Source organism: Burkholderia sp. MSMB1835, assembly GCF_001526365.1.
In the GTDB taxonomy this organism is placed as follows: Bacteria; Pseudomonadota; Gammaproteobacteria; order Burkholderiales; family Burkholderiaceae; genus Burkholderia.
Genome location: NZ_LOYP01000018.1, coordinates 171719 through 229389, shown reverse-complemented (window position 1 = coordinate 229389; position 57671 = coordinate 171719). Strand labels below are relative to the sequence as shown.

Annotated in this window: 46 protein-coding genes, 4 pseudogenes and 1 other annotated feature (2 of these 51 running past the window's edge); of the genes and pseudogenes, 14 read left to right on the top strand and 36 right to left on the bottom strand. The window is 62.8% G+C overall.

Annotated elements, in window-relative coordinates; genetic code table 11:
• Window positions 1–18, bottom strand: the start of a protein-coding gene (locus WS96_RS08860; RefSeq protein WP_059831977.1) for a LysR family transcriptional regulator. 897 nt of this gene lie to the left of the window's left edge; only the first 18 of its 915 coding nucleotides appear in the window; its start codon is at window positions 16–18; its stop codon lies off the left edge, out of view.
• Window positions 19–126: 108 nt separating this feature from the next.
• Here WS96_RS08860 and lysA point away from each other — a divergent pair, with 108 nt between their 5' ends.
• Entirely contained in the window at window positions 127–1365 is a 1239-nt protein-coding gene (gene lysA / locus WS96_RS08855; protein WP_059831975.1) for a diaminopimelate decarboxylase, read from the top strand.
• Between the two features lie 174 nt (window positions 1366–1539).
• On the opposite strand, the gene WS96_RS08850 is transcribed toward lysA, so the two are convergent.
• Window positions 1540–2427: a DMT family transporter gene (locus WS96_RS08850; protein ID WP_059832145.1), complete on the bottom strand. Its 888-nt coding sequence runs from the start codon at window positions 2425–2427 to the stop codon at window positions 1540–1542.
• A 124-nt stretch (window positions 2428–2551) separates the two neighbouring features.
• On the opposite strand from WS96_RS08850, the gene WS96_RS08845 reads away from it, so the two are divergent.
• Complete coding sequence (locus tag WS96_RS08845) at window positions 2552–4027, top strand: aminotransferase-like domain-containing protein (RefSeq protein WP_059831974.1); 1476 nt, start codon at window positions 2552–2554, stop codon at window positions 4025–4027.
• A 42-nt stretch (window positions 4028–4069) separates the two neighbouring features.
• Here WS96_RS08845 and WS96_RS08840 read toward each other — a convergent pair whose 3' ends face one another.
• Together WS96_RS08840 and WS96_RS08835 are read right to left on the bottom strand one after the other, a co-directional pair.
• Window positions 4070–5503 carry a nicotinate phosphoribosyltransferase gene (locus tag WS96_RS08840; protein ID WP_059831937.1) on the bottom strand — a complete coding sequence of 478 codons (1434 nt, stop codon included), beginning with the start codon at window positions 5501–5503 and terminating at the stop codon, window positions 4070–4072.
• A gap of 73 nt (window positions 5504–5576) precedes the next feature.
• On the bottom strand, window positions 5577–6617 hold the full coding sequence (locus WS96_RS08835; RefSeq protein WP_059793393.1) for a bifunctional nicotinamide-nucleotide adenylyltransferase/Nudix hydroxylase: 1041 nt from the start codon (window positions 6615–6617) through the stop codon (window positions 5577–5579).
• Window positions 6618–6809: 192 nt separating this feature from the next.
• Here WS96_RS08835 and WS96_RS08830 point away from each other — a divergent pair, with 192 nt between their 5' ends.
• From WS96_RS08830 to WS96_RS08815, 4 genes are all read left to right on the top strand, one after another.
• Complete coding sequence (locus WS96_RS08830) at window positions 6810–7262, top strand: type II toxin-antitoxin system RatA family toxin (protein ID WP_059831936.1); 453 nt, start codon at window positions 6810–6812, stop codon at window positions 7260–7262.
• Between the two features lie 243 nt (window positions 7263–7505).
• Window positions 7506–8270, top strand: coding sequence for an N-acetylmuramoyl-L-alanine amidase family protein (locus tag WS96_RS08825; protein ID WP_059831934.1), 765 nt, complete (start codon window positions 7506–7508; stop codon window positions 8268–8270).
• Between the two features lie 54 nt (window positions 8271–8324).
• On the top strand, window positions 8325–8714 hold the full coding sequence (locus WS96_RS08820; RefSeq protein WP_059831933.1) for a lysozyme inhibitor LprI family protein: 390 nt from the start codon (window positions 8325–8327) through the stop codon (window positions 8712–8714).
• Between the two features lie 47 nt (window positions 8715–8761).
• A complete protein-coding gene (locus tag WS96_RS08815; protein WP_059831931.1) occupies window positions 8762–9289 on the top strand; it encodes a GNAT family N-acetyltransferase in 528 nt (175 codons plus the stop codon).
• A gap of 25 nt (window positions 9290–9314) precedes the next feature.
• On the opposite strand, the gene WS96_RS08810 is transcribed toward WS96_RS08815, so the two are convergent.
• The 3 genes from WS96_RS08810 to WS96_RS08800 form a co-directional block, all read right to left on the bottom strand.
• On the bottom strand, window positions 9315–10661 hold the full coding sequence (locus WS96_RS08810) for a glutamine synthetase family protein (RefSeq protein ID WP_059831929.1): 1347 nt from the start codon (window positions 10659–10661) through the stop codon (window positions 9315–9317).
• 149 nt (window positions 10662–10810) lie between these two features.
• The gene (locus WS96_RS08805; RefSeq protein ID WP_021163465.1) at window positions 10811–11368 is read right to left on the bottom strand and encodes a helix-turn-helix domain-containing protein; all 558 of its coding nucleotides are present in this window, start codon (window positions 11366–11368) and stop codon (window positions 10811–10813) included.
• 17 nt (window positions 11369–11385) lie between these two features.
• The gene (locus WS96_RS08800; protein ID WP_059831927.1) at window positions 11386–12675 is read right to left on the bottom strand and encodes an NAD(P)/FAD-dependent oxidoreductase; all 1290 of its coding nucleotides are present in this window, start codon (window positions 12673–12675) and stop codon (window positions 11386–11388) included.
• A 425-nt stretch (window positions 12676–13100) separates the two neighbouring features.
• On the opposite strand from WS96_RS08800, the gene WS96_RS08795 reads away from it, so the two are divergent.
• From WS96_RS08795 to WS96_RS08780, 4 genes are all read left to right on the top strand, one after another.
• A complete protein-coding gene (locus WS96_RS08795) occupies window positions 13101–13715 on the top strand; it encodes a TetR/AcrR family transcriptional regulator (protein WP_059831925.1) in 615 nt (204 codons plus the stop codon).
• A 149-nt stretch (window positions 13716–13864) separates the two neighbouring features.
• On the top strand, window positions 13865–15514 hold the full coding sequence (locus WS96_RS08790; RefSeq protein WP_059831924.1) for an FAD-dependent monooxygenase: 1650 nt from the start codon (window positions 13865–13867) through the stop codon (window positions 15512–15514).
• Complete coding sequence (locus WS96_RS08785) at window positions 15511–16026, top strand: hypothetical protein (RefSeq protein ID WP_156443612.1); 516 nt, start codon at window positions 15511–15513, stop codon at window positions 16024–16026. Before WS96_RS08790 ends, WS96_RS08785 begins: the two co-directional genes overlap by 4 nt.
• Window positions 16027–16071: 45 nt before the next feature.
• Window positions 16072–17202 (top strand): NAD(P)/FAD-dependent oxidoreductase, encoded by a 1131-nt coding sequence (locus WS96_RS08780; protein ID WP_059831920.1) that lies wholly within the window; start codon window positions 16072–16074, stop codon window positions 17200–17202.
• 482 nt (window positions 17203–17684) lie between these two features.
• On the opposite strand, the gene WS96_RS34775 is transcribed toward WS96_RS08780, so the two are convergent.
• The 3 genes from WS96_RS34775 to WS96_RS08770 form a co-directional block, all read right to left on the bottom strand.
• Complete coding sequence (locus WS96_RS34775) at window positions 17685–20324, bottom strand: LuxR C-terminal-related transcriptional regulator (RefSeq protein ID WP_179949929.1); 2640 nt, start codon at window positions 20322–20324, stop codon at window positions 17685–17687.
• 373 nt (window positions 20325–20697) lie between these two features.
• Complete coding sequence (locus WS96_RS34770) at window positions 20698–21096, bottom strand: 3-hydroxyacyl-CoA dehydrogenase family protein (RefSeq protein WP_306454029.1); 399 nt, start codon at window positions 21094–21096, stop codon at window positions 20698–20700.
• 148 nt (window positions 21097–21244) lie between these two features.
• Entirely contained in the window at window positions 21245–21985 is a 741-nt protein-coding gene (locus WS96_RS08770; protein WP_059831917.1) for an OmpW/AlkL family protein, read from the bottom strand.
• 540 nt (window positions 21986–22525) lie between these two features.
• On the opposite strand from WS96_RS08770, the pseudogene WS96_RS32080 reads away from it, so the two are divergent.
• A pseudogene (locus WS96_RS32080) lies at window positions 22526–22672 on the top strand (IS5/IS1182 family transposase); the annotation flags it as partial.
• 133 nt (window positions 22673–22805) lie between these two features.
• On the opposite strand, the gene WS96_RS08760 reads toward WS96_RS32080, so the two are convergent.
• The 11 genes and pseudogenes from WS96_RS08760 to WS96_RS08715 form a co-directional block, all read right to left on the bottom strand.
• Window positions 22806–23840 (bottom strand): pirin family protein, encoded by a 1035-nt coding sequence (locus WS96_RS08760; protein WP_059832143.1) that lies wholly within the window; start codon window positions 23838–23840, stop codon window positions 22806–22808.
• Between the two features lie 24 nt (window positions 23841–23864).
• Window positions 23865–24482, bottom strand: a complete 618-nt coding sequence (locus WS96_RS08755; RefSeq protein ID WP_059832141.1) for an FMN-dependent NADH-azoreductase — start codon at window positions 24480–24482, stop codon at window positions 23865–23867.
• 66 nt (window positions 24483–24548) lie between these two features.
• A complete protein-coding gene (locus WS96_RS08750; RefSeq protein ID WP_156443611.1) occupies window positions 24549–25010 on the bottom strand; it encodes a hypothetical protein in 462 nt (153 codons plus the stop codon).
• A 17-nt stretch (window positions 25011–25027) separates the two neighbouring features.
• Window positions 25028–26593: an amidohydrolase family protein gene (locus tag WS96_RS08745; RefSeq protein ID WP_179949928.1), complete on the bottom strand. Its 1566-nt coding sequence runs from the start codon at window positions 26591–26593 to the stop codon at window positions 25028–25030.
• A 458-nt stretch (window positions 26594–27051) separates the two neighbouring features.
• A pseudogene (locus WS96_RS34460) lies at window positions 27052–27431 on the bottom strand (IS5/IS1182 family transposase); the annotation flags it as partial.
• A 117-nt stretch (window positions 27432–27548) separates the two neighbouring features.
• On the bottom strand, window positions 27549–28343 hold the full coding sequence (locus WS96_RS08740; protein ID WP_059831910.1) for an enoyl-CoA hydratase/isomerase family protein: 795 nt from the start codon (window positions 28341–28343) through the stop codon (window positions 27549–27551).
• Entirely contained in the window at window positions 28340–29518 is a 1179-nt protein-coding gene (locus WS96_RS08735; RefSeq protein ID WP_059831909.1) for a CaiB/BaiF CoA transferase family protein, read from the bottom strand. The genes WS96_RS08740 and WS96_RS08735 overlap by 4 nt, the downstream gene beginning before the upstream one ends.
• 7 nt (window positions 29519–29525) lie before the next feature.
• A complete protein-coding gene (locus WS96_RS08730) occupies window positions 29526–30503 on the bottom strand; it encodes a fumarylacetoacetate hydrolase family protein (RefSeq protein ID WP_082720223.1) in 978 nt (325 codons plus the stop codon).
• A gap of 30 nt (window positions 30504–30533) precedes the next feature.
• Complete coding sequence (locus WS96_RS08725) at window positions 30534–32390, bottom strand: acyl-CoA synthetase (RefSeq protein WP_179949927.1); 1857 nt, start codon at window positions 32388–32390, stop codon at window positions 30534–30536.
• Between the two features lie 67 nt (window positions 32391–32457).
• Window positions 32458–33477 (bottom strand): VOC family protein, encoded by a 1020-nt coding sequence (locus WS96_RS08720; RefSeq protein ID WP_059831903.1) that lies wholly within the window; start codon window positions 33475–33477, stop codon window positions 32458–32460.
• A gap of 869 nt (window positions 33478–34346) precedes the next feature.
• Window positions 34347–34463 (top strand) — a sequence feature (AL1L pseudoknot).
• 368 nt (window positions 34464–34831) lie between these two features.
• Entirely contained in the window at window positions 34832–37075 is a 2244-nt protein-coding gene (locus WS96_RS08715) for a beta-glucosidase family protein (RefSeq protein WP_179949926.1), read from the bottom strand.
• Here WS96_RS08715 and WS96_RS34025 point away from each other — a divergent pair.
• Complete coding sequence (locus tag WS96_RS34025; protein WP_179949925.1) at window positions 37059–37379, top strand: hypothetical protein; 321 nt, start codon at window positions 37059–37061, stop codon at window positions 37377–37379. The two genes, WS96_RS08715 and WS96_RS34025, sit on opposite strands and share 17 nt — an antisense overlap.
• A 372-nt stretch (window positions 37380–37751) precedes the next feature.
• Here WS96_RS34025 and WS96_RS08710 read toward each other — a convergent pair whose 3' ends face one another.
• The 7 genes and pseudogenes from WS96_RS08710 to WS96_RS08680 all read right to left on the bottom strand — a co-directional run bounded on the left by WS96_RS08710 (window position 37752) and on the right by WS96_RS08680 (window position 45877).
• Complete coding sequence (locus WS96_RS08710) at window positions 37752–38750, bottom strand: LacI family DNA-binding transcriptional regulator (RefSeq protein ID WP_059831898.1); 999 nt, start codon at window positions 38748–38750, stop codon at window positions 37752–37754.
• Between the two features lie 86 nt (window positions 38751–38836).
• Window positions 38837–39117: pseudogene (locus WS96_RS08705) on the bottom strand (CoA transferase); the annotation flags it as partial.
• A 297-nt stretch (window positions 39118–39414) separates the two neighbouring features.
• Window positions 39415–40185 carry an SDR family oxidoreductase gene (locus WS96_RS08700; protein ID WP_059831894.1) on the bottom strand — a complete coding sequence of 257 codons (771 nt, stop codon included), beginning with the start codon at window positions 40183–40185 and terminating at the stop codon, window positions 39415–39417.
• 149 nt (window positions 40186–40334) lie between these two features.
• Window positions 40335–41474 carry an acyl-CoA dehydrogenase family protein gene (locus WS96_RS08695; RefSeq protein ID WP_059831892.1) on the bottom strand — a complete coding sequence of 380 codons (1140 nt, stop codon included), beginning with the start codon at window positions 41472–41474 and terminating at the stop codon, window positions 40335–40337.
• Window positions 41475–41611: 137 nt separating this feature from the next.
• Window positions 41612–43768, bottom strand: a complete 2157-nt coding sequence (locus WS96_RS08690; protein ID WP_059831890.1) for a 3-hydroxyacyl-CoA dehydrogenase NAD-binding domain-containing protein — start codon at window positions 43766–43768, stop codon at window positions 41612–41614.
• 27 nt (window positions 43769–43795) lie between these two features.
• Window positions 43796–45004 carry an acetyl-CoA C-acetyltransferase gene (locus WS96_RS08685; RefSeq protein WP_059831888.1) on the bottom strand — a complete coding sequence of 403 codons (1209 nt, stop codon included), beginning with the start codon at window positions 45002–45004 and terminating at the stop codon, window positions 43796–43798.
• Window positions 45005–45057: 53 nt separating this feature from the next.
• Window positions 45058–45877, bottom strand: a pseudogene (locus WS96_RS08680) (crotonase/enoyl-CoA hydratase family protein).
• A 286-nt stretch (window positions 45878–46163) separates the two neighbouring features.
• On the opposite strand from WS96_RS08680, the gene WS96_RS08675 reads away from it, so the two are divergent.
• Window positions 46164–47186: an AraC family transcriptional regulator gene (locus WS96_RS08675; RefSeq protein ID WP_059831886.1), complete on the top strand. Its 1023-nt coding sequence runs from the start codon at window positions 46164–46166 to the stop codon at window positions 47184–47186.
• Between the two features lie 559 nt (window positions 47187–47745).
• Here the strand turns inward: WS96_RS08675 and WS96_RS08670 are convergent.
• From WS96_RS08670 to WS96_RS08635, 8 genes are all read right to left on the bottom strand, one after another.
• Window positions 47746–48960, bottom strand: a complete 1215-nt coding sequence (locus WS96_RS08670; RefSeq protein WP_059831884.1) for a porin — start codon at window positions 48958–48960, stop codon at window positions 47746–47748.
• A gap of 67 nt (window positions 48961–49027) precedes the next feature.
• A complete protein-coding gene (locus WS96_RS08665; protein WP_059831882.1) occupies window positions 49028–50809 on the bottom strand; it encodes a tannase/feruloyl esterase family alpha/beta hydrolase in 1782 nt (593 codons plus the stop codon).
• A 224-nt stretch (window positions 50810–51033) separates the two neighbouring features.
• Window positions 51034–51741: a substrate-binding domain-containing protein gene (locus WS96_RS08660; protein WP_082720227.1), complete on the bottom strand. Its 708-nt coding sequence runs from the start codon at window positions 51739–51741 to the stop codon at window positions 51034–51036.
• A gap of 14 nt (window positions 51742–51755) precedes the next feature.
• Window positions 51756–52439, bottom strand: coding sequence for a 4-carboxy-4-hydroxy-2-oxoadipate aldolase/oxaloacetate decarboxylase (ligK, locus tag WS96_RS08655; protein WP_059831880.1), 684 nt, complete (start codon window positions 52437–52439; stop codon window positions 51756–51758).
• A 2-nt stretch (window positions 52440–52441) separates the two neighbouring features.
• Window positions 52442–53467, bottom strand: coding sequence for an amidohydrolase family protein (locus WS96_RS08650; protein WP_059831878.1), 1026 nt, complete (start codon window positions 53465–53467; stop codon window positions 52442–52444).
• A 66-nt stretch (window positions 53468–53533) separates the two neighbouring features.
• Window positions 53534–54883, bottom strand: a complete 1350-nt coding sequence (locus WS96_RS08645) for an MFS transporter (RefSeq protein WP_059832137.1) — start codon at window positions 54881–54883, stop codon at window positions 53534–53536.
• A 134-nt stretch (window positions 54884–55017) separates the two neighbouring features.
• Window positions 55018–56322 carry a gallate dioxygenase gene (locus tag WS96_RS08640; protein ID WP_059831876.1) on the bottom strand — a complete coding sequence of 435 codons (1305 nt, stop codon included), beginning with the start codon at window positions 56320–56322 and terminating at the stop codon, window positions 55018–55020.
• A gap of 78 nt (window positions 56323–56400) precedes the next feature.
• Window positions 56401–56940, bottom strand: a complete 540-nt coding sequence (locus WS96_RS08635; RefSeq protein ID WP_156443608.1) for a hypothetical protein — start codon at window positions 56938–56940, stop codon at window positions 56401–56403.
• Window positions 56941–57414: 474 nt separating this feature from the next.
• Between WS96_RS08635 and WS96_RS08630 the strand changes: the two genes are divergently transcribed.
• On the top strand, window positions 57415–57671 hold the 5' end (the start) of the coding sequence (locus WS96_RS08630) for a LysR family transcriptional regulator (RefSeq protein WP_059831873.1). 997 nt of this gene lie beyond the right edge of the window; the window shows 257 of its 1254 coding nt (coding positions 1–257); the start codon lies at window positions 57415–57417; its stop codon lies off the right edge, out of view.

Genomic DNA, 57671 nt, shown 5'->3' with positions numbered 1-57671 from the left:
ATGACGGTGCGTCAGCATGATCGTATATATCAAAAATGAATCGAATATCGACAGATAGGCATTTTACCGTATAGCCAATCAGGCGCATCATCCGGTTATCCGTTCATTCGATCCGATTCATCCGCCATGTCCCTCGATTCCCGCCAGCTCGCGACGCTCGCGCAGCAATACGGCACCCCGCTGTGGGTGTACGACGCCGACGTCATCCGCGACCGCATTGCCCAACTGCGCCAGTTCGACGTGATCCGCTATGCGCAGAAGGCGAATTCGAACATCCATATCCTGAAGCTGATGCGCGAGGAAGGCGCGTGTGTCGACGCCGTGTCGCTCGGCGAGATCGAACGCAGCCTCGCGGCCGGTTTCAGCCCGCGCGGCGAGCCGGAAGGCGTCGTGTTCACGGCCGACCTGATCGATCGCCCGACGCTCGCGGCGGTGCTCAAGCATGGCGTGACCGTGAACGCCGGTTCGCTCGACATGCTCGCGCGGATCGGCGAGCATGCGCCCGGCCACCGCGTGTGGCTGCGCGTCAATCCCGGTTTCGGCCACGGCCACAGCAACAAGACCAACACCGGCGGCCCGCAGAGCAAGCACGGCATCTGGATCGACGACGTGCCGCGCGCGATCGAGATCGTGCGCCAGTACGGGCTGAAGCTGGTCGGCATCCACATGCACATCGGTTCGGGCGTCGACTACGGCCACCTGTCGCAAGTGTGCGACGCGATGGTCGATCTCGTCACGTCGCTCGGCCACGACATCGACGCGATCTCGGCCGGCGGCGGCCTGTCGATCCCGTATCGCGACGGCGAACCGCGTGTCGACGTCGATCACTACTTCAGCCAGTGGGATGCCGCGCGCAAGCGGATCGAACGGCATCTCGGCCATCCGGTGCGCATCGAGATCGAACCGGGCCGCTTTCTCGTCGCCGAAGCCGGCACGCTCGTCACCGAAGTACAGGCCGTCAACCGTCGGCCGAAACACGATTTCGTGCTGATCGACGCGGGCTTCAACGACCTGATGCGCCCGTCGATGTACGGCAGCTATCACGCGGTATCGGTGCACGCGCACGACGGCGCGCTGCCCGCCGGCCGGCCGCTCGTCGACCTCGCGATCGCCGGCCCGCTGTGCGAATCGGGCGACGTGTTCACGCAGGATGCCGGCGGTGTGGTCACGCACCGCAAGCTCGCGCAGCCGCAGATCGGCGACCTGCTGTTCCTGCACGACGCGGGCGCGTATGGCGCGTCGATGTCCTCGAACTACAACAGCCGGCCGCTCGCGCCGGAAGTGCTGGTCGATCGCGGCACGCCGCGACTGATCCGCCGCCGGCAGACGATCGGCGAATTGCTCGCGCTGGAGACGTTCGAGTAACACGCGTACGGCGTGACGAACGCCAACGGCCAGGCTTGCCGCTACCGGCAGCCTGGCCGTTTTGCTTCGGGCCGGGTTCACGCTCGCGATCGTGCGCATCGGCAGCCATCGCGTTGCCGCCGGCCTCGCATCGGGTCACGTCGGCTCGATGCACGGCACGCCGCGGCGCCTGCCTCACCCCGCGCGCTGCACGGGCGCCATCTTCGAGAAGTACTTCGCGCCCGCCACGCAGCCGACCACCACGACCGTCACGACGACCATCGACGGCGGCACCGTCTCGTGCAACAGCCCGGCCGCGAGCAGCAGGCCGAAGAACGGCTGCAGCAGCTGCAACTGGCCGACGCCCGCGATCCCGCCGAGCGCAAGCCCGCGATACCAGAACACGAAGCCGATCAACATGCTGAACAGCGACACGTACGCGAGCCCCCACAGCGCGGCGGCGTCGACGCCGTCGAACGACGCGGGCCAGGTCAGCCACGCGAGCGGCAGCATCAGCGGCAGCGACAGCACGAGCGCCCACGAGATCACCTGCCAGCCGCCGAGCTGGCGCGACAGCCGCGCGCCTTCCGCATAACCGAGCCCGCACGCGACGATCGCGGCCAGCATCAGCGCATCACCGAGCACCGACGCCTGCCCGCCGTTGCGCAGCGCAAACGCGGCCACCGCGCCGCTGCCGACGATCGAGAAGATCCAGAACGGCAGCCGCGGCCGTTCGCCGCCGCGCCACACGCCGAACAGCGCGGTCGCAAGCGGCAGCAGCCCGACGAACACGATCGCATGCGCCGACGTCACGTGCTTCAGCGCAAGCGCCGTCAGCAACGGGAACCCGACCACGACACCGAGCGCGACGACGGCCAGCGACACGGCCTCGGCACGCGACGGCCGCTTCTGCTTCAGCACGACGAGCAGCAGCAGGCCGAGCGCACCGGCGATCGTCGCGCGGGCGAACGTGAGAAACAGCGGGTCGAGCCCTTGCACCGCGACACGCGTCGCGGGCAGCGAGCCACTGAAGATGATGACGCCCAGCATGCCGCTGAGCCATCCGTCGGTCGTCTTTTGCACGGTCAACCCTGAATGGAAGATGGATGACCGATGATCCGCCGCCGGCCAAAACGGCGTAAGCTACAGCCCAATACAATTCAGACAAACTGTACTGAACAACCGGCCGTACAGTTCATCGTTCGCCATGAGCCATTCCGCCCCGATTCCCGCTCCGCCCGCGCCGTCGCGCACGCGTGTGGAAACCGTCATGGACACCCTGCGCGCGCGGATCGCGAGCCGCGCGCTGATGCCCGGTGCGCGCGTGCCGTCGATCCGGATGATGGCCGACGCGCTCGGCGTGTCGAAATCGACGGTCGTCGATGCGTACGAGCGGCTCGCGAGCGAAGGCGTGCTCGTCGCACGGCGCGGTTCGGGCTTCTACGTGTCGGGCCACGCCCCGCCGTTGGCGCTCGCCGAGCTGAGCCCGCGCCTCGATCGCGAGCTCGATCCGCTGTGGCTGTCGCGCCAGTCGCTCGAAGCGGCGCCGACGTCGGTGAAGCCTGGCTGCGGATGGTTGCCGTCGTCGTGGCTGCCCGACGAAAGCCTGCGTCGCGCGCTGCGCGCCGTGTCGCGCGACGAATCCGATGCGCTGACCGACTATGCGACGCCGCTCGGCCTGCCCGCGCTGCGCCAGCAGCTTGCATGGCGGCTCGCGCAGCACGGCGTGCACGCGGAACCCGCGCAGATCATGCTGACGGACGGCGGCACGCACGCGCTCGACCTCGTGTGCCGCCTGCTGCTGGAACCCAGCGATACCGTCGTGCTCGACGATCCGTGCTACTTCAACTTCCAGGCGCTGCTGCGCGCGCACCGCGCACGGATCGTCAGCGTGCCGTTCACGCCGAACGGCCCCGATCTCGTGCGCTTCGAGCAAGTACTCGCCGAGCACCGGCCGCGCCTGTACATCACCAACGCGGCACTGCACAACCCCACCGGCGCGACGCTCGCGCCGCCCGTCGCGCACCGGCTGCTGACGCTCGCGGCCGAGCACGGGCTGCTGATCGTCGAGGACGACATCTTCGCGGATTTCGAAAGCACGCCCGCGCCGCGCCTCGCGGCGTTCGACGGGCTGTCGCGCGTCGTGTCGATCGGCAGCTTCTCGAAGACGCTGTCGGCCGCGATCCGCTGCGGCTATGTCGCCGCGCGCCCGGAATGGATCGACGCGCTCGTCGACCTGAAGCTCGCGACGTCGTTCGGCAACGCGCAGATCGGCGCGAACGTCGTGCACCGGCTGCTGATCGACGGCACGTACCGGCGCCATCTCGACAGCCTGCGCGCGCGTCTCGCGGATGCGATGGGCGAAACGATCCGGCGCCTCGCGCGAGCCGGCCTCGCGATCTGGACGGAGCCGCGCGGCGGGTTGTTCGTGTGGGCGCAATTGCCGGACGGGCTCGACGCCGCGCGCGTCGCACGCCACGCGCTGGACCATGACGTGGTGCTCGCACCCGGCGACGTGTTCAGCGCGTCGCGCAGCGCGACGTCGTACATGCGCTTCAACGTGTCGCGCTGCAAGGGGCCCGTCGTGTTCGATGCGCTTGCGCGGGCAATGGACGCGGCGCGTGAGGCGGAACGCGGCGGCGCGCCGGCGGATGCCGGCGGCCGGGTGCTGGCCGGCAAGTGACGCGAGGCGGCCGCGCCGCGGCGGGATGCCCCGCCGCCTGCGTCACGCCTCCCCCGCGTGCGCCCTCGCCCGCACCTCGGCGAACGACGTATCGACGAGCAAACGCCCGGTGTCGAACACCGTCTCGAGCGCCTCGTCCCATTCGCCTTCCAGCGCACGATCGTCCCACGCGACCGGCAGCGTCACCGTCCGATACTCGCCGGTGCGGCGATTGCGCAGCAGCGTGAGCCGCCCCGGCTTCGAGCGCTTGCCCTGATCGGTGACCGGATCCTTGCGGACGTCGTGCCACACGCCGCCGCGCCGGATGGCCGAACACTTCATCGCAAAGCGCTGCGTATCGCGGTTCACGCGCTGCAACAACGCGCCGCCCATGCCGAATACGACGTTGCCGGCCGCGTAACCCGCCTCGTCGAGCGCGACGAGAATCGCTTCGATCGACCGCTCGTCGACGCCGTCGCCCTGGATCACGCGCACGCGGTTCAGCACGCGCCGCCCCTTGCCGTTCACGGTCGACCCGAACGACGCATCGAGCGCCCGCACCGTCTGCAGCACGATCGTCACCGGGTCGCCGGAATCGGGTCGCACGACGAGCGTCGCGCCCGAATCGATCACCGCCTGCCGAAGTTCGCCGCCCCACAGATCGAGCGCGGCGAACAGATCGTAGGAGTCCGACACGACCGATACGATCGCACCCGGCAATCCGAAGCGGCCGATCATGTTGCGGTACGCATCGGCCTCGCCTTCGCGCCCCCACGACGTGATCGTGCTGTGCTCGGCCGCCGGCACCGAATAGGCGGCCATCGGCTCGCGATAGAAGCGGTTCGCGGCCAGCACGCCGAGCACCGTGTCCGAACCCATGAAGCTCACGAGGTGCGCGGCGCCGCCGATCGCGGCCGATTCCGCGCTCGACACGCCGCGCGCGCCGAAGTCGTGCAGCTTGAACGGCAGTTGCGCGAGATCGTCGTCGGTCTTTTCGAGGAAGCGGCGAATCGTTTGGCGCAAATGCCAGCTGCGGGTCGCCACCGTCACCGGATACCAGATGCGCAACAACATCGTCTCGAGATACGACGCGAGCCAGAACACCTGCGGATCCTCGCACTCGACCGTCATCAGCACGTTGTGCACCGGCACGATCGAACCCTCCGGCACCGCGCGGATCTTTACCGGCAGGTAGCCGTCGTAGTGCTCGACGATATGGCGCCATCCTGCTTCGTCGAACGGCTCGCCGTGCACGGCGAAGAAATCGCGCGCATCGTCGATCATCGCGTGCGTGACCGGCTTGCACAGATATTCCTTCAGCAGCATCTGGAGGCCGAAGAACAGCGTGCGGTCGTAACGGCCGCCGCGCGATTCGACGTACGAGAACATCGCCGATGCGTCCGGCGGATATTGCAGGAAGTGGGAAGCCTTGTACGAATCCGTATTGAGAATCGGATTGGAGAGAACCGCGGCAAAGCCGCCGGGATCGTTTTGCATGGCTAGAGCTCCTCTAGGCCGTTGAAGTGCCGCCGCGTCTGTCGCGGCGGACCGAATGCGGGGAATCAGCGCGTCACAGCTTCCCCAGGAAGTGATACGCGATGTCGAAGTGATCCTCGAACATCACGTTGCGCATCTGCGCGAATTCGTTGAGCGGAACCCAGCGCGCCTTGTCGGCATCGTCGCTGCCCTTCACGCGCGGCAGCTCGCCGGTCGGAAAGTTGAACAGGCACGCATGCGTGATCGTGCGGCCACGCAGCGAACGCGTCGGGTGATCGAATACCTGGCGATCCTTGATCGAGCCGCGCAACACGGGCTCCGGCAGCTTGAGGCCGGTTTCCTCGCGCAGCTCGCGGATGCATGCGGCATCGAGCCGCTCGTCCTGGTTCACGAATCCGCCCGGCAACGCCCACAGGCCGCGGCCCGGTTCGCTGCGGCGGCGCACGAGCAGGATATGTCCGGAGTGCACGACCACCGCGTCGACCGTCACGAACGTGACGGGATACGGCGCGGCGGCCCAGGCCTTGCGGTACGCGGCGATGAATTCCGCTTCCGACTTCAGTTGCGCGAATTCCGGCTGCGTACGGAAACGCTCGAGCCAGCCGAACACCGGCTCCGGCACGGCCCACTGCACGAAGCTGTTGGTTCGTTCGGCGAAATACTGGTCGCGGATTTCGGTGGCGGAAATGTCTTCCGTCGCGTCGACGTCGACGAGTTCCCATTGCGGGAACATCCGCAGGTAATACGACGTGGCGTCCTTCTCGTGGCCGATCAGCCCGACCTTGCGCTGCGCGATATCGCCGAGCGTGGACGCGACGGCCTCCTGCACCCAGCGCACCCAGTCGCCGTCGTTGTAAGTCGAATCCTGCAGCGGTGCGATCGTCACGCGATCGCGCTCGGACGCGTCGAGCAGCGAAGCCAGCATCTGGCGGCGCTCGTCGAACGAGAACGGATCCTTGATGGTGCGGGGCTTGTCGGTCGACCCGATCAGCACGCACACGCGCTCGGCCCGGCTCAGTGCCGACTTCAGCACGTTCAGGTGACCACGATGCGGAGGCTGGAAACGACCGATGAAAACGAGCGCGTCGAAGCGCCGGTTCTGTTGCGTACTCATGAGGCTCCCTCAAGAGATTGAAACGCTCCGGGTCTGTCCCGAAGGGTTGAAATGAATCCTAGGGTAATTCCCGAGATGCGTCAACCGAGCGTATTCGAGCACACGCTCGACTTGACGAAGTCTGACGAAACACGTGTTTTTGGCGCAGTACACTCGATCGCATCCCAATCCGCGCCGCCGGCGCCCGCCCTCATGAGGATCTCAGTCAGCCGGACCGTCGGGGTCGATCGCAGGCGCCTGTTCACGTGGTCGCAGGATTACGGACGCCGGCTCGTGTGGGACAACTTCCTCATCGATGCGTATCTGCTCGACGGAACGACCGCCGATGTCGGCGTCGACGCGTTCTGCCGCAGCCAGTCGGGCGCGACGATGGTGTCGCGCTACATCTCGTACCGTCCGCCGCAGGTCGCCGCCGTCGAAATGGTCGAAGGGCCGAAGGTGCTCGAACGCTTCAGCGGCAGTTGGAACTTCACCGAGCACACGCCCGGATCGACCGAGGTGAAGTTCACGTACCACTTCCGAGCGCAGCCGTCCTGGCTGCGCTGGCTGCTCGAACCGCTGATCGGCGCGTTCTATCTCGTGCAGACGCGCCGGCGTCTCGATTCGTTCAAGCGCTGGGCCGAAGCCGAAGCGCTGCCGCACTGAGCGGCGCGCCGCCGGCCTTACGCTGCGCGCGAGCCATCCCGGCATGCGCGCGACACCCGTGACGCCATGCCCGCAGCCCCGGCGCGGCTGGCTGAGCCTCCGCTTTCGGCCGGTGCGACAACGGCCGTTTCGTCATTGCAGCGCCCCCACCACCCGCTATAATCGCGCGACATTCCGACTGCATTGAGCAGGCCGACGGTGGCGCGCCGATCGACGCGCCGTACGCCCGCCTCGACAACAACAATGACGCATCGAACCCTCCGACGCCTTCGCCCGCTCGTGCGCGCCGCCGCCCGCGTGCTCGCGTGCGCCCCGCTGCTCGGCGCACCGCCGGCGCTGCACGCGGCCGATACCGCCGGCACGCCCGTGACCGGGCCCGCGACCGGACGCTATATCGTCGTCGACACCGGCCATACGCCGGCGCATCCGGGCTCTACCGGCGCGAGCGGCCGCGTCGAATACCTGTACAACCTCGACCTGTCCGGCGCGGTCGCCGACACACTCGCCGCGCATGGCGACCGCGTGCTGCGCACGTCGGCCGACGGTCGCGAGATCGCGCTCGATCAGCGTTCGACGCAGGCGCCCGATGCGAACCTGTTCGTGTCGATCCATCACGACTCGATGCAGCAGCAGTTCATCGACGCGGGCCGGCAGCGCGAATTCCGCGGCTTCTCGGTGTTCGTGTCGGCGCGCAATCCGCACTATGCGCAGAGCCTGCGTTGCGCGAAGGCGATCGCCGAGCGGCTGGTCGCGGCCGGCGAACGGCCTTCGCTGTATCACGCGCAGCCGATCCGCGGCGAGAACCGCCCGCTGATCGATCCGTCGCTCGGCATCCACCGCTTCGACGATCTCGTCGTGCTGCGTACCGCGCCGATTCCGGCCGTGCTCGTCGAAGCCGGCGTGATCGTCAATCCGGACGAAGAAGCGCGGCTCGCGCGGCGCGAGACGATCCAGCGCCTGTCCGCCGCGATCGCCGGCGGCATCGACGCATGTACGACACCCGAATAAACGACATCATCGCCCGTCGGATTCGACGGTTTTCACCCAGCCAGGAGCATCACCATGAAGAAGAAGAATCTGCTCGCATCCTGCGCATTGCTCGCGCTCGCCGTTCCGTTCGCCGCGCACGCGGCCGGCTGCGGGAAGCCGCGCAGCGCGTTCGACCAGGTGTATTGCACGAGCACGCAGTTCGCGCAGTCCGACCGCGATCTCAACGACGAATACGGCCGCCTGCGCAAGCAACTGAGCGGCGATCAACAGGCGACGCTGAAGGCCGGCCAGCTCGCGTGGCTGAAACAACGCGACGCGCAGTGCAGCGAGACGCGCGGCAGCAGCTACCTCGTCGATATCCAGTGCGCGAACGACATGACGCAGTCGCGGCTGTCGTTCCTGCGCGAGCGTGAGCGCGAATGCTCGAGCACCGGGTGCGTGACGTCGAAGCTCGGCGAGTAAGGCCGGGCAGTCACACGGCATACCGCAACCGATCGCACGGGGCACGCATGACACCGAACACGACGACGATCGACATCCGCGCGGCCACATCCGCCGACGCACCGACCATCGCCGACATCCACGTCGCGTCATGGCAGGCCACCTACCCGGGTATCATGCCGGCCCCGTTCCTCGCCGGTCTCTCGGTCGAGAAACGCACGACCTTGTGGCGCGGCGCGCTCGACGCCGGTCGCCCGCGTGTCGCGCTCGCGTTCACGGGCGACGACGCGGCAGGCTGGATCGCCTATGGTCCGACGCGCGACGCCGACAAGGATCGCGCGTGGGGTGAAATCGAAGCGATCTATCTGCATCCGTCGCATTGCGGGCGAGGCATCGGCGCGGCGCTGGTCGAGCACGCATGCCGCTCGCTGCACGCCGCGGGCCACGCATGGGTATCGCTCTGGGTACTCGTCGAAAACCGTCGTGCAAGAGCATTCTATGAACGCGAGGGCTTCGTCTCCGAAGACGACGTCAAGATCTTCGAGATCGACGGTACGCCGATCGAAGAAGTGCGCTACTGGCGCGCACTGCCTTGACCGGCTTCGTCGCCATGCGCGGCACTCACAGAAACCACCGATACTCCCGCGCCCCGATCTCGTTGCGGAAATCCAGTTCCTCCTGCCGCTTGTTCTCGCAGTACACCATCACGAACTCGCTGCCGAGCCCGTCGTTCACGGCCGGATGATCCTGCATCGCGGCGACCGACGACAGCATCTCCTTCGGAAAATCGATGCCGCTGCCGCGATCCTCGTTGAGCGGTGCGATCGGCTCGAGCCGCGCATCGAGCCCGTACTCCATCCCGCTGAGGATCGCCGCAAGCACCAGGTACGGGTTCGCATCCGCGCTCGCGAGCCGGTGCTCGATCCGCAGATTGCGTGCATCCGACTCGGGAACCCGGATGCACGCGTCGCGATCCTCGAAACCCCAGCTCGCGCGGCTCGCCGCGTTCACCATCGACCCGTAGCGCCGGAACGCATTGTGATTCGGCGCGAACACGGGCATGCAATGCGGCAGCAGCGCGAGGCAGCCGGCCACCGCATGCCGCAGCGGCCGCTGTCCGTCCGCCGCCAGCAGGTTGCGCCCCGCCTCGTCGTACAGGCTCACGTGCACGTGCATCCCGCTGCCCGGCGCGTGCAGGTACGGCTTGCCCATGAAGCTCGCGCGATAGCCATGCCGCAACGCGACGCCGCGCGTGCTGCGGCAGAACAGCGCCGACCAGTCGGCCGCGCGCAGCGCGTCGTCGGTATGCCCGAAATTGATCTCGAACTGGCCGGGGCCGAGCTCCGCGGTGATCACCGTCGCATCGACGCCCTGCTCGCGCGCGGCGTCGACCATCTCGTGCAGCACGTCGGAGAAGCGCGACAGGCGTTCGATATGCATGTTCGGCTGATCGTCGCGATCGTCGCTCAGGCGGTCGCGCGGATACTGCGGCATGCCTTGCTCGAGCTGCGCGGCAAACAGGTAGAACTCGAGCTCGAATGCGACGACCGGCCGGATGCCGCGCGCCGCGAACCGCCGCAGCACGCGCGCGAGCACCTCGCGCGGCTCGAATTCGATCGGGGAATCGGTGCCGTCGGAACTGATCAGCATCTGCGCGAGCGGCTGCCGCTCCCAGCGCACCGGCTTCAGCGTGCCCGGAATCAGGCGGCGCGGCGCATCGGGATCGCCGTCGTTGAAGCAGTAGTCGCCGATCTTGTAGAGGCCGCCCTGCGTGCCGAGCAGCACGCAGTTCTGCGGCAGCTTCAGCAGCGCGCCCGACGCGATTTTCTCGAGCGCATCGATCGGATAGCGCTTGCCGTAGAAATGCCCGGGGAGATCGAGGCAGATCAGGTCGACATAACGGATCTCGGGATGCGCCTGCCTGAATGCGCGGACTTCACCGACCAGCGCGGGAACGACGTCAGCCATGTCTCATCCTTTCCATGTCTCGTATGGCGGCGCCGCAGCGCGGCGAACCGGATTCATGCGGCGCGTGCAACGCACACTGCATGTCGATCAGTACTGCAAACAGGCGGCGTGGCGCGGCGGCCTCCGACACCGCCGGCCGCGCCGGCCAGTCAGGTGAACACCCAGATCACGCGGGTCGGCGCGTCGGTCAGGTTCGCATACCGGAAGCGCTTGTGCGCGGGAAGCTGAAACGCATCGTTCGGGCCGAGCGTGACCGGCGTGTCGTCGCCGTCGATCCAGATCGTCAGTTCTCCTTCGAGCACGAAGCCGCCCTGCTCGTCGCTGTCGTCGACCGGCCGCTCGCCGCTGCTCGCGCCCGGCGCGAGATGGCTTTCGAGGATCGAGAAGCGCGAACGCATGTTCGGCGACACGAGGATGTCGGTAATGCCGGCCGCGTAATACACGGTGCGGCGTTCGTCGGGCCGCGTGACCCACGGCACGCTGCGCGGCTTGCTCAGGCTGTAGAAATACGTGGTCGGCACACCGAGCGCCTCGCCGATCGCGGTGAGATCCGCGACCGTCGGACGCGACAGCCCGCGCTCGACCTGCGACAGAAAGCCGACCGAGCGGCCGATCCGTTCGGCGAGATCGTTCAGCGTGACCTTGCGATGCTTGCGCAGGTCGCGGATCAGGATCGCCAGACTTTCTATCTCTTCCTGTTCGTTCATGATGGATTCCGGTGCAATCAAACGGTATCGCGCAGACGGTACCAGGCTTTGCCGATCGCTTCGAGCGGTGCGGCCAGCCGGTCGCCGCCCGGAAAGCGCGGGTTGCGGATGCGCTGATACTGCGCGAGCAGGCGGGCGTCGCCGAGCACGGCGTCGGCCACCGCGCGCGCGCCGGCGAGCGTCGGCAGCACGCCGTGCCCCGAAAAACCCTGCAGCCAGAAGCGCTGCCCGTGGCGGCCGATGTCCGGCGTGCGGCGCATGCTGATGTCGATGTGACCGCCCCACGCGTAGTCGAGCGGCACGCCGGCGAGTTGCGGGAACACGCGTTCGAGGTGCGGGCGCGTCGCCGCCGCGATATCGGCCGGGATGCCGCCGAGATACGTGCAGCCGCCGCCGAACAGTAGCCGGTTGTCGGGGCTCAGGCGGAAATAGTCGGGCACGAACTGGTTGTCGATCACGCAGCTGTTGCGCGGCAGCAGCGCACGCGCGACGTCGGGCGCGAGCGGCGCCGTCGCGACCTGGTACGTGCCGACCGGCAGCAGCCGGCGCGCGAGGTCGCGGTCGAGCCGGTCGACGTACGCATTGCAGGCGAGCACCAGCACGTCCGCGCGTACTTCGCCGCACGCCGTGCGGGCGACGTGGCCGCCCGCCGTCTCGCGACAGTCGAGCACGCGGCTCCGTTCAAAGATGCGGCCGCCCGCGCGCTCGATCGTCCGCGCGAGGCCGAGCGCGAGCTTCAGCGGGTTCAGGTGGCCGGCCTCCGGATCGTGGAGCGCGGCGAGATAGCGCGTGCCGCCGATCCACTCAGGCATCTCGTCACGCCCGATCACGCGCAGCCGGTCGTAGCCCCACCGCTCGGCCGCCTCGTCGCGCGCCTGCGCCAGCATCGCGACGCGCCGCGGCCGCACCGCGGCCCACAGGCTGCCGGGCCGGTAGTCGATGTCGAAACCGTGCCGCGGCGGCAGTTCGCGCACCTCGGCCGCCGCCCAGCGCATGCTGTCCCACAGCAGGCGCGCGCCGTCGCGGCCGAGCGCATCCTCGAGCGGCTGCATGTCGCACGACCAGCCGAGCAGCGCCTGTCCGCCGTTGCGGCCCGATGCGGCCCATGCGACGCGGCTGGCTTCGAGCATGACGACGCGCTTGCCGGCAAGCGCGAGCCGCAGCGCCGTATGCAGGCCGCTGAAGCCCGCGCCCACGACCAGCACGTCGGCGTCGATGCGTTCGTCCAGCGCCGGCCGATGCGGGATCGGCGCCGGATAGGTACCGGCGTAGTAGCTTGCGACGTGACGGTCGGACTGCACGAACATGCGGGCTCCCGTGAAAATTTCGCCTTGAAATTTCATGAAAAACTAGCATGACAATTTCATATGGGCAAGCGGGGGACCGATGTCCGTGTCAGTCCGACGAACTAAAGTTGCGCTCTAGTCCGAAGTCGAGAAGGAAGCGTTCGGCCTAATCGAGATCTTGTCGCTCGAAGATCAAATAGGCCAGCGAGGTGGCCTTGGCGATCGGATTCGGGTGGCGAGCCGGTTGGGCGGTGAGCAGCGTAGTCATGGCAATCAATGAGGAGATGGGTAATGTGTCCCCAAAAAGCATCGCCAAGCAGAACACTTTAGTCCAATTATGAACAATTATGTTCACATAGGAATATTAGTGTAAATCACTAGGCCGGGAGGTTGACCGGCTTTGAACAGTGGTGTTCAATTGTGGACATCAAACGAAGGAATCAGCCATGGAGCCTAATCTGCCGATCATTTCCCGCATCCATCGGGCCGCATTCGAACTCTTCGCACAGAAAGGCGAGACCCAGGTAAGCATTAGCGAACTGGCTCAAGCTGCCGGAATCGCTCGCGGAACGGTCTACAACCACGTCCCGTCCCCGGAGGCGCTGTTCGAGACTGTAGCGGCCCAGATGGCGGAGGAAATGCACGAGCGTGTCGTTGCAAGCTTCGTAGGTATTACCGATCCCGCCCAACGTCTGGCAAACGGCATTCGGTACTTCATCCGTCGAGCTCACGAGGAACCCCACTGGGGGCGGTTTCTCAGCCGTTTTGCCTTTAGCGATGACACGCTGCAGGGGTTGTGGACGGGGCCGACGATGCGCGACGTGGTCGCTGGACTGGAGCAGCAACGCTATAACTTCCGGCCCGAGCAACTTCACTCGGCCATGGCGGTTATTGCGGGTTCAGCACTGGCCTCTATCGTTCTTGTCCTCGATGGTCATCGCACTTGGCGCGATGCAGGTTCGGATACTGCTGAACTTGTTCTGCGGAGCCTGGGGGTCGACAACGAAACAGCTCGACGTCACGCCACTGCAGAATTACCGCCCTTGGCCGAGCTGCCCTAACGCATTGCTTCCGACTTGTTCTTTTTAGTCGAGTAAGTCGGTCGATCAACGGCCACATATTTCAAACAACGACAAACGTCGCGGATTGCTGGGTCCATCGAGCTAGTCGGCCCGCGATCCGGGCAACATTTAATTATTAGGAGACCTTGATGACTACTACGCCCGTCTTGATTGTTGGGGCTGGCCCTATTGGCATGACCCTCGCCTTAAGTCTTAGTCAGCAAGGCATTTCCTCCGTCGTTTTGAACGATCGAACAACGACAACTCGTCATCCCAAGCTTGACGTCGTCAATTGCCGCTCAATGGAGATATTTCGCCAGCTGGGGCTCGCAGACAAAATCAGAGCTGCCGGTAATCCAGTGAACGCAAACCAATACGCAGCCTATGCCGCAACGGCAAACGGTCCCTGGTACGGCGTGCTGTGCGATCGTCACCTGTTCTATCCCCCGGTAGCTGAGGGCCGAAAGCAGATCGCGGCTTGCACCGATGGCACCTTGCCGCTCGAATCCATGCAACGGATCTCGCAAATGTACCTTGAGCCTGTCCTGCTCGAGGCGAGTGTCGCCGATCCCAATATCGATATCCGACTCGGCTGGAAGGTCGAAGAGTTCCAGCAGAATGCCGATGGTGTAGTGGCGACTGCTCGGCGGACAGAAGACGGACATGTCGAACGGTTACGCGCGCAGTACCTTATCGGCTGCGATGGCCCCAACAGTCTGGTCAGACGGACGCTGGGAATCGAATATGACGGCACGCGAGACCTGATCGGCGAGTTGTACATCATTCACTTTCGGTCTGACGCCGTCAAATCGCTTTACCCCAACAACCAACCCTACTGGCACACCTGGCTTTCGCGTCCCGGTTTCACGGGGCTGCTCGTATCTCCGGATGCGAGCAAGAGCGATTGGGTACTCCATCTCACCTATCCGCCACGAGAAGGCGAATCACTGGAGGCGATCGTTACGAGCGCCTTGGGCGTAACTTTGCCGTTCGAAGTCGTGCAGAGTGGGCCGTGGCGACCGCAGTTCTTGGTAGCCGAACGGTTCGGCGACGACCGTGTGTGGATGGCCGGAGACGCGACTCACCAGTACATGCCCACGGGCGGGCTCGGGATGAACACTGGCGTAGCCGAAGCCCATAACCTCGCCTGGAAAGTGGCAGCCATGCTCAAAGGCTGGGGCGGCGACCGCCTCTTGCCAAGCTACGAGAGCGAGCGGATCGCCATCGCCCGTCGCAATCGCGATCATGTGATGAAATGTGCCGCCGCTTGCTTCGAAGCTCAGTTTCCTGACAAGGACGCCGTGTTCGATGCTTCGTCCAAGGGCGACGCGCAACGCCGGGAACTCGGTCGCATGCTGGAGACGCGAATCTCGCGGCTGTATGAAGCACTGGGGATTGAAATCGGATATCGCTATGCCGGATCGCCCGTGATTTGCTCCGATGGTTCGCCCGCACCTGCCTATCCTGAAATTGAGTATCTCCCGAGCACCTGGCCTGGCGCTCGACTGCCCAGCGGCTTCCTGGCAAACGGCATGGCACTCTTCGATCGTCTTGACCCAACCGGATATACGCTGCTGGTCGCCGACAACGCAGATTGCGATGCAAGCCCCATTAAGGCGGCAGCAAAAGCTGCAGGGCTACCGCTCGTCGTCGTGCATATCGAAGAACCGCATCTGATGCGCATGCTGGAGCGCAAATGGGTGCTCGTGCGTCCTGACCAACATGTCTGTTGGCGCGGTGATGCGTTGCCGGCCGATTGCCGATCCATTATCGATACCGTGCGTGGAGCTAAATCATGAATCCGTCTAATCAAAGCGCAATGCGTGCCACTCACCATCGTCGCTCGTCGTCGCGTGCCGATAGTCTGCGCAACGCAGTAATCCGTCACATTCCGTCGACTATCGCCGGTATCGCCGTCCGTCTGCTGTTATCGATGACGCCGTCCCTTATCCATCGGTCCGCGACGCGCCTGCCGCGCCTGCAAGAAATGCTGACGTCCGGGTCGTTCGTCGTGACTGTCACGACGTTACAAGGTGGCGGCGGCCAATTGATTTTGCGTGACGGGTACCTTTCCTTTTCGCGCAGCCAATCCGAGGTTCCTGATCTGACACAGACCTGGTCATCGGCGAAGGAGGCACTGCGCGCATTGACGAGCAGTGACGAAACAGACTTGCAACGCGCTTTCGTCGCAGGTCATCTCAAGATGGGCGGCAGCTTTCTTCCGGTGCTTTGGCTCAACGAGGCGATGAAGCTCGCGCGCGGCAGAGACAGCAAACAAGTCACGCGCTTCCTTTCACGCGACGCAGCCTAACCCCAAGACGCTCTCGAGCAACAACGACTTTTCACGGATCGAATCATGTCCAAACTCCTTCCCAATTCTCAAATCGTAATCTACGGAGGCGGTATTGCAGGCGCCTCTCTTGCCAAGGCCCTGTCGCGATCGTTCGACGTCACGCTCGTCGATCCGAACGACTATTTCGAAGTTCCGATGGCGGCTCCACGAAATCTTGTCAAGCCCGAGTTCGCAGAACGGGCCATCATCCCGTTCGCCGACGCACTGCCCCGCGTGAAGCACATCCGCGGTTCGCTGATTGAGATGCGCCAGGAAGGGGGACTCGTCGACCTTCTGGACGGACAACGCCAAGTAGTCAGGGGGCAAGTGACCGTACTGGCGACTGGAAGCGCGTTCTCGAGCTCGTTGATGCGCGCGGTCGATGGCGCCACCGCCAGTGAACGAAAAGCCTTCTACAGCAATTACCAGCAACGAATCCACGTATCGAAACGGATTCTCATCGCGGGGGGCGGCCCGATCGGCGTCGAGGTCGCCGGCGAGATCAGTGAAAATTATTCCGACAAATCCATAACCATTCTCGAAGGTGGTCCCCGCCTCCTCGCCGGTACGTCAAAAACGGCGGCTGAACATGCCGCCAAAGTTTTGCAAAAGAATGGCGTGCAGATTCTGCTCAACGAGCGGCTGCACCGAGCTGACGGAGCCAGCTCGGATGTATTCGCACCCGCCGGCGAAGCATTGACCGAGAAAGGGCGGCGAATTCCGTACGACTTGCTGATTTGGTGCGTCGGAGGAAAGCCCAACACGGGGTATATGAAACCCCACTTCGCCTCGACGCTGAACTCGGCCGGCCGCATCCGTGTCGGATCGGATCTACGCGTCATCGGTATGGATCGGGTCTTCGCACTCGGCGACATCACCGATCTCGACGAGAACAAGATGGCCTGGCACATCGCCGCTCAGGTCAAGAATGCGAGCCATAACATTCGGGCAGTATTGGCGAACCCCCGTCAACCGCGTCGGCTCAAGACCCATAAACCACAGACCGGAAATCCGATGATGGCGATCACACTCGGCAGCCGAAATGGCGTACTCCACCTACCGGTCGTGGGTGTAGTGCGTTCCGCCGCATTCAGCCGCATGGCGAAGGCCAGCCATATGCTCGTCCCGAAATATCGAAAGATCCTAGGCGTCTAAGGTTTCCACTCAGGTAGAAGATGCAACTCCCCAAGTGCGAGGGATGCATCGTGCACAAATCCGCTCGCTGCGTGAGCGATTGCCAATCCACCGAGAACGTGAAACACCGTGCTGCGCGAATAACGATTCATTTGCATTCGTCGTGCAGCCCGAAAAGGAAAGGTGCCCCATCACCGAAGAAACCAAGTTGGCATGACCCATACATGCCGGTCGTGCCGCCAGTGTAGGCGATGGCGGCGAGGTTATAACCACGGCGAAGCGCATCGAGAACGGGCATCGCGCGAGCCATTCGTCGAAAGGCGCGGACACCCCCGCGGCATCGGTCATCTCACATATAAATCCGCAGACGTCCTGTCTTCACGCGGCCGTTACCCGGCGCCAGTACCGGCAGCGGCGTACCGTCCGCGTGAACCTTGCCGCCAAGGGGAGTCCTTGTTCGCACATAGTGTGGATGGCACGATGCAATCACGCCTCGGGTGACCTTATTGAATCAGCCCTAATCGTCGTGCGGCAGTGATGGCTTGCGTGCGATTGTGGACGCCCAGTTTTGCATTAATCTTTCGCAAATGGGTCTTGATGGTGTTGACAGAAATAAACAGCCTTTCGGCCATCAATTGGTTTGAGTGGCCTTGTGCCAGCATTTTCAAGACTTGAATCTCACGGTCCGAGAGTTCTTCCGCTGGGACGGTATCAAGGGTTGAAGAAGCCGACTCCAGTTGACCAGAGGCCTGCCCGCTGTCGGACAGTAAACGATCGAGAAATGCAGTGGGCACGTCCAATGGAGCAGTGTCACGATCGGCCGTCAATCCACGATATTCTTTCAGAAGGCGCACGATCGGCGCACCTTCATCAAGCAAAGTCCGGAAAAATCCTTCCTTATGTGCGAATTTCAAGGCATCCGCGAGCGTGCGCATACCGGCCCTTTGCTGACCCGCACCATGAAGAGCTTGCGCCAATAATATGCGTATCTTCAAAGCGCGGCGGTGGCGCTGGTCTCTCTCCGCCCGTCTCAATTGATCCTTGAGCAGCGGCAGCGCTTCGTTCTCTCGGCCGCTTCCGATCATCATTCTCAAACGACCGACATGCAGGGTATCGACATCATTGGCACTGGTCGAGAAACGCTCGGAAATCTTCCAGACATCCTCATTGTCAGCTTGCTGCAGATAGGTTTGCGCAGCAACCAAGTCGCTCGCCAGAACGGCTAGGCGGGCACGTTCAAGCCAAGCGTTGGCGACGAGTCGAGGCAGCGCCGCCCTATGACCCAGATGCTCCAGTTCTACCAGCAACTGCAAGGCGCGGTTCTGATTGCCATGTGCGCAAGCAATGCGAGCAAGAATGACATGCGCAAGAATGAGTGCATCCGGCGTCCCGACTTCCTTGATCAGAGGCATGCAGTCGCCAAGCAATTGTTCCGCTTCCGTCAATTCGTCGCCCTCATACAGGGCTGTGGCCAAGAAGACGCCGGCGATCGCCCCTCCCCCGACTACACGCAAACGGTTTCTGGAGACACTCGCAAACGCACCGCGAAGACGTACGGTAGCGTCGCGCAAGCGGCCTTGCCCCATTTCCATGACGCCGTGAACACACTCAGTGATGGCCATGTTGAAGCTGTTGCCAGCCTGAGCATGTAATCGATTGGCAGTATCGAGAATCTGCCGGGCATCATCATACTTGTTAGCCATCACATAGCAATACGCAGCGGTATTCGCCATCACACCGTAAGCGAAGCTTGGTTCAAGAGGCATCTTCGGCAGATCAGTGCGGCACACTTCGTAACATTCCGCGATACGATCCATCATCGCTAAGGAATACCCGCGCAAGGCGGCGGTCGATGCCCACGTCTGCAAATCAACAGCTGGCGCGCGTTCTGATGCCATGTTATCCAGCAGTTCCATGGCTTCTTTGCAACGGTGGATCGAGACCATCGCCCATGCATAAACATGTCCCAGTTTTGGATAGGCCTCTAAGGTATGCGGCGGTAGCGCGCCCAACCATCTTGCCAACAGTCGGAAGCGCCCTTCCAGCAACAGGTGATCTGCATGTTCTGTCAACAATGGCAGACTGCATGCCATATTCCCGGAAGCAAGCGCATGTTCGATTGCCGGGACCGGCCGATCCTGCATCAGGTACCAATTCGACGCAGCGATGTGCAATTCCGTTACATCCAAGGGAAAATCACGCACCAACTGAGTACGTAGAAAGCCGGCAAAAAGACTGTGATAGCGGTACCAGTTGCCCTCGCTATCGAGTGGCTCCAGAAAGAGATTGGCGCGTTTCAGGTATTCAAGCATTCCGCTGCAATCCGCCAGACCGGTAACAGCACTGCATAGCGATGCGCACAACTCGCTCAAAACGCTGGTCTTCAAAAGAAAATGGCGAACTTCGTCGGGCTGGCGGGCCAGGACATCTTCCACCAGGTAATCGGCGATGTCCGAGTTGGACCCCGACAGTCCGGCAACCAGTCCTGAGCGATTGTCGCGCGAAGCCAGCGCAAGCGTCGCAAGATGGAGGGCTGCCGCCCAGCCCTCCGTAGATCGTTGCAGGTTGACGATGTCGCTGCCGCTGAGTCCCAGATGGTGCTTGCTCGTCATGAGGTCCGCAGTCTCATCCAGGGAAAAGCGCAGATTCTGGAAACCGATCTCGAGCAGGCGCCCATGGGCACGCAAACGGCCCAAACTGATATCCGGAACATGGCGCGACCCGATGACCAATCGTCCATGTGGCGGCAAGCAGTCAATCATCCGGCGCACCATGTCAAGTATGACCGGATTCTGAACCACTTCGAAATCATCCATGAACAGCACGAATGGGGTCGACAGTGCGCTGATGCGATAAAGCACATCCAGACCGTCTCCTTGCCCCGTTACAGTGGAGTTTTCAAAGCTTTGCACGGGCGCGCGCGCCCCTCCGGTCAGGCCGTTGAATGCCAATTCGAGACAGGAAAAAAAGCGCCCGACATCATTATCGGCGCTACTCAAGTTCAGCCAGCAGCTGGCGATGCCCTCGGACTGCAGGCGCGCATGATATTGCAGCATCGCAGTCGTCTTTCCATACCCGGCCGGCGCCCTGATCAAAATGAGCGCGGCAGAATCGGCGTCACGGATTTTCTTGTCAATTTGCACCCTTATCACTTGATTTGGGGAACCGACTGGGGGCGTAAGCTTTGTGGCGAAAACACGGCTTACGGTGCCTGCATGCGGATGCGACAAGGACGGTTCTCTCCGAGTAGACATTCTTTTGCTCAACTAGGTACGGTGGTCGTCAAGTGAGAATCCGGCAGGGGCCAATTTTGTCGGACACTTACACAGAACCCGACCGTAGCGCCTGAAAGCGCGATCGGTAAGCGACGAAAGCCGACAGCACTCCCAGTGCAATCGTGGTTGCCGCGGAACCGCCAAGCAGGAACAGCACGTGGCGCGACCGACTTTCTTCCAGTCCGGCGCTTCGACCAGCACACGCGGATCGAAACCTTCCATGAATGCCTCCTCGGCGGATTCACGCCCGTGCGATGGCTTCAGCGTGTGCATCAAGGCGCCCACCTGTAGTCTGAATCTTACCAAAATCGTTTAGTCGTATTGATAGACTCCCTGTCCTCAATGGGCCGATCGGATGGTTCGCGCCCAGCCTCATCCCGTTGTCAGTATCCTCTTCAGTCGCCAGTCCTTCCTGAAGCGCCAAGATCCCTCCATTGATCATCGGACGGAAGATCCGATTCACCGTGAAGCCCAAGCAGTTGCGCGAGACAATAGGAATTTTGCCGATCGCTTCCGCAAAGGATTGCATCCGGGCCAAGGTTTCGTCAGAGGTTTGCGAACCGCGAATGAACTCAAGCAAATTTTGCGGCGGCGCCCACCCTGATTTGATCCAGTCGGAGGTCCGCACAAGTCGAAGCATTGGGGCCATTCCGGACCAGCCCCACCGAGCGGGCAAACCGCTCAGGTGGGCACGGTCATGTCTGGTGGTGGATTAAAGACCCGGAAAGGCCGGGCCCATCGCCCAATCCGCCGCCGGGGTTGACGTCACGAAGCGCTGGTCGTCCGCACTAGAACGTATAGCCGACGTTCAGAAAAACATTAATGGGGTTGATCCGGAGCGTCGACTTGGTAACGGTCTGCGTCCCGGTTGCGGTCTGTCCGTATATCGTCAGGTGCGTCTTGAGCGGGATGTAGCCGACAGCCGCGCCGACTGACCAGTGCTTGGAAAGCGCATAATTTGCCCCGACGTCGAACACGGGATTCCACGATGCACTGAGGGTCGCGTGTACCGATCCGCCAGGACCAACGCTATTGGTGATGAACTGGCCGTTGGTCACGCGAACCTGGGTGAACCACGTATAGTTCACGCCCAATCCGACGAAAGGACGAAATTTCGACTGAGCCTCAAACAGGTGATATCGAAGCTCGATGACGGGCGGCATCGGCCGCGTCGTGCCGAGGGTGCCGTACTTCGCGAACGTTCCCTTGCCCTGCACACTGCCTGTTAGGGGCAGGCCAACAAGTGCGGCGATGCCGATGTTGTCGGTCATGTAGTATTCGCCGTTGATACCGAGCGTATCCGTAGACAACGCGTGTGCACCAGTGCCCGATAACTTCTGATTGACGGCAATACCGTCCACGCTCGTCACGGTGAGCGGCGTGGCATCACCCAGCGGTGCTGCGTGAAGCCACCCCGTCGACAGGGTAAAGCTTCCTGCAGACTGTGCATTCGCATTTCCAGCAAGCGCAACCGAACAGAAAAAACCCGCCACAACGGCAGGCCGAATATTTTTCCAGTAGTTACTCACGCGTCTCCTCCTGCCTTAGCGGCTAAATGGTTTTATCGCCACACAGCTTCAACGATCCGACCATTGCGCCGGATCGCTGGATCGGCCCTCGTATCTTTACGATCCAATCCAAAAACTCATCTTCTTTTTTACGTAGACGTGCGAAGTAAAACGACACTATTAATCGCAGTCCTTATTTTTCTTGTTACCTCATCACCGTGTGGAGTCAAGAAACGAGAACAACCGTTACTTTTTTTGCCCTTCTACGTGGCAGTCAAGTTTGACAAGTCGTCCGGCGCGTCAGTGAACACGCATCACGATGCGCTCGAGCGAACGCAATGTTCTCTCTAGTGCCACACCGATCTTCTTCCCAATCAAATCCCCGGTGAAATTCGTGCTTCAGCCGGGGCATCAACACACATGCGAGTGACTGGACGGCTGCATCAATGTAAGAAACGGTTTCAAAAAAGCCTCGTGAGGCCGTAACTTTCTCGGCGAGCTGCTTACCCTCGGCATCGGGATAACCGGGACCGAGGAGATGGGCAAGTCGATCATCGACGTGTTGAACGCATGCATGCCTGGCTGCATCAATTCCGTCGTCTCCGCATTTGTTTCGAACGCCGCGCCGACATTCATGGCGCGTTTCTCAAACTCGGTTGCTGTCTAGCCTGCTGGAATACTCTTCGGCACACGGAGCAGTCTTTATGAAACCGTCTCTTAGACAACCCAGGCATGAGAGGCATCTAATGCTGCGTGCCAAGTCCGCTGGGCAGCCAATGCATCATATTTTTCAACAATCAACATGGAACATGTGCCATTCCGAGTCTCCGCGGCCGACTGCTTAGTCAACAGCAGCTTCGGCGCCCGACGTCCCCTTAGCGTACTTGGCAAATCGCGTCGGATCGGCTCCATGCACCGGAGCCTCATCAGGCCACGGCCAACCGCCGAACTGGGTGCGTCGATAGTCGGCAAATGCCTGTTGCACCTCCTGCTCGGTATTCATGACAAACGGGCCCATCTGCGCCACCGGCTCGCCGATCGGGCGCCCCTGCAGAAGCAGAAATTCGGCAGTCGCGTCTCCATTGACGATGGTCGTGGGCTGGTCAGCTCGCAATTCGATGCGGGCGTGCTGATCCACTTCCTGCGGTCCGATTGTCACGCGACCGCCAGCAAAGAAATAAAGATTTCGACGTGTGCTTGCACTACCGGCCGGCGGCAAGATCCAGCGCGCTCCTGGTTCCATGGTCACGGTCCAAATCGCGACATCGCTGCCCTCCGCGGCCGCCCACGAAGCCGGCGGCGGACGAAGGATTCGAGTGTTCGATCCTTCATACAGCGGACCGGCGATCCAAACCACCTCCGTATTCGCGCCGGACGCGTCGGTGAAGCGGTGGCGCGGAATATCGTCGGCCCAGAACATGGTGAACTGGGGTGCCACGAACTTGCTGCGAGCGGGCAGATTCAGCCAGATCTGGAACAGCTCCAATGCGTTCGGCGCCTCGGTGTTGAGCAGCGGGAACATCTCCGAGTGGACAACGCCTCGGCCAGCGGTCAGCCATTGCACGTCGCCCGCCCCGTAGCGAGCTGCCGCTCCCAACGAATCGGCATGGTCAATCAGACCGCGACGGACGAGCGTCACGGTCTCGAAGCCTCTGTGAGGGTGAGCGGGAAATCCGGGCACTGTCATGCCGTGGTACATGCGCCACCCGTCTGCGTTGAAGAAGTCCTGCCCAAGCTGGTGGCCTGTCAGGGAGGCCGCGGGACCATAGCGACCGTTCGCCTTCGGATAGTGATCGTCGTGATAGACGCACATAAGGAATGGGTCGGCCGTCACCCACGGAAAACCCAAAGGCGTGATGTTAAGGACAGGATTCATGGACGGGACTCCTATGGCAATCACTCAGATTACCAGTTCCGCAATCTGGCTCTGTGCGCGAACGATGGCCTCCTGGCGTGGGTCGGGGCCTACCGAGATGCCGTCGGCGGAGATCACTTGTAGGTTGTGGATGCCGACGAACGCAAACAACCCGCGCAGATAGGTTTCCGCATGTTCCAAAGCGCGAGCAGGCGAATCTTCACCATAGAAGCCACCGCGCGCGATGGTCACGATAACTCGCTTGTCACCGACCAATCCGACAGGGCCGTTCTCGGTGTAGCGAAAGGTCTTGCCCGCCACAGCGATGCGGTCGATCCAAGCCTTTAACTGACTGGGGACACCAAAGTTATAGAGACCCAAGCCAATGACGATTACGTCGGCGGCGAGGAACTCCTCGAGCACCTTCGTACCTTCTGCAAGTTCGCCCTGCAAGGCAGGGGCGACCGGTGCCTCGGGCGCTCGCATGGCCGCGAAGTACGCACCGGTAAGGTGAGGCAATGGTGCTTCCGCGAGATCGCGATAAGTCACTTCAAGCGAGGGTTCGACAGATCGGAGTTGATCGACCACTGCCGCCGACAGGCTACGGCTGACGGATTGTGCACCGAGGATGCTCGAATCGAGATGAAGAAGTTTGGTGGCCATGATGGGTAACTGGGTCCAGGGTTGATGATCAGAAATCGACGACTGAGCCGTCGTGGGATGATTCATTCAGACACTCGATGAGTGCCTATCTGGCCGCTGCCGTGTCCGCACGAACTGCTCGTTGTGGGGTTGGGGATCAGAAGCCAAGTACGCGAAATTTTTTCGGTATCGCAATGCCAACAGTCCGCCGCTGATCACCAGTATGAGAGCCGTGGGCACGCCAGGGGGATTGAGCAGGAATTGAAAGACGACAATGACCGACATAATCGGTGCGAGCAAGGCGAGACCCAGTGCTGGGGCTCTGTTGGACAGTAGACACAGCGAACCGACAAGCTCGATGGTCTTCACCATGGGGAAGAGGAATACCATTGAATGCAGGGATGTCACGAAGGTTCGACCTTTTTCCGACATCGGCAGGTGGATGAGGTTGGAACCGGTAAAGATCAAGGCGAATCCGTCAATGGCGCCCACCAGAAAGATCAGCCCGAGCAAGAAGCGAGGAACCGTGCAAAGTAGCATTGATTTCATGGGTTCTCACTTATCACTTAACGGGATGACTTCGGTTTCGGATACATCAGGTTGAATATGGCTTGGTCCAGCCCCGGGACCTGCAAGGCCTTCCCCGCTACCTTTGCGCCAAATGCGGAGAGCCTGTTCAGGGGGAAGGCCTTGCCCAAATAGGCGTAGGCAGCAGCCACACTTTCCTCGGTGGTCGCCTTCACGATACGTTCCGCTGCTCGGTGCATCTTTGACGCGAGCGCGGACTGATCGACACCGACCAGCTGGCCGTCGCGCTTAACCACTCGGCCTTCGACCATTACCAGGTCGATGTCTGCGACGCCAGCTTGCATGACCACCGTCTTTACCGGATCGACGATCGGCACCAGATGCGCGCCAGTGGAGCGCAACATGATCAGGTCCGCCCGTTTGCCCACCTCAATGCTGCCTACGTCGTTTTCCAGTCCCGCAACACGGGCGGCCTCGATCGTGACGGCGCGCAAAGCATCCTCCGCTGTCAAGGCCAAGGTTCCGGGCATGATGCCGCGAGCCCCCAACCTGTCGTTGGCTGCCATGCGACCGGCTGCCAAGGCCAAGCGCATCTGTGTGAACAGGTCACCAGAGCCCCCCGACACAATGTCGACACCGAAGCCACATGCAACACCCACCTCTTTAGCCAGCGGCCAATTCGGTGTTCCCATTCCCATCTGCATTTCGCTTTCCGGGGTGACCGCCAGCTTGGCACCCAGATCCTTCATGCGCGCAAGGTCGCGGTGAGTCAGTACATTGCCATGCACGAAAAGCGTGCGTTCGTCGACGAGCCCCTTGGCCAGCATGCGCGTCACGTAGCGTGTGCCACGGGCAAACGCGCCGTTCGCAGCGTGTACGGAAAAGCAATGTGCTCCAAGTTGGCGGGCGAGCGCGACTTCCGTTGCAGTGTAATGAAGGGGCGCAAATAGGAATTCGCTGGCGCCGATGCCGAAGCGGATCCGGCCTTCCTCTGTCGAAAGGCGCTGCTTGCGCAATCGCTCGGCATCCCGATGCCGCCAAGTCGAGCTGAAAGCGCGTGAGGCGTCAATCGGAAACCCGGCATCGGCCACATCCGACAGGCCGTAGCAGAAAACCGCCCGGATGCCGGTCGATTCGAGGCCCGAGAGCAAGGCGTCAGCATGATCCGGCGTTGCGATCACATGCGAGTGATCCACGACTGTGGTGACGCCGGAGTTCAGGGCATCCAACGCACCGGTGTAGTTGCCAAGTTCAGCGTCCTCGGCCGAAAAGTGCGGGGCAAAACCGTACCGCAGCTGTGCCATGTAGTCGTACAAGCTGCCATCGCCTAGTTGGGCCCGCAACAGCGATTGCCACACGTGGCGGTGAGTGTCGATCATGCCGGGCATGACAATGCCCCCCTGCGCATCGATCGTTTGCACATCGGCGGTCACTCCAAGATCGCGCCCAATGGCAGCGATTCGGCCATCCTTGATCAGGACCTGCTGCAGATCAGGCGCCGGCGGCACCGTCGAGAGCGTCAACAGGCGGGCGTTAATGAACAGCGTGTCTCGTGGCATCGGCGGTTTCTTCACGGGTTGTGGGTCGCAAGTGAGTTGCGTCAACTGGTTCGCGGTGTTGCTCCAACGTCGAGCGCGCTGTCGAAGCATGTTTGGCTCAGGCTGGCCACATTTCCGACAAGCAAATGGGGGCCGTCAACTTGCACCGGTACGCCACTGCTATAGCTAGCCTCGCGTTACACCGTCCAGCTTGAACTTGTGTCGCAGCACTCAAACCCAGCACGTGATGGCTCTTGCTCTTAGGCTTGTTGTTTCTGCTCCAGTCCATACCATCGCCTCCTCTTTAGTCAGTCACCGAACCACTTTGGGGTTCTTTCGATGGAAACTATTGCAGGTTTCTCGGCAAAAGGCGTCGCCCTAACGGGTGATTTGGGAGCCGTGCTGGAATAAGCTGTGCAATTTGGCGGTCGTAGCGGTATGCGATGCACGGCGGGGGTATGAGCCCTGGCGGCGCTGTTGCATAAATCAGGCATGAGGACGAAGGGGTGCCTTTATTCATGATCTCAGGTGACGTGGAGGGACTCCGGGCGGGCGAACTCAGCCGTGCGGTCGAGCATACCCACTCGAACAGCGACGTCGGTCGCCTGGGTATCGGTACGACGTGTCCACAGGCATGGACCCATGAGCGCCTTGAAACGATACATTGCGTTCTCGGCCAGCGAACGACGGTGGTAGCCGCTTTGCCGCTTCCATTCGCGTCGACGGCCTTGGGCGAGGGCCTCAACAGCTTCGTTGCGGTGAGCCGCGGAGGGGGTGGTAGACGGCCAGTGAACTGCGCATCTTTGCGAGGCGGAATGGGGAGCATCGCGTCGCGCATGGCGATCGTGGCGCAGCAGTCCTGCGTATCGCATGCGCCGTCGATGGGATCGACAGGCCCGTCGGCATGTCATTCATCGCAATCAACGTAGAGCCGGCATGGTCGAGCCCTGTATGTTCGATTCCGTTCTCAAACGCTCGAAGGAGCGTTCATGACTGAATCGCATTGTTCGGGCTATCCGGATCAATTCCCGCAAAACCGGGGTGCCCTTTTCTCGAAAAATGCTTGCGCGCCTTCCTTGGCATCTGCGCTTGTAATGGTGAGATGCTGCCGCTTCGCTTCCAGTGCGATGATCTGGTCCAACGACATACAGGTAGCCGCTCGCGCGATTTCTTTGGAATACCTCACCGCCAGCGGGGCGCGAGCCGCAACCGAATGTGCGAACGCTCGCGCTTCCGTCTCGAATAAGTCTGTCGGGATGACACGATTGGCGAGCCCCAGCTCCAGACAACGTGCCGCAGGAATTTTTTGCCCGTCCACAATCGCCTCGAATGCTCTCTTGTATCCCAGCGCACGCACCAGATGCCACGACGCTCCGCCATCGGGAATCAGGCCAATTGCAGAAAATGCCAGATAAATATAAGCGTCATTGGACATGACCGTGAGGTCGCATGCCATTGCGAACGCCGCACCGATGCCGGCGGCAGGGCCCCGTACTGCTGCAATCACCGGTTTGTTCGAGCCGCTAATCAAGTCGAGAATCGGCTTGTATTCCAGCAAAATCTGTCCTTCGATCGTTTCATGCGGCGGATTGTAGGGCTCCTTCAAATCAGCACCGACACAGAATGCGCGTCCGGCGCCTGTCAACAGGATTGCACGAATCTCGCAGTCCGCATCCGCCCTTTGAATTGCCGCAAGTAGATTCTGACGCAGGGATGCATTGAATGCGTTCAGAGCATCAGGCCGGTTCATGGTGATAACGGCGACTGTATCCGCTTTCTCGTACAGAACAGTTTCGTATTGATGTATTTGAGTCATTTGTCACTCACTCGTTTGTCGGATACGCTTGCTACCACACCGGACGAAAGCAGGCGTTCGATTTCGGCATCCGGAATCGATAGCTCAGCCAGAATCTGAACGCTGTGGCCTCCCGTTTGAGGCGCTCCCCACCGAACAGCACCTGGTGTGCGACTGAACCTCGGCGCGGGTGCGGGTTGCTCCATGCCGGCAACTGTGATGAATCCCTCTCTTGCTATCTGGTGGCAATGTCGGGGCGCTTCCCGATAGTCGAGTACCGGTGTCACACATGCGTCGCTACCCTCGAATATCTGTGCCCATTCGTCCCGGCTTTTCATCCGAAAGGTGTCGGCCAGACGGGCACTCTGCCTGGTCCATGCGGTCCTATCCCATTGCGCGCCGAACTCGGCAGCGTTCAAGGCAAGACCTTCGAGCAAGGCTGCAAAGAACGCGGGTTCAATCGCACCCACCGCGATGAACTTTCTGTCGGCAGTTTCATACGTGCGATAGAACGGCGCCGCACCATCGAGTAGATTGGCTTCGCGCTCCGTGGACCACCGGTTTGCATGGTGAAGCGTCTGGACGATGCCCATCAGCGCATTGGTTCCGTCGATGATCGCCGCATCAACCACCTGCCCCATGCCGGATTTCTTTGCTTCAAGCAACGCACACACCATGCCGAACGCGAGAAACAGCGCGCCTCCGCCATAATCACCGACAAGATTCAACGGCGGCAGCGGTGGTGTATTGCGCGGCCCCATTGCCTGCAATGCGCCGGTCAATCCGATGTAGTTGATGTCATGCCCGGCACAATGCGCCAGCGGGCCGGCCTGCCCCCATCCTGTCATGCGGCCGAAGACGAGCTTCGGATTGAGCCCAAGGCAGACATCCGGACCGACGCCGAGACGCTCGGCGACGCCGGGCCGAAAACCTTCAATCAATCCATCGGCACGTTGGATCAGGGAGAGAAGCAGTGCTATCCCCTCCGGGGATTTCAGGTTAATCGCTATGGAACGTTTGTTGCGCTGCTCCACCGATATCGGCGATCGGAGCGGAGAGCCACCATCTGGCCTCTCGACGCAGATCACATCGGCGCCGAGGTCAGCGAACAGCTGCGCGCAAAACGGCCCTGGTCCAAGGCCGGCGATCTCGACGATTCGAATGCCGGAGAGCGGTCCTGTTGCGGCAATTGTCATTTGCTCCTCATTTGCCTTGGAGGTCGGATTCTTGCGCTCGAGCGACGACTGTAGATTGTTGGCTACCGAGGTCGATACGCCCGTCAGTGCTCTTAATTTCGAGCCGCAACCGATCGCCCGGCTGCAGGAAATTTTCTCCGTCGTTGAAATGCGCTTTCAAGGATGCCAACCTCTTCGCGTCGTCGAACAACAGCGATGCCAGCAGCTTTGCGCCTTCCGGACTGCCCTGCAACAAGACACCGCCTGGCGTCCCGGTCAGCAGCACATCGCCTTCATCGATATCCATGAAGCGAGAGATTTCCGTCAGCGTTGTGGCCGGCTTATGGATCAATTGCGCGGTATTGGCATCTTGCTTTATCTCCCCGTTCAGCCACAACTTTAGATTCAGATCATGAATCGCCGAAGCCTCATCACGGTCGATCAAATAGAGAATCGGGCCGGCCGGACAAAAGTTGCGCTGGCTCTTGCCACGGAACCACTGGAGCATGCTGGCGCCGAACATGAGGTCCCGCGCCGATACGTCGTTGACGAGCACCAAACCAGCGACATAGTCACCCAGATTGGCCTCGGTGACGGTCACCGGACCACTGATCTTTCGCCGCATCACGAGACCCAGCTCGATCTCATAATCCAGCAGCTTGCAATCGGCCGGTCGGATAATGTCGTCCTGCGGACCGCAAAGCGATGCAACGTCCTTCAGAAAGATCAGGTTGTGATCAGAATGTGCCGTGGCCTGCGTTTCCTCGCGATGCGTGGCGTAGTTCATCCCTTGGCACACGAGGCGTGACGGGCCAACGATCGGACTTAACAAACGGAGCGACGCATAGTCGCGCGGCGCGGAACGATCTACCTGCTCCGGCGAAAATTGGCTCACCAATTTAGCGGTGGTCGGATAGTTTTCCGTCAACGAAAATACCTGCTCCTTCTCCAACACCCCCCAGACAGTATTTCCGTTTTCGTTAAAGCGAACGATACTTTTTCCCATAGCGTTTCCTTCCGCTTTTCTTGAATATAACTATTTCGTCTTAATTTCAGACCTAACCGCAAACATGTCGACAACCGCTCTCACGCGAGCTGCATCGGCCCTTGTATCGATGATCGCGGCAAGACCGTGCTTCGCGTCGATCACCGCAGATACCGTGGCGTCGATGCCGGCGTCCGCCAGCGCTTTCGACAACACCCTTTCCGTGGCCAGTCGGCGCAATTCTGGTTTGAAGATTTTCCCGACGGCCGTCACCGGCAATGCATCCAGTATTTCGACATGCACCGGTGCGGCCGCGCGCTCACCAATGTTTGATGCCGCGAATGCCCGCAATTCTTCGGCTGTCGATTCAGTTCCGGGTTTCAGCGCGACGTAGACGCATGGCAGTTCGCCGGAATAGGCATCGGGTTGGCCGATTGCTGCAGCGATGGCGACGGCCGGATGGCGCGTGGCCGCGTTTTCGATCATCGACGGATCGATGTTGTGGCCACCTCGAATGATCAGATCCTTCTCTCGCCCGGTCAGCCAAAAGTAACCGTCGGCATCGCATCGACCGAGGTCGCCGGTGTTAAGCCAGCCATCCCCGACGAATGCCCCTGCGTTCGCCGAAATCTGCTTGTAGCCGCCGAATACATTGGCGCCTCGCACCACTACGACGCCAGGTTCGTCGACAGCGCAGTCGCGCACATAGGCGCCATGCTCGTCCAGCATTACTGTCTTCATGTCCTGATAGGGAATACGCAGGCCGATCGAGCCAATGCGCTTTTCGCCCGCAATCGGATTCATCGAACTCATGCAGGTTGCCTCTGTAAGACCATATCCTTCAATGAGACGAATTCCGGTGCGATCTTGAAAACTTCGGAAAATCTCGGGCGGCAAGGGCGCAGCACCGCAAAGGCCGTAGCGCAACGAACTAACATCTGCATCGTCGAATGGCACTGCAAGGAGAGCCGAGTAAATCGTCGGGACGGCGGAAAACCAGGTGATCTTGTAGCGACTGACAAGCTTCCAGAAGTTCGGAATGACATCGGGATTGCGAAAGCCGTTGGCCGTCGCCATCACAACCGACCCACCCGTACCAAACACCATTAGGCCAGCAGAAAACAGTGCATTGACATGGAATAGCGGAAGTCCGCCAAAGGCGACATCATTTTCATCGATATCGAGTACCAACTCGGTGCTGCTGGCGAGGAATGCCTGATTGGCGTGGGTATGTATCGCGATCTTCGGAACGCCTGTCGTCCCCCCCGTATGAAAGTAGGCAGCGATATCATTCGGCTTCGGCGGCGATGCAGTCAGGGCGTTCGCCGATTGCAGCGCGAGCAAGGTATCGAAATCGTAGATAGGCACGCCCGATGCAGATACCGAAAGTTTGCCGTCTGCGCTGTCAACATCACCGGTCCGGTTGACTTGAAGCACGGCCTTCAGTGCGCGCAGCCGCGTGATATGCGGCTCAATTTTTTCCCAGTATCCGCCGCCCATCGATGGACCGGGAACGACCAGCAATTCCGCACCGGCTTCCTCGGCAATTTTTCCGATGACATCGCCCTCAAGCAGCGGGTTGATCGGATTGACGATAGCCGCAGCTTCGCCGCCGAACAGCGTCAAATGTGTTTGCGGCAAATTGGGGAGGACGTAGGAAACCACGCTTGACCGCGTGAGCCCCAGACCCGTGAATGCGTTCGCCGCGCGATGTATTCCGGCCAGCAGTTCTCGATAGGTCCAGCTCAACGGTTCTTCATTGAGGTTTCCGGTGTCCAGATAGCGCACCGCTATGCGGTCACTATACTTTTCTGCGCTACGCCGGATGATTTCATACGATGTTTCCGCGAAGCCACGACTGCTGTATGGAACCCGTTCGATCGCAATCACATCCTGGATCGATTTCACACCGCGTTGTCTAATTGGCGCACTCATCTCACTTCTCTTGTTTCTGGCCATTCCATTACTTGCAGATTCAGTCGAGCCAGGGCCTGGCCTGACGCCCCAAAGCTTTTGCGGTTAGCTTCAGCTTCTCCGCGGACAACTTGCCCGTCATTACACCGACAAGCGCCTTCAACTTCTCGCCCAGTGACGGGCCTTTGCGCAGAGATTTTGGAATATCATCGCCCCACATCCACATCCCGCCGAGATCCATGAAGTGATAGCCGGTAGGAGAAGATGCGTCAAACACGTCACCGTCGGCGTAGTGCTCAATTTCATGTCCATATGGATCGAGCCAGTAGTCGAAAAACTGACTGCCGAGCGTGTGGCGCCCAATGCCCCAGAAGTGCCTCCATCCTGCAGCCTTCAGAACCTGATGCCCCTGACCGATCGTATCGATGTCGCTGGTCTCATAGGCACTGTGCAGATACTTCGATTGCATGATGCCCACTATCACCACGCTATGATGGTCGGCCGGCTGGTCGCCGCGATCGAAACGCATGAATGCGAGTGCGGGACTACCATCGGCAAGGCATTGCACGTCGGTCGGAATCAGTCCGAGGTGACGCATATACCACTGCGCAGAGACGTCGAAACTGACCGCACCGAGTACAACGTGGGAAAACCGATAGACCGGCGTCGGCGCGAGCGGCGGTCTCACCGTAACGTTGATGCGCTCCTTCTTAAGCGGCGAGTTGAACGCGTGCACGCGCGGCGGCAGCGGTAACGGATCTACTTCTTTTCGCCCGTACACCACGTCGACCAGAAAGCCGCCGGGATCAACCAACCGAATCCGTTCCCCGCCGCCGGGGCCATCGACCGCCTCGATCGTGGCGCCGGGCACGGCGCGCTGCAATGTCAACAGTTCAGCCCTTGTATTGACGGCGAATCCGGCCCCAACATACCTTGACGACTTGCCTTTTTTTGCAACGTAGAAGTAGGGGTCGATGCCAGCCCCACGCATATAAAGTGCATCGCCGGTGTCAGCTGCCTCGGTCATGCCGAAGTCGCGCAGGAAGCGCCCCTGCTCCGCCAGATCCGGCTTCTCGAACATGATGTACGCTGTCCTATCGGCTTTGATGATAGGCTGGGGACGTTGGAGCGGCTTCGAACCAAGCAACGCGATCTCTTCCTCCGAGTAACCCGCTCCCGCATACCGAAGCCGGCCGTTGGCTGCGTCGCAGACGCCAGGAGCGACACTCTGCGTGTGGCAATCCGACCCACAGACTGGGCAACGATTCAAAATTCACTCCCTTTCATGGCATTCTGTTGATCGACCAGGTTTCTGTTGCGTGACAGACTGAACGCGCGTCTGCGTTGTATCGGTTCGACCAACACACTCGATTTGCAGCAGTCACTATGGCATTGTTGGTGCAATGTATCGTCGCCCGAAAGGGTGATTTGGAGCGGATCGAGGGGCTCGATAACCTCGGGCCGTGCGGAGGGCGCGAAGGTCAACGAAACCGAGGCCGAGCCAGCCTAACCTGGCCGATCCGCCCAGGGCTCGTTCCGGGGTGCGCCGGTGTAGCAGCGCGGTCGCGGCCGCTGCCGAAAGCTCGGGAAAATTGCGGGATAGTAGCCGACCTGCATGTCAAGGCCGCCGACAGCACTAATCCGGGGATGCGTAATTCTTTTCTGCTCGAGGTCGCCGTGCAGCCCTTGGTGCGACGTCAGAAATCGGACGTTGGCCAGGGATGCGCACACGCACCGTACGCATGGTGCTGGAGCAGCTACGAGAATACGAATCGAAATGGGCGGCCGTCAGTTCGAACATAGCGAAGGCCGGTTGTGCGCCGGAGACGGTGCGCAAATGGGTGCGACAGGACCAGAAGGATCGAGGCCAGCTCGCTAGCGCAACGAGGACTGACCCGGAACGCTAGAACCGCGAGCTTCGACAGGTCCACAAGATCCTCCGTAAGGCGTCGCGTATTTCGCGCAGGCGGAACTCGACTGCCAACCGAAACGATGGTGTCGTTCATTGACAAGCAGGGTGCGTTGCACGGCGTCGAGTCGATCTGCAAAGTGCTGGCGATCGCGCCGTGGACATACGACACACTTTAGGCGCGCCGAACAGCGGGCCGATCCCGTCAGGCTGTCGTTCCGTATGCGGCGCCATGCGGAACTGAGGCTCGTGCACTTACCTCGGGAGAACGGCTATGGGGTGATTCCACACACGAAAAACGGACCTGCGCTGGCCGGTTACGGAGCTGTCGATGGCCGATGCACTCAGCAACGACAGACTTACCCTGGCCCGCAGGGCGGCGCCCGCGCGCAGCCGATACTTGTTGTTTGGTCTCATGGCGTTCGTCCTGAAGCAGCGAAATACCGACGACGGTTGGAGAGCAGCCATCGCCGTTCACCGTGCTCGGTGAATCGGCCAGGCCGCCCAATCGGAATTCAGCTCGGTGTTACTGCGTGATGATCCCTGCCGAGCTGACGTTTCTAGACGAGTTGCCGACATATACCGTCGTCGCGCCGCTTGCCGGAGACCACTGCTGCGCGTCCTTGTCCCAGGTGCTCAACGGATGGTTGGTCGCCTTCGGATCGATGTTGACGGTCACCGTCTGCGACGCACCCGGATTCAGGAACACCTTCTGGAACCCGACCAGGCGCTTCGGCGGTTCGCCGGACGACGCCGGCAAGCCGACGTAGACCTGCACGACTTCCGCCCCCGCGACCTTGCCCGTATTGGCGACCGATGCAGTGACGTTGTACGTGCCGTTGCCGCCCGGCGAGACGGCTGCGTTCTGAATCGCGAATGTCGTATACGAAAGCCCGAACCCGAATTCGAACGCGGGCTGCTTGCCCATCGCGTCGTACCAGCGATAGCCCATGTTGAGCCCTTCGCTGTAGGTCACGGTCGGCACCCCGTTCACCGCGACGCCCGGATACTGCGCGGCACTGATCGAATTCATGAACCCCTGGCCGACCTGCGGGAACGTCACCGGCAATTTGCCCGACGGATTCGTCACGCCGAACAGCAGGTCCGCGACGATGTGCCCGTCCTCCTGCCCCGGGAACCATGCTTCGAGGATCGCGGCTGGCGCGGACGCACCACCCTTGAGCAGCGTCGGATCGAGCGCCTCGACCGCGTTGTCCTTGAGCACGAGCACGGTCTTCGGATTCGCGGCCACCACGCTCTGGATCATGGCCAGCGTATTGCTGCTCCTGACGGTACCGGTCGTCGTCAGCGCACTGGCCTTCGGCCCGTACCAGTCGAGCGTGTTCAGGTACTTGCCGGGGTCGAGACTCAAGCCCGTCGCATCAGCGAACGTCGTCTGATCCGCGCCCTCTTCGGAAATCGATCCGGCCATCACCACCACCGCATCGGCGCTACCGATCAACGACTGGGCCACCGCGAACGTCGAGCCGGTGCCGTCGATGGTGGCGTTCGCGTTTGCATCGTCGACGAGCACGAGGTGAACCTTCGCCGTCGAATTGCCGAGGTTGGCGAGCACGTCGCGCATTCCTTGCAGCGGCGAAACGGTATAGAGCGCGACCACGTCCGAACTCCCGCCGCCGGACCCCATCGGGTTGCCGACGCTGCTGCCGCCGGCCACCGCTTGTTGCGCGAACACCTGCGAAGCCTTCCCGACGATCACGACGTTCTGTACCGCCTTGCTCAACGGCAGCGTGCCGTCGTTCTGCAGCAGTACCGCGGATTGCTCGCCGATGGCTTTCGCGACGGCGCCGTTCGCGACGGTATCGATCGGCGTTTGCGCCAGCGGACGGTCGAAGATGCCGGCCTTGAACATCTGCGTGTATCGGCGCGCCAGCGCCGTATCGATGTCCGATGTCTTGATCGCGCCGGACGCGAGCGCGGCGTTCAGCTTGTCCGGCGTCCACCAGGTCGTCACGCCCGGAATGATCACACCCGGCATTTCGTTGTCCAGCCCGGCGAGCATCGTTCCCGCCGTGCTGTGCGCGGCGAAGAAGTCCGACTGCACGTAACCGCTGAAACCCCATTGCCCGCGCAGCACGTCGGTCAGGATGTGCTTGTTCTCGCACATCGAGAAACCGTTGACCGAGTTGTACGAGCACATGACGGCACCCACCTGCCCGTCCTTGACCGCCATCTCGAACGGCAGCATGTACAGTTCATGCAGCGTCCGGTCGTCGACGTTTTCCGAGATGGTCATCCGGTTCGTTTCCTGCTCGTTCGCGACGAGATGCTTCGCCATCGCGATCATCCCGTGCGATTGAACCGCCTGAATTTCAGCGACGCCCAGCGTGCCGGTCAGATACGGGTCCTCGCCCATGTATTCGAAATTGCGACCGCCGACGGGCAACCGGGCCAGGTTCATGCCCGGCGCTTCGAACACATGAAGCGCGAGGTTCGCACCTTCCTTGCCGATCACGTCGCCGAATTGCGTCGCCACCGCATGGTCGAATGATGCCGCCACCGCGATCGCGGACGGCAACGCAGTGGCTTTCGCCGACGCGGCACTCGTCAACGCCGCCGCACCGCTCGACGCCGAGCCGGCGGGAACGCAATCGTTCTGGCCGATCCCGACCGGACCATTCGTGATGCGCAGCGTCGGGATATGGTATTTCGGCAGCCCGGGAATGTGACGTGCGCCGAAGCATTGCGGGAGCTCGGCGATCACGCCGGGCCCGCCCACCAGTTGCGCCTCCTTGTCGGGCAATGCCATTGCCGCCACGAGCAAGGCGGCGCGCTGCTCAGGCTTCAACGACGTATCCATCCAAGGCGATGCATTGCCGGACGGCGACGATGCGGTCGGACTGCTATCGGTGCTGCCGCCGCACCCGCCAAACAACACCGTCAATCCCGCTGCCAGACAAATCCCCGACGTCCTGATCGAAATTCCCATGTCTCGCTCCTGTGTCTCTACAGACGATTTTTCGATATGTTTTGCAGTACTTATTCATGTCGTCGCATCAACGCGCCCATCTGTTTCGATACGCAGCCGCGCGCGGGATGTCCCCGTCAATTGATCGCGCCATGTGCCGGCACGCTGTTCGCGGCAACGCACCAGGCGCCAGCGGCCGCGACGTTGCGCGACATGCCACGCTCGCGGCTCACGGCTCACGGGCGGCGCGTGCATTTTGGGAAAACGTTTATCCAAGAATAAGGCGACTGCCGTGATTTTCCTAGTCGGTATTAACGCGTAGCATGCGGGCATTCATCTGCAAGCGAAAGTCCGGCACGCCCCGGAAGGGGTAATCGTTTATCCATCAGGGCGTCGAAAGACGGTGCACGGCGTTACTCAGCGCGAGATGGAACAGAAGGAGCGAGCCCGGAAGCCATCGCCTACGCGGTGCCGCCGCGCAACCGCCCCATCTCCGAAGGGCAATGCTCGTCAGCGGTCAGGACCGCTGGCGAACCGACGTCGAGTCTCGTACGACGAGGCGGGGTTCGAGCAGAAGACGCGCGGCGCCCTTCTGGCCGGCGAGCGCTTCGAAGACCTTGCGAGTCGCCAGTTCGCCCATCTTCTCGCTCTGAGTGTCGACCGTCGTCAGCGCGGGTTCCGAATATTCGCCGTACGGCGCATTGTCGATTCCGGTGACAGCAAGGTCCCGCGGCAGGTGAAATCCAAGCGCCTTCGCGCCTTTCATGAACCCGAGCGCAATCAGGTCGTTGTAGCAGATCACCGCATGCGGGCGGCGCGGGCCCAGCAGAATCCTGGAGCAAGCCTGCTCTCCGGCAATGGAAGTCGGTGCATGGGCGTCGTACACATCGAGCGACAGCCCCTCTTCCGCCAGGCATTCGCTCGCACCGCGAATCCGCTCCGGATCGATCGGCGCCTGGCCAAACCCCAGATACGCGATCGTCCTGTGGCCAAGGTTGAGCAGATGCCGGGCCAGCATATACGTGGCAAGGCGGTTGTTGATCCCGACCGTCGGGATGGCGAGTTCATCGAGATGCCGCAGCATCACAACCGGCTTCTTCAGGTCCAGCATCCAGCCAGCTTCACGCTCCGACAGGCGCGAACTCACGATCAATCCGTCCACGCGTTGCGCGAGCGCCTCGATCAGCGAACGCTCGCGCGCCGGATCCTCCTCTGTATCGACCAGCAGCAGCGTGTAGTCGTGCGCGAGCGCAACCCGATTGGCCCCTTTCACGACACTCGCAAAGTGCGGGTTGCTGATGTCCAGGATCGCCAGGCCGATGGTACGCGTGCGCCCCGTAATCATCGACCGTGCCAGTGGGCTCGTCTGGTAACCCAGCTTTTCGATCGTCGCTTTAAGGCGGGACTCCACTTCCGGCGAGAAGCGCTTGGTTCCGTTGACGTACTTCGAGACTGTCGCGACCGATACCTCTGCTGCCATTGCCACATCGCGGATCGTCGGAGTCGCGTTCTTCATAACGGGGGAGCGTGTTCGAAAATGCGGCAATTGTCGCAGAAAGGACCGCCGACCGAGAAACTGATGAAAACCCAGTGGTGATGCCCCCCATCGGCGCAAATATAAACATCATAGAACGGCGAATCGCGGAACGGGCCGGAGGGTGTGCCGTCCAGCTGCCCGCTCGCGCGTACCCATTGGGCGATCGATCCGAGCATAGCCAGGACATCGGCGATGGCGCCGTCCACGACCTGGCCCTGGCAACTGCCGCATACATCGAGAAGCACCCACACCATCCCGAAGGCCGGCCCAGCGCACCCGTTGCTTCGCCGACGACCGTCGGCGGCACGACCGGCCGCTCCCGTCGATGGGCGAACAGCGATAACAATACATTCTTCTGCGGCCGAACGGTGACCGTCACCGCCACTCCTATGTCGGCCAGCACGCGGCCCCGATCGACTCCTTCGAATTCGACGATTCGAACCCCTGCCAGCGGCCGGTTTATTTGTGCAGCGTCCGTTCGATTCACTCTTTTTTGATTTCGTCAGCTCGGCGCGCAAGCCGGTCCGCTGCGAAACACGTGAAGCGACGCATGCAGATACCGGTCCGCAAGGAAGCTATCCAACATTACGCTATCTCCTGGCGATGAAGATGTGTCCATCGCCCGGCATCGCGGATGAAATGGTTACTTCGGCTGCAGGCGTATACCGGCATCGATACGAATGCACTCGCCGTTGACGTAGTCGTTCTCGACGATGAACCGCGCCATGTGCGCAACTTCGTCGGGTCGCCCGAGACGCTGCGGATAAAGCGGGCTCTCCGAAAGCGCGCGCACCGCCTCCGCAGGCAGCGAATCGAACATCGGCGTATGTATCAGCCCAGGCACGATCGTGTTCACGCGAATTGCATAGCGCGCCAGGTCGCGGGCGATCGGCAGCGTCATCGACACCACGCCGCCCTTCGACGCGCTGTACGCGGCCTGGCCCATCTGTCCTTCATAGGCGGCAATCGACGCGGTATTGATGATCACGCCGCGATCGCCGCTGGAGGCGTCGGGATCGTTCTTCGCCATCTGCGTGGCGGCAAGGCGCAACACGTTGAAGGTCCCGACCAAGTTCACGTCGATCACCTTCTTGAAATCGGCCAGCGGGAACGGCCCTTCCTTGCCGATCGTCTTGATCGCATTGGCGATGCCGGCGAAATTGCAGCAGATGTGGATCGCGCCAAACGTCTCGACGACACGGTCGATGCCGGCCTGGACGGATTGTTCGTCGGACACATTCGTCCGCACATACACGCAGCGCTCCCCCAGCTCCTTCACGAGTGCCTCGCCGCGCGCGTCGTTGAGATCGAGCACCGCGACGGCGGCGCCCTCGGCTAAGAAACGGCGCACCGTGGCTTCGCCAAGACCGGATGCGCCACCCGTTACGATCACTACCTTGCCTGCGATATTCATGATTCGATATATTCAAGTGAATGCGGTGATCGACCGGGATTCGCGGCCGACCATCGACGAATGACAATAGAAGGGACACGGAACGTCACCAGGTCGCCGTGTCACTTGGATGCGGCCCGTCATCCTGCACACCGGTGCCGACGTCGACGCTAGTCGAGAATGGCCCGAGCAATGATTTCCTTCATGATCTCGGAGGTTCCGGCCAAGATGCGGTGGATCCGTTCGTCCTGATAGAGCCGGCAGATCTCGTACTCCTCCATGTAACCCGCCCCACCGTGCAGTTGTACACCCTCGTCGACCATGCGACCGTTCAGCTCGCTCGTAAACAGTTTGGCGCGTGCGGCGTCCACCGCACTGAGCTTGCCTTCGTTGTGCACGTCGACACAGCGATCGACGTAGACTTGCGCCATCTCGATCTCGGCGTCCAGCGCCGCGAGCTTGAAACGCGTGTTCTGCATCTTGGAAAGCGGCTTGCCGAATACCAGCCGCTGCTTGACGAAATCCTTCGTGATGTCCAGTGCCAGGCGCGCTGCAGCAACGTTGCCGACTGCGGCGATCAGCCGCTCTTCCGCGAGGCCCTGCATCAGGTGGTAGAAGCCGCGGTCGACTTCGCCGAGCACGTTCGACTTGGGGATCCTGACGTCGCGAAAGAACAGCTCGGCCGTATCCTGCGACTTCAGGCCCATCTTCTTCAGATTGCGGCCGCGCTCGAAGCCTTCCATGCCGCGCTCGACCAGGAACAGCGTGATGCCGTGCGGATTGTCAGCGTGCGTGCGGGCCGCGACGATGACGAGGTCCGCATTGATGCCGTTCGAGATGTACGTCTTTGAACCATTCAATACCCAGTGATCGCCTTGCTCCACCGCGCGAGACTTCATCCCGGCCAGATCGGAACCGGCATCAGGCTCGGTCATCGCGATCGCGAGAATCGTCTCGCCGCTGATCATACCGGGCAGGAAGCGCTGCTTCTGTTCGTCCGTGCCGAAATGCTGGATATACGGCCCTACGAGACGGCTGTGCAACGTGATGAAATAGCCGGGATCACCATGAAAGGTGTTGGCCTCGATCAGGATCTGCTCGTAGCGAAAATCCTTCAGGCCCAGGCCACCGTACTGTTCATCGGCCCATATGCACAGGAATCCGGCATTGCCCGCTTTCAGGAAGGCCTCGCGGTCGACGATGTTCGCGTCACGCCAACGCTCCCGATGCGGCCGGATCTCCCGCTGGAAGAACCGGCATGCCGAATCGCGAAACAACTCCATTTCAGCGCTCAAGGGACGAGCTTCCATCACAATGTCTCCAGATATGTGCGCCCACCGGACGCTGAATGCGCGTGCCCTGCACACGGGCTTCGCCAATTACCCGCATCGCACCGGAATTGCCGTGCGAACGGGCAATCTTGCGCAGAGCACGAACCGCGTTGCAATCAGGCGTTGGCCGGGTAGAACGCCGCGTTCTGCTCGCCGCGCTCGAGTAGCCACGCGGACGGCTTGAAGCGCTTGCCGTGCTTCTCCGCAAGCTGTTCGCATTCGGCGATGAAGCGGCGAATGCCGATCGTGTCGATGTAGGACAACGCGCCGCCCGTCCACGCCGGATAGCCGATCCCGAGAATGGAACCGAGATCCGCATCGACCGGCGTAGTCAACACGCCCTCCTCGAGGCAGCGTGCGGTTTCCATCGCCATGACGTTCAGGAACCGTTGTTTCAGTTCTTCCAGGTCCGGCTGCTGCGTCGCCGGCGGGAACAGTTCCTTGAGGCCGGGCCACAGGCGCTTGGGCGCGTTTTCGGGGTAGTCGTAGAAACCGCCGCCGAATCGACGTCCGGGCCGCTTGATCTCGTCCACCATGAGATCGGCCACTTTGCTGCCCACCACGCCGCGGTACTGCTCCGCCACATTGTCGGCATCCTGCTGGCGATAGACGCTTTGCTGAAGCGTCAGCGTCACCTCGTCGGAGACGGCAAGCGGGCCGACGGGAAAGCCGGCCAGCCTGGCGGCATTCTCGATCAGCGCGGGCGCGATACCGTCTAGCAGCATCTGCTGCCCTTCCTGCGTAAACGTGCCGAACACGCGGCTCGTGAAGAATCCCGGCGAATCATGGACGATGATCGGTGTCTTGCCGATTTGCCCGATGTAGTCGAGCGTACGCGCCACCGTTTCCTGGCTGGTTTTTTCGCCGAGGATGATTTCCACCAGCGGCATCTTTTCCACCGGGGAAAAGAAGTGAATGCCGATGAACTGCTCCGGACGCACGGACGCACGCGCAAGTCCGGTAATCGGCAAGGTCGACGTGTTCGACCCGAACACCGCGGAGGCCGGAATGACCGCCTCTGTCTTGCGCGTGATTTCCGCCTTGAGATCGCGCTTTTCGAATACGGCTTCGACGATGAAATCGCAACCGTTGAGGTCTGCATAATCGGCAGTCGGACGAATGCGCGCGAGCAACGCATCGAGTTTTTCCTGGGAGATCCTTCCCTTGGCGAGATCCTTCGCGCGCAACGCGGCGATGGCAGCCTTACCCTTCTCGGCTTGCTCCAGCGTGGCATCGAGCAGGACGACGTCGATACCGGCCTGCGCGCTGACGTGCGTGATGCCCGCGCCCATCATGCCCGCGCCCAGCACGCCGAGCTTGCTCACATTCGACTTCGGCACGCCCTGCGGACGTGCGGCCAGCTTGTTCGCGGCACCCTGGTTGATGAACAGCGTGCGCGTGAGGTTGCGGGCGACCGGGTCGGCCAGCAGCTTGCCGAAATACTTGGTTTCGATGCGCAGGCCGACGTCGATCGTCACCTGCGTGCCTTCATATACGCACGACAGGATCGCCAGCGGCGCCGGGTAATTGCCGTTCGTGTTCGCGGCGGTCAGCGCTGTGCCGGCGACGAACGTCTGGGCGGCATGCGAAGCGAGCGGTCCGGCACCCCCGGGAATCCGGTACCCCTTGGTGTCCCACGGCTGTTCGGCGCGCGGAGATTCCAGCAACCAGCGGCGCGCCTCACGAACCAGTTCGGCAGCCGGAACCACCGCGTGAACGATGCCCAGCTTGAGTGCCTCGGCCGGCTTCACGTGTTTGCCCTGCAGCAGCAGCGGCAACGCAGCCGGAATGCCGATCAGGCGCGGCAGACGCTGCGTGCCGCCCGCGCCCGGCAGCAGCCCGACCTTGACTTCCGGCAGCCCGATCACGGTCTTCGGGTCGTCGCTCAGTACGCGATAGTGACACGCGAGGCAGAGTTCCAGCCCGCCGCCGAGCGCCGTACCGTTGATCGCGGCAACAACCGGCTTGCCGCACGTTTCCACGCTGCGAAACAATCGCGACAGCACGCGCGCCTGTTCAGCGCCTTGCGCCGGCGTGATGCCCGAATCGTAAAATGTGACCAGGTCCTTCAGGTCAGCGCCGGCGATGAAGCCGCTGGTCTTGCCCGACGTGATGATGGCGCCTTTGATCGCGGTGTCGCCCTTGATGCGCTCGACAGCAGCGGTGAGATCGCTAGTCAGTTCCGGCGTGATCACGTTCATCGGTCGTTGCGGCACGTCGACGGTGAGCAGCGCAATGCCGTCCTGGTCCAGGTCGAATTTCAGTGTCGTCATGATGTCTCTCTTGGTATCCGGATGGTGTTACACGCGTTCGATGATGGTGGCCGTGCCCATGCCGGCGCCGACACACAGCGTGCACAGCGCGGTGGACTTGCCGGTCCGCTCGAGTTCGTCGAGCGCGGTGCCGACGATGATGGAGCCGGTCGCGCCGAGCGGATGGCCGAGCGCGATCGCGCCGCCGTTGACGTTGACCTTGTCGTGCGACACGTCGAGCGCGCGCATGAAGCGCATCACCACGGCGGCAAACGCCTCGTTGACCTCGAACAGGTCAATGTCGCCCACGCGCATGCCTGCCAGCTTCAGGACCTTCTCAGTGACGTAGGCCGGACCCGTCAGCATGATGCAGGGCTCTGAACCAATCGACGTGAAGGCACGTACGCGTGCGCGCGGCTTCAGGCCGTTCTGCTCGCCGAACTCCTTGCTGCCGATCAGGACCGCGCACGCGCCGTCGACGATGCCGCTGGAATTGCCGCCGGTGTGAACGTGGTTGATCGCCTCGACCTGCGGGTAGCGCTGCATGGCGATCGCATCGAAGCCGGCCTGGAGCCCGAGTTGCTCGAACGACGGCTTGAGCTTGCCGAGGTCTTCCAGCGATGTGCCAGGACGCACATGCTCGTCGCGCGCCAGAACGATTTCGCCGATCACGTCGCGCACCGGCACGATCGATTTCCCGAAGCGCCCTTCCTGCCAGGCCAGTGCCGCGCGGCGCTGGCTCTCGACCGCATACGCGTCCACATCCGTGCGCGAATAGCCATCGATCGTCGCGATCAGGTCGGCACTCACGCCCTGCGGCACGAAATGGACGAGCGGCGCAAACGCCGGATCGGCGGGCCACGCGCCACCGTCGGAACCCATCGCGACGCGCGACATCGATTCGACGCCGCCGGCCACCACGGCAGGCGACTGACCGGACATCACCTTGGCCGTCGCCATGTTGAACGCTTCCAGGCCCGACGCGCAGAAGCGATTGACCTGGACGCCGGGAACGCCTTCGCCATAGCCTGCATTCAGCGCAGCCGAACGCGGGAGCACAGCGCCCTGCTCTCCGATCGGCGAAACCAGGCCCATGATGACGTCGTCGACCCATCGCGTGTCGAGCGCGCTGCGCTCGCGCAGGGCCTGAAGCACCTGCGTGCCGAGCTGCAGCGGAGTGATTTCGTGCAAGGCGCCTTCGGGGCGCCCTTTTCCGCGCGGCGTGCGGACGTGATCATAGATGAATGCTTCGGTCATGACATGCTCACTTAAGGTTGATGTTTTCCACGGCTGCTTGAAAACCTTCGCCGTTACTTTCGAACGAAGGAAGCTGACGCGGCGTATTGCGGAGCACGATGTTCGAGGCTCGCGCGAACCGTCTCCATCTGCTCGAAACTGCCCAGCAGTCGATCCTGTTCCAGCGACTCGGCCAGCAGCGACGGTGACGGGTCGCCAGGAAAGGAACGGTTGAGTAATCGTTTTGCACTGCATATCGCCTGCGGGCTGCGTTGCGCGATTTCAGACGCAAGACGGCGGGCCTCGTCCAGCGGCGCGTCGCTGACTCGCGTCGCCAGCCCCAGAACGACAGCTTCCTCGCCCGACACAACGCGACCGGTGTAGACGAGTTCCCGCATGACGTCGGCCCCGGACAACCAGCGGCATGAGCACGAACCCGGCCATGTCCGGGACAATTCCCCATTTGATTTCCATCACACTGAACCGGGTGTCGGGGCTGACGAGTCGCACCTCCGCGCCAAGCGCGAATTGCAGGCCTCCACCGAACGCGACGCCGTGAACCGCGGCGATAACCGGAACGGGGAGATTGGGCCACGCCATCACGGCCTGCTGATACCGGTTGGCGATGCCGTACGTATAGGTGGCGAGCGGATCTCGTCCGGTCGGCGTGTCGCTGCTTCCAGCGAAACTCGACAGATCGAGACCGGTGCAGAACGCACGCCCCGCGCCGTGCAGCACGACGGCGCGAACGTTCGAGTTGCGACCGGGCCGATCGGCGGCTGCCACGAGGTCCTCAAAGCTTGCCTCGACAAGCGCATTGAGCCTGTCGGGACGATCGAGGCGGACGTCGGCGACACCGCCCGGGCTCAACGCGACGGCGACATGGGAATTCATGACCTGTCTCCTTGACGGCGGCTTCGGTGCGCCGAGCGCCACCCGTCCCTTCTGTTATTCCGCTCGGCAGCGGGCTGCGTGCGGGATGTCCCATCGCACCGGACACTTGCCACGATCGATCAATCGATGGCAAAACTCGCCAACTCTTGATTGAAAAACCGCGACATCCGGCACCGTTTATTCGTGACTCGGAATCGCTTCGATGCCGCAATTCGCCGAAGCATTCTCCTTCAGCGGCCAACGAAATGTGATAGTGTGAGTTGCCAATCTTGTTGCAAAAATCGCCATGCCCGCGAAGTCAAGCTCGATCACCATCCCGATGCGCTACGTCCGTGACCTGGTCGATGTGGCCTGCGCGCATCAGTTGGACGGCAACGAGATGCTGGGCCGCGTGTCGGTCGAGAAAGGGTTGCTTGACGTTCCCAGTGCCCGGGTCAGCCTGAAGCAGTTTTCCCGGCTCTACACCGAACTGGTCGCCGCGCTCGACGACGAGGCGCTCGGGCTTCACGGCGGACCGATCCGCCCGGGCTCGGTGGAAATGCTGTGTCGGATCGGCATGACCGCGCCTACCCTGAAGGATTGCATCCCCTTTCTAAGCCGGGGCGCCAACGCGTTGATCGGCGGGTTCAAGGTCGAATGCGCTGTCGATCACGACGAACTGCAGATCGTGTTCCATGAGCGCCAGGCCATCGTCGACAAACGCCCGTTCGCCTACGAGATCATCGTTCCGACGATCTACGCGGTTCTGTCGTGGCTCGTCGGACAGCGCTTGCCGCTCGTCCACGCGGATTTCCCGTTCCCGGCACCTGCGCACCTGTCCGAGTTGCGGGCCCTGATGGGTGGCGAACTCCGGTTTGATCGGCCGTTCGCGGCGCTGCGCTTTCCGAAGCACGCAAATGACCTTCGAATCGTCCGCCGTTCGGAAGACATCCAGCGGGTCGTGCGCCGCGCGCCGGCCAGTTTTATCGAAGCGCTGCTGGTGCAGAACGCGTTGATATTCGACGTGAGGCGCGTGCTGCAGCAGGCCCTGCCAGCCATCCTGACGTTGAACGATGTCGCCGACCGCTTGGCGATGTCGCCGCGGACGCTGCTGCGCAAGCTGGACGCCGGCAACACCAGCTTTCAAGCCATCAAGGACGATCTGCGCCGCGACGTCGCGCTGCACTTGCTGGTGCGAGGAGCGACGCCGCTGAAGGAAATCGCGACGAGCCTCGGGTTCTCGGATCAATCGACGTTTCAACGCGCCTTCGCGAAGTGGACTGGCGTTCCACCGGGCGAGTATCGGAAGCGTACCCGGATGCGGGGGTGATTCCATCGCACGGTGGCACGGCAGCCAACCTTATCGATTTGCCGTAGGGCAGCGATCTCCACCACCAAATCGAAATCACACCGGCGAAACTGGTCGCCGCTCAAGAAACTGATACCCCTGTCCGTCAACCTGGGACGGGCCACCCTCGCCATCGTTACCGATCGGCAACAATTCCTGCCGCCCGCAGATGCCAAATGGCCCGTAGATCCACGCCATGTCGCATCATCAACCGCAGGACATACCAGCCGCCGAAAGTGCGCAACTTTAGTTCAAACCGCAACATTGACCAAACTTTAGTTCCAAAATTCGGGAAGTAAATGTACGCTCCCCTCGACGATGCAATGCCCAAGAGCCTGCCGCGTCGGCCTCCAGCTTCGGTACGGAAGGGACTAACTTTAATTCATCGGACTGTGTCGTCAGGGAAATCGTCCGACGAACTACAGTTGCGCGCTGTTTATCCGGTTTCGGCGCGATTCGACAATTCGCGGGGCCAGGCGTGTGTCCACGCCGCGCGTACGTATCGCCGCCGTTGTCCGACGCCGGAGCGCGCGCGGCGCGGCTAAAACCGGTGAATGATGCCCGCACCGAACGCGAACTGGTTCCCGGTCGACGACGGCGCGGAGTTGAACCCGTCACCCAGCGTCGCGGTCGCGTCGACGATGCTGCCCGCGCCGCTCGTGCCGAGCGTCTTGCCCTTCGCGTGCTGATACGCTTCAAGCAGGTACAGCCCCGTGCGCTTCGACAGCGAGTAGTACTGCGACAGGTTGAACTGGTGATACTGCGCGCTGTCCGTGATGCCGTTCGCCTCCGTCGCACGCGTGTACGCATAACCTGCGCCGACATCCCATACAGCCGACGGCTTCCAGTGCAGTACCGCACCGGCCGTGTTGAAAATCGCGGTGTCGACGAACTTCGACGCCGTGCCCGGGATATATTGGGTGTTGGTGTACGTGGCCGTCGCATCCCACGCGTCGCTGAACCGGTAGCTCAGGCCCACCGCGAACCGCTGCTGCGCCTTCGCGGTCTGGTAGCCGTTCGTGAGCGCCGACACGCCCACCTGCGCGCCACCGTTCGACGTCGTCGAATTCGCCCCCCACGTGCCGCCGGCCGTATTCGAATTGTTCACGCGCTCGAACGCAACGCCGACACCGAGCGGGCCGGCCGCGTACTGGATACCGGTTGCCCATGTCGAACCGGCATTGGTGCTGCCGGCCACGCCGCCGAGCGAATACGAGCCGCTCAGCGTCAGCCCGTACCATTTCGGCGACGTGTATTCGAGCGTGTTGTTCGCGCGGTAGATCGTGTCGAGCCCGTCGACGTCGCCCGGGTGCGCGCCGTAGTAGCCGGTGATCCACGTCGTCGGGCTGAACGCCGACATCGTCTGGTAGTACGACGCGTACTGCCGCCCCGCGCTCAGCGTGCCGTAGGTCGCATGGGTCAGGCCGACCCACGCCTGCCGCCCGAACATCGCATCGGTGTACTGCGTCGCGCCGGTACCCGAGTTGAAACCCGATTCGAGCGTGAAGATCGCCTTCGTGCCGCCGCCGAGATCCTCCGCACCCTTCAAGCCGAAACGGCTGCCGGCCCACACGCCCTGGTTCATCCTGACCACCGACTTCCCGCCGCTCGTCGAGCCGAGCGCCGTCGCGTTGCTCTGGTAGCCGATCCCGTTGTCGACGATCCCGTACAGCGTGACGCTGCTCTGCGCGAACGCCGGTGCGGCCGCCGTCATCGCGATGGCGGTCAGCGCGACCCGTGATGCCTGCTTCTTCATCGATCCGTCTCCTTCCTTGCCTTGTTGAATGTATGAGTTGTCATGATCAGCGCGTACCGCCGTCGGATCACGGACGATACGCATGCCAGCCGTTTCCGCCCTTGCAAACGAGTTGCGAACCCTGGACCTGACATTGCGCTTCGTAACCTGGCGAATACAGCCATTCGCCGGCCCAGTGCAGGTCGACGAACGGGTCGGCCTTCGGCGTATCGGCGACGAAGTTCGCCGCGTCGTCGGTGCTGCCCGTGCCCGTGTAGCGCGCGGTAGCCGGATACGGGAACACCGGACGCGTGCGTGTCGTATTACCGTTCCCGTCGACGATCGATGCGACGATCCGGCCCGGCGTCGCGCCCGTCTCGGTCCACGCCATCAGCGGCGACAGGACGTCGAACACGTTCGGCCCCTGCCCGCCGCCGCAGTGCGCGACGCCCGGGAACAGGTAGAAGCGCGCAAAGCGGTCGACTCTTGCGTCGCCCATGTAGCGCTTCATTGCTTCGTAGTACTGGATGCTCGATCGCGGCGAGATATGCTGATCTTCCAGGCCGTGCCACATCAGCAGCTTGCCGCCGCGCCCGGCGAACCGGCTCAGGTCAGGATCGGTCGCGGCCAGGTAGTTCGACACCGGTACCGTCTTCGCGAATCCGTCGAGCGTGAACTTCAAATCGCCGATCGCTGCGGACGGATACGATACGTTGTAGTAGTCGAGATAGCGCAGGAACGGCAGCACGAACCCGATCGTGCCGCTCTGTGCGGTGGCAGTCGCCGGCACGAACAGCGTCCAGTTCAGCTCGGAACCCCATTCGCGCGAGACGAGCGGCTCGAGCCGCGTGCCGTCCGCGGTCGTCGCACCGTCGTGAATCCGGCGGACGACGTCGGCTTCCTGCGGCGTCAGGCAGGTCGCGGTGGACTGGCCTTGCGCGCAGACGATCGTCGCGGGATCGAACCGACACGCGCGAGGGTTATCGATCACGCCGTCGACCACGCCATCCAGCCCGTCGCACGCCTTCAGCACGGCCGCGTGCAGCATCGGCAGCTTGCCGGCGAGCAGGATCGCGTTGCCCGTCTTCGGGTCGGTGTTGACCGCGTTCGGCCATGCATGGTGGAACGTGTTCTGCACGATCAGGTCGTTCGCCGGCGCACCGGCGGCGATGCCATCGAAGTCGTCGGGGAAGCGCTGCGCCTCCATCAGCGCCTCGCGGCCGCCGTCCGAGCAGCCGTCGAAGTACGCATAGCGCACGGGCCGTGCATAGAACTTGCCGATGATTGCCTTCGCGACCTGAGCCGTTGCGTGTTCGGCGCGGTATGCGAAGTCGAGCTTCGCCTTCGGGTCGAGCGCCCAGGAGCCGTCGTTGCCGCCTTCGTGGCCCATGTCGGTCGCGGCCATCGCGATCGTTCCGTTCGTCACCGGCACGCACGTCGATGCCATCGGCGCGTTGACGGACAGGTTGCCGCACAGGCCGCCGCAACCGGTCTGCAGGTAACGCTGCGTCCAGCCCTGCGTCGGCAGTTGCAGTTCGAACAGCGACGCTCCCGGACCGATCGTGCCCTTCACGTCGCACACCGGCGCCGGCAACGTATTGTTGCCGACGACCGTGCCAGCCGGCAGCAGCACCGCCGACGTGATCGTGACGGTGCCGTCGGTCGCGCCGCTCAGGTCGAGCGCCGCGACCGACGGGCACGACATCGCGGGCATCACCGCGGGAAGATTCGCGAGTCCGGCGGCGCTTGCTGCATTCGCCGCACTCGGCCAGCCCGTCAACGCGGCACACAGCCATACGATGCCGATCGCCAGCACCCTGGTCAGCGCATCGCACCTTACGCGTGCCGCACGACGCCATGCGCGCCCCATCCACCCTGCCCTGCATTTCGTCTGCATGCTTGTCTCCTGTCTTTCTGCTGGATATGCCGCTCGCCCGGGCCGGGCGGCACGGCGAGCTGTATTGATTCTTCGATGGATCGCGCGATCCGGATCGTCACTCACCACTTCATCAGCATAACTAACTCATCGCGAGAACCCGTTGCGAAGAACGGCGAATCCCATCCGATTCGTTTATCGATCCGGCCGCATCGGCGTCATGCAGGCTCCATCCCGTGTTCCCGCTTGATGTGCGCGGCTTGCGGCGACGCCAGATACGCGACGAACCGCGCCGCGGCCACGCGATCGTGCGCGAGCGCCAAGACCGCGGCGGCGAACACCGTCACCGCCTGCGCCGCGGCGGGTAGCGCGCCGACAATTTCGACACCCGGCACGTGCATCAGCTCACTCATCTGCTGAAAGCCGAGCTCGACGCCGCCGGATGCGATCAACGCGCCGACCGGCACGCCCGGCGACGCCTGTACGATGCGCGGCGCGATCGCGTCGGCGATGCCCCAGCGGGCGAACAGGCGCGTCAGGTGCGTGCCGCTCGGCCCGGTCGAATAGCCGATCCGGCCGGCGCTCAGGATCGCATCGCGCAATGCAGTTTCGGTACCGATGTCCGGCCGCGGCGCGCCGCTCGCGACCGCGACCGCGATGCCCGATCGCGCGACGTCCACGCGGCTGCCCGGCTCGACGTGGCCATCCGCCGCGAGCCGCTCGATCGCATCGGACGCGAGCACGACGACATCGAACGGCTCGCCGTCGCGCACGCGCCGGGCAGCGTCGACGCCGCCCACCGACGTGATCGCGACGCGCGTGCCCGTGTCGCGCTCGTAAGCGGCGGCGAGCCGCGCGAGCACCGGCCGCGTCGCCATCGACGAAATGCCCGTGACGGCCACATCCGCTTCCGGCTTCTGCATCATCGCGTCCGCCCGCATCAGTCGATGTAGCGCAGGCCGGCCTGCCGCAGCGGCTCGCGCATGTCGTACATGTCGAGGCCGAGCACGCCTGACGCGAGCTTCGCGCGCTTCGCCGCTTCGTTCGCTTCCCGGGCCGCCGCCTTCTCGAGCACCTGCGCCGCACGCGCGGCCGGCACCACGGCCACGCCGTCGTCGTCGGCGACGATCACGTCGCCGGGGTGGACGAGCGCACCCGCACAAACGACGGGCACGTTCACCGAACCGAGCGTCGCCTTGATCGTGCCTTTCGCCGAAATCGCCTTGCTCCAGACCGGGAACTGCATCGCCTCGAGCACCGCGACGTCGCGCACGCCGGCATCGATGATCAGCGCGTGCGCGCCGCGCGCCTTGAAGCTCGTCGCGAGCAGGTCGCCGAAATAGCCGTCCGTGCAATCCGCGGTGATTGCCGCGACGACCACGTCGCCGGGCCGGATCTGTTCGGCTGCCACGTGCATCATCCAGTTGTCGCCCGGATGCAGCAGCACCGTGACGGCCGTGCCGGACGCCTGCGCACGCGGATAGATCGGCCGCATGTAGGGCTTCATCAGCCCCGTGCGGCCCATCGCCTCGTGCACCGTCGCCGAGCCGAGCGCGCCGAGCCGCGCCGCCACATTCTGGTCCGCACGCTGGATCGTGCGGTACACCACGCCGAGTTCAGTCATGATCAAAGCCCCTTCGCCTTCAGTTGCGCATCGAGACGCGGATACACGCGCCGCGCATTGCCTTCGTAGATCTTGTGACGCGCTTGCGCATCGAGCGACGACGCGTCGATGTAGCGCTTCGTGTCGTCGTAGTAGTGACCGGTTTCCGGATCGATGCCGCGCACCGCGCCGATCATCTCGCTCGCGAACAGGATGTTGTCGACCGGAATCACGCCGGTCAGCAGATCGATGCCGGGCTGGTGATACACGCACGTATCGAAGAACACGTTGTTGAGCAGATGGTCTTTCAGCAGCGGTTTCTTCAGTTCCTGCGCGAGCCCGCGAAACCGTCCCCAGTGATACGGCACCGCGCCGCCGCCGTGCGGGATCACGAAGCGCAGCGTCGGAAAATCGCGGAACAGGTCGGAGGTCAGACACTGCATGAACGCGGTGGTGTCGGCGTTCAGATAGTGCGCGCCGGTCGTGTGGAAGCACGCGTTGCAGCTCGTGCTCACGTGGATCATCGCGGGAATGTCGTACTCGACCATCTTCTCGTAGATCGGGTACCAGTAGCGATCCGACAGCGGCGGGCTCGTCCAGTGGCCGCCGGACGGATCCGGATTCAGGTTGATCGCGACGTTACCGTATTCCTCGACGCAGCGCACGAGCTCCGGAATGCAGGTCGCGATATCGACGCCGGGGCTTTGCGGCAGCATCGCGGCCGGCACGAAGTGATCGGGAAACAGGCGATGCACGCGATGGCACAGCTCGTTGCACACGGCCGCCCACGTGCTCGACACCGCGAAGTCGCCGATGTGATGCGCCATGAAGCTCGCGCGCGGGCTGAAGATCGTCAGGTCGAGGCCGCGCTCGCGCATCAGCCGCAGTTGGTTGTGCTCGATCGATTCGCGCAGTTCGTCGTCGCTGATGTGCAGCTCGGCCACCTTCGGTTGCTCCGACGGACTGCCGAGCGCCGCGATCTGGCGAGCGCGCCACGCTTCCAGCGCTTTCGGCGCGGTGGTGTAGTGGCCGTGAATATCGATGATCATTGATGCTCCTGCGTTTGATGAGGTGTCCGGCACCCTGCCGACGACCGCGCCGGACGGCGGTGTGCGTCAGTGCGCCGGGTTTTCGAGTTCCTGCGGTTCGGGTGCGGCCGCACGCTGCGTCGTCATGATCGCGATGGCCGCCAGCACGGCCGGCACCGCGAGCATCGACAGGATCGCGTCGAACTTCCAGCCGAAACCGAGCAGCGCGCCGCCGATCGCCGAGCCGAAGATGCTGCCGAAGCGGCCCATTCCGAGCATCCAGCTCACGCCAGTTGCGCGTGCAACCGTCGGATAGCGACCGGGTGCATACGCGTTCAGCCCGGTCTGCGCGCCGCTCATGCAGAAGCCGGCCGCGAACACGAGCAGCGCGAGCGACGACGACAACGCACCGGCCCATGCGAGCAAGGCCACGCACAGCCCGCCGCCGAGATACGCAATACCGATCACCGGCGCCGGCCGTACGCGATCCATCAGCCAGCCCACCCCGATCGCGCCGATCGTGCCGCCAATCTGGAACATCGCCGTCACGTTCGCGGCCGTGCTGACGGACAGGCCCGCGTCCTTGATCAGCGTCGGCAGCCAGCCGGTCAGCAGATAGATCACCAGCAGACCCATGAAATAGGTGATCCACAACGACAGCGTCACGCGGCCGTAGCCTTGCGAGAACAGCACGCCGATCGGCTTGCGCGTCGGCAGCGGCGGCTCGTTCGACACGAACGTCTCGTCGCCGCTGAATCGACCGCCGCACACGCGGTTCAGCAGCGCGCCGATGCGCTGCGACGGCGCGCCGTGCACGGCCAGCAGCCGCGCCGATTCGGGCAGCAGCCAAAGCTGAAGCGGAATCAGCAGCAGCGGCAGCGCGCCGCCGAACAGCAGCACGGCGCGCCAGCCGTGCAGCGGAATCAGCCAGCCGGCAACGAAACCGATCAGCGCAGAGCCGAGGTTGAAGCCGGTAAACATCACGGTGATCATCAGCGCGCGCATCCGCTGCGGTGCGTACTCCGACAACAGCGTCGTCGTGTTCGGCATCGCCGCGCCCAGACCGACGCCGGTCAGCAGCCGCAGCATCGCCATCTCGAACGGCGAGTGCGCATGCGCGGTCAAGATCGTGAACACGCCGAACAGGAAGACCGACGCGATCAGCACGCGCTTGCGCCCGAACCGGTCGGCGCTCGGACCGGCCAGCAGCGCGCCGATCACGAGTCCGATCGGCGCCGCGCTCATCACGAGGCCGAACTCCGGCCGCGAGATCGCCCAGTCGCGAATCACCGACGGCGCGACGAATCCCATGATCGCGACGTCCATCCCGTCGGCGATCACGACGAGGCAGCACAGCACGACCAGCAGCCACTGGTAACGCGACACCGGCCGCTCGTCGATGAACGACTTGATGTCGATTGTCTTTCCACTTGCCATCATGACTCTCCTGTCTCCTTGGCGACGATCGACCTATCGATTCGTCATCCTATTTATAGGGTTTGGCACGCTTCCGGCGTGTCGGCCTCCCGGTCCCGCAGGCGCCGCGATCCCGCGCGCGCCTTCGACCTGCGTTACGTGTTGCCCGGCGTGTCCGCGCCGTCCCAGCCGAGCGGCCCGGCGCTCTTGCCAGCCACCGAGTACAGCGCGCCCGGCGCGTTGCGCGTGCGCTGGAAATCCTCCAGCGATTCGCCGCGCATCGCCGCGTAGATATGCAGGTTCGATACGCCCGTCACCGCGCCGAGCTTTTCGAGCAGGAAGAAGATCACGCCGTAGCGCAGCAGGCCGAGCCAGTCGCGCCGGCGGATCAGGTCGCGCTCCTCCGTGCTGAGGTCCGCCGCGGCAAAGCTCGCTTCGGGGTCGCTCACGAACTGCGCGCGATGCGCGGGCTCGATCATCCGGTGCAGATAGTCGTTGATCCGGTACGCACGCACGGCCCGCTCGATCGTGAACGGATAGGTGCCGGGCAGTTGCTCGACGCCGGCGAGTTCGGCCGCGATCCGCTGCCGGTGACGCTCGGCCGCCGCCTCGTCGACGTCGGTGTCCGCCGGCTCGTAGACGGCCGTCGCGATCCCCGTCATCGACGGCAGGTAGTAGCCGCGGTGCCGGCACACGACGCCCGCCGGCAACGCGCCGCGCATCGTGAGCCACATCACGACCTCGGCGCCTTCGAAGCCGCCGAGCGCCGCGTATTCGCCGAGCGGCATGCCAGCCAGGCGCTCGGGGTCGCGCTCGAGCAGATCGAGAAAACGCGCGTCCCATTCGGGATTGTTGAAGCCCGAACGCTCGCCGTGCACCTGATGCGACAGTCCTCCGGTCGCGACGATCGCGACGCGCAGGTCCTCCGGATAGCTTTCGATCGCGCGGCGCAGCGCCTGGCCGAGCCGGTAGAAGCGGCGCGCGGACGGCACCGGCAACTGCAGCACGCCCATCTGCAGCGGCACGAGTTGCACCGGCCAGTCGGGGCGGTGCGGACACAGCACCGACAGCGGCGAAAAGCAGCCATGATCGAGCGGCTTGTTCTGGAAGAACGACATGTCGAACTCGTCGGCCATCAGCGACTGGCCGATATGCGCGGCGAATGCAGGATGGCCGGCGATCGGCGGCAGGTCGCGCGCGCCGCCGCCTTCGTCCGCCGGATGCCACTGCGGCCCGACGCCGAGCGAGAACGCCGAGTAGTGATCGAAGAAGAACGACGTCACGTGGTCGTTGTAGATGAACAGCAGCACGTCGGGACGCTTGTCGGCGAGCCACGCGGCCAGCGGCGCGAAGTTTTCGAAGATCGGCGCCCAGACCGGATCGTCGCGCTTGTTCTTGTCGAACGCGAACCCGATCGTGGGCGTGTGGGAGGCCGCGATGCCTCCGATAATCCGTGCCATGCCAATGCTCCTTCGTGGTGCTCTGATGCGGTCCGGCCGTGCCGGCCGTTGCCGATTGAATGCGTGCGCGTTCGCTCGCTACGCGCGGCCGTCCGGCTGCGGCGCAAGGCTGCGCTTGACGACCAGCGCGAGCGGAACGGCGAATACGAAATGCGACATGAACCCGCCGATGATCACGTTCGGGTCGAAATAGTTCGGATGATTGCTCGACGCGATCATGATCAGCGCGTGCATCACGATCCATGCGACGATAGCGAAGAACAGCGCGACGAACGTCGCCTCGAAGCCGCGCTGGCGGAACCACGGCCAGATCGCCGCGAACACGATGCCCCACGACAGCGCGAACACGAAATGGATCGCCGTGCCGATGAAGTATGCGCCGATGCCGAGCGCATCCTGTGCGGCCTTGCCGAACACGAGCCCCGTCGCGTTGCGCGGGATGCCGGCGAGCGGCATCAGGTGCTGCGCGCCGACCCACACGAGCGCCTCGTAAACCCAGATCAGCACCGCGCCCGCGAAGCCGCCGCGAATGCCCGCGCGGATCGTGTCCGACAGCCGCGTGCTGCGTGCCGATGCGCCCGCCGATGCGCCGGCTCCAATGATGTGCTGTCGCCCCATTACGCTACCTCGCTCGTAGTTGCAGGAGCCGCGCCGCACGCCAGCTCCTTTCCGTGATCGGACGAACAATGAATCAGATGGCGGTCCGATGTGCCGGCAACCGCGTGCTTGCGGCGCCCGGGATTGAAATTACTCAGCCGCAGGCGATGCAACACAGTTAGGGAAAACCCTTATATTTTGGAGAAGCCGCCTATCCGGCAAGCTTTCAACCGGCACGCGAACCGCGTTTCCGATGGCCTGAAAGCCCGCCGAATATGGCGCACGCGCGTCGGCGTTCGGCGGCGCACGCGCCGCAACCGGTCGCCCGGCGATTCGCACCCGATAAATAAAACAGATGGATCGACAAGCACGACGCAAGCTGCGCGGCCACCGTTCCGGTAAAGTCGTTCAACCCGCTGCATCGCCGGCGCGGGCCGTACGGCGGCACGCATGTCGCGCGTGCCGCCGTCGGCGACGCACACTGCCCGAACACCCATGGACAACACCGAACTTCCGAATCTCGCCTGCCTGTACGCGGTGCGGCGCGTTGCCGAGACGGGCAGCGTGAGCCGCGCCGCCGCGACGCTGTTTCGCGCGCAGTCGGCCGTCACGCGCGCGGTGCAGGAACTCGAAGCGGCCGTCGGCGCAGCGTTGTTCGATCGCAAGCCGTCCGGCATGCTCGCAACGCCGGTCGGTCGTGCGGTACTCAAGCGCGGCGAGCGCGTGATCGCGGAACTCGGCGCGCTCGCGAA

What these genes read in the sequence shown, in the direction of transcription:
- lysA (WP_059831975.1), top strand. Translation starts at nt 127, where the DNA reads ATGTCCCTCGATTCCCGCCAGCTCGCGACGCTCGCGCAGCAATACGGC.
- WS96_RS08845 (WP_059831974.1), top strand. Translation starts at nt 2,552, where the DNA reads ATGAGCCATTCCGCCCCGATTCCCGCTCCGCCCGCGCCGTCGCGCACG.
- WS96_RS08840 (WP_059831937.1), bottom strand. Translation starts at nt 5,503, where the DNA reads ATGCAAAACGATCCCGGCGGCTTTGCCGCGGTTCTCTCCAATCCGATT.
- WS96_RS08835 (WP_059793393.1), bottom strand. Translation starts at nt 6,617, where the DNA reads ATGAGTACGCAACAGAACCGGCGCTTCGACGCGCTCGTTTTCATCGGT.
- WS96_RS08830 (WP_059831936.1), top strand. Translation starts at nt 6,810, where the DNA reads ATGAGGATCTCAGTCAGCCGGACCGTCGGGGTCGATCGCAGGCGCCTG.
- WS96_RS08825 (WP_059831934.1), top strand. Translation starts at nt 7,506, where the DNA reads ATGACGCATCGAACCCTCCGACGCCTTCGCCCGCTCGTGCGCGCCGCC.
- WS96_RS08820 (WP_059831933.1), top strand. Translation starts at nt 8,325, where the DNA reads ATGAAGAAGAAGAATCTGCTCGCATCCTGCGCATTGCTCGCGCTCGCC.
- WS96_RS08815 (WP_059831931.1), top strand. Translation starts at nt 8,762, where the DNA reads ATGACACCGAACACGACGACGATCGACATCCGCGCGGCCACATCCGCC.
- WS96_RS08810 (WP_059831929.1), bottom strand. Translation starts at nt 10,661, where the DNA reads ATGGCTGACGTCGTTCCCGCGCTGGTCGGTGAAGTCCGCGCATTCAGG.
- WS96_RS08805 (WP_021163465.1), bottom strand. Translation starts at nt 11,368, where the DNA reads ATGAACGAACAGGAAGAGATAGAAAGTCTGGCGATCCTGATCCGCGAC.
- WS96_RS08800 (WP_059831927.1), bottom strand. Translation starts at nt 12,675, where the DNA reads ATGTTCGTGCAGTCCGACCGTCACGTCGCAAGCTACTACGCCGGTACC.
- WS96_RS08795 (WP_059831925.1), top strand. Translation starts at nt 13,101, where the DNA reads ATGGAGCCTAATCTGCCGATCATTTCCCGCATCCATCGGGCCGCATTC.
- WS96_RS08790 (WP_059831924.1), top strand. Translation starts at nt 13,865, where the DNA reads ATGACTACTACGCCCGTCTTGATTGTTGGGGCTGGCCCTATTGGCATG.
- WS96_RS08785 (WP_156443612.1), top strand. Translation starts at nt 15,511, where the DNA reads ATGAATCCGTCTAATCAAAGCGCAATGCGTGCCACTCACCATCGTCGC.
- WS96_RS08780 (WP_059831920.1), top strand. Translation starts at nt 16,072, where the DNA reads ATGTCCAAACTCCTTCCCAATTCTCAAATCGTAATCTACGGAGGCGGT.
- WS96_RS34770 (WP_306454029.1), bottom strand. Translation starts at nt 21,096, where the DNA reads ATGCTTCGACTTGTGCGGACCTCCGACTGGATCAAATCAGGGTGGGCG.
- WS96_RS08760 (WP_059832143.1), bottom strand. Translation starts at nt 23,840, where the DNA reads ATGAATCCTGTCCTTAACATCACGCCTTTGGGTTTTCCGTGGGTGACG.
- WS96_RS08755 (WP_059832141.1), bottom strand. Translation starts at nt 24,482, where the DNA reads ATGGCCACCAAACTTCTTCATCTCGATTCGAGCATCCTCGGTGCACAA.
- WS96_RS08750 (WP_156443611.1), bottom strand. Translation starts at nt 25,010, where the DNA reads ATGAAATCAATGCTACTTTGCACGGTTCCTCGCTTCTTGCTCGGGCTG.
- WS96_RS08740 (WP_059831910.1), bottom strand. Translation starts at nt 28,343, where the DNA reads ATGACTCAAATACATCAATACGAAACTGTTCTGTACGAGAAAGCGGAT.
- WS96_RS08735 (WP_059831909.1), bottom strand. Translation starts at nt 29,518, where the DNA reads ATGACAATTGCCGCAACAGGACCGCTCTCCGGCATTCGAATCGTCGAG.
- WS96_RS08730 (WP_082720223.1), bottom strand. Translation starts at nt 30,503, where the DNA reads ATGGGAAAAAGTATCGTTCGCTTTAACGAAAACGGAAATACTGTCTGG.
- WS96_RS08720 (WP_059831903.1), bottom strand. Translation starts at nt 33,477, where the DNA reads ATGTTCGAGAAGCCGGATCTGGCGGAGCAGGGGCGCTTCCTGCGCGAC.
- WS96_RS08715 (WP_179949926.1), bottom strand. Translation starts at nt 37,075, where the DNA reads ATGGCATTGCCCGACAAGGAGGCGCAACTGGTGGGCGGGCCCGGCGTG.
- WS96_RS08710 (WP_059831898.1), bottom strand. Translation starts at nt 38,750, where the DNA reads ATGAAGAACGCGACTCCGACGATCCGCGATGTGGCAATGGCAGCAGAG.
- WS96_RS08700 (WP_059831894.1), bottom strand. Translation starts at nt 40,185, where the DNA reads ATGAATATCGCAGGCAAGGTAGTGATCGTAACGGGTGGCGCATCCGGT.
- WS96_RS08695 (WP_059831892.1), bottom strand. Translation starts at nt 41,474, where the DNA reads ATGGAAGCTCGTCCCTTGAGCGCTGAAATGGAGTTGTTTCGCGATTCG.
- WS96_RS08690 (WP_059831890.1), bottom strand. Translation starts at nt 43,768, where the DNA reads ATGACGACACTGAAATTCGACCTGGACCAGGACGGCATTGCGCTGCTC.
- WS96_RS08685 (WP_059831888.1), bottom strand. Translation starts at nt 45,004, where the DNA reads ATGACCGAAGCATTCATCTATGATCACGTCCGCACGCCGCGCGGAAAA.
- WS96_RS08675 (WP_059831886.1), top strand. Translation starts at nt 46,164, where the DNA reads ATGCCCGCGAAGTCAAGCTCGATCACCATCCCGATGCGCTACGTCCGT.
- WS96_RS08670 (WP_059831884.1), bottom strand. Translation starts at nt 48,960, where the DNA reads ATGAAGAAGCAGGCATCACGGGTCGCGCTGACCGCCATCGCGATGACG.
- WS96_RS08665 (WP_059831882.1), bottom strand. Translation starts at nt 50,809, where the DNA reads ATGGGGCGCGCATGGCGTCGTGCGGCACGCGTAAGGTGCGATGCGCTG.
- WS96_RS08660 (WP_082720227.1), bottom strand. Translation starts at nt 51,741, where the DNA reads ATGATGCAGAAGCCGGAAGCGGATGTGGCCGTCACGGGCATTTCGTCG.
- ligK (WP_059831880.1), bottom strand. Translation starts at nt 52,439, where the DNA reads ATGACTGAACTCGGCGTGGTGTACCGCACGATCCAGCGTGCGGACCAG.
- WS96_RS08650 (WP_059831878.1), bottom strand. Translation starts at nt 53,467, where the DNA reads ATGATCATCGATATTCACGGCCACTACACCACCGCGCCGAAAGCGCTG.
- WS96_RS08645 (WP_059832137.1), bottom strand. Translation starts at nt 54,883, where the DNA reads ATGGCAAGTGGAAAGACAATCGACATCAAGTCGTTCATCGACGAGCGG.
- WS96_RS08640 (WP_059831876.1), bottom strand. Translation starts at nt 56,322, where the DNA reads ATGGCACGGATTATCGGAGGCATCGCGGCCTCCCACACGCCCACGATC.
- WS96_RS08635 (WP_156443608.1), bottom strand. Translation starts at nt 56,940, where the DNA reads ATGGGGCGACAGCACATCATTGGAGCCGGCGCATCGGCGGGCGCATCG.